Annotated in this window: 36 protein-coding genes and 3 pseudogenes; 25 read left to right on the top strand and 14 right to left on the bottom strand. The window is 67.8% G+C overall.

Going from position 1 to position 40,510, the window contains the following annotated elements; translation table 11 throughout:
• From A5760_RS27040 to A5760_RS24880, 4 genes and pseudogenes are all read left to right on the top strand, one after another.
• Positions 1 to 214 (top strand): annotated as a pseudogene (locus tag A5760_RS27040) (ABC transporter substrate-binding protein); the annotation flags it as partial.
• Positions 215 to 1,096: a metal ABC transporter ATP-binding protein gene (locus tag A5760_RS24870; protein WP_082279609.1), complete on the top strand. Its 882-nt coding sequence runs from the start codon at positions 215 to 217 to the stop codon at positions 1,094 to 1,096.
• Positions 1,093 to 2,010, top strand: coding sequence for a metal ABC transporter permease (locus tag A5760_RS24875; protein WP_064885825.1), 918 nt, complete (start codon positions 1,093 to 1,095; stop codon positions 2,008 to 2,010). The genes A5760_RS24870 and A5760_RS24875 overlap by 4 nt, the downstream gene beginning before the upstream one ends.
• Complete coding sequence (locus tag A5760_RS24880) at positions 2,007 to 2,891, top strand: metal ABC transporter permease (protein WP_231122740.1); 885 nt, start codon at positions 2,007 to 2,009, stop codon at positions 2,889 to 2,891. Before A5760_RS24875 ends, A5760_RS24880 begins: the two co-directional genes overlap by 4 nt.
• A 39-nt stretch (positions 2,892 to 2,930) precedes the next feature.
• On the opposite strand, the pseudogene A5760_RS27860 reads toward A5760_RS24880, so the two are convergent.
• From A5760_RS27860 to A5760_RS24905, 6 genes and pseudogenes are all read right to left on the bottom strand, one after another.
• Positions 2,931 to 3,028 (bottom strand): annotated as a pseudogene (locus A5760_RS27860) (hypothetical protein); the annotation flags it as partial.
• A gap of 28 nt (positions 3,029 to 3,056) precedes the next feature.
• The gene (locus tag A5760_RS24885) at positions 3,057 to 3,932 is read right to left on the bottom strand and encodes a metal ABC transporter permease (protein WP_064885827.1); all 876 of its coding nucleotides are present in this window, start codon (positions 3,930 to 3,932) and stop codon (positions 3,057 to 3,059) included.
• Positions 3,929 to 4,774 (bottom strand): metal ABC transporter ATP-binding protein, encoded by an 846-nt coding sequence (locus tag A5760_RS24890; protein ID WP_064885829.1) that lies wholly within the window; start codon positions 4,772 to 4,774, stop codon positions 3,929 to 3,931. The genes A5760_RS24885 and A5760_RS24890 overlap by 4 nt, the downstream gene beginning before the upstream one ends.
• 6 nt (positions 4,775 to 4,780) lie before the next feature.
• Positions 4,781 to 5,572: a metal ABC transporter solute-binding protein, Zn/Mn family gene (locus A5760_RS24895; RefSeq protein ID WP_231122741.1), complete on the bottom strand. Its 792-nt coding sequence runs from the start codon at positions 5,570 to 5,572 to the stop codon at positions 4,781 to 4,783.
• A gap of 248 nt (positions 5,573 to 5,820) precedes the next feature.
• Entirely contained in the window at positions 5,821 to 6,231 is a 411-nt protein-coding gene (locus A5760_RS24900) for a Fur family transcriptional regulator (RefSeq protein WP_064885833.1), read from the bottom strand.
• 390 nt (positions 6,232 to 6,621) lie between these two features.
• On the bottom strand, positions 6,622 to 7,803 hold the full coding sequence (locus tag A5760_RS24905; RefSeq protein WP_064885835.1) for a cupin domain-containing protein: 1,182 nt from the start codon (positions 7,801 to 7,803) through the stop codon (positions 6,622 to 6,624).
• 171 nt (positions 7,804 to 7,974) lie between these two features.
• On the opposite strand from A5760_RS24905, the gene A5760_RS24910 reads away from it, so the two are divergent.
• The 13 genes from A5760_RS24910 (at position 7,975) to eccE (ending at position 25,839) form a co-directional block, all read left to right on the top strand.
• Positions 7,975 to 8,880: a class I SAM-dependent methyltransferase gene (locus A5760_RS24910; protein WP_064885838.1), complete on the top strand. Its 906-nt coding sequence runs from the start codon at positions 7,975 to 7,977 to the stop codon at positions 8,878 to 8,880.
• A gap of 239 nt (positions 8,881 to 9,119) precedes the next feature.
• Positions 9,120 to 10,589: a PPE family protein gene (locus tag A5760_RS24915; RefSeq protein WP_064885841.1), complete on the top strand. Its 1,470-nt coding sequence runs from the start codon at positions 9,120 to 9,122 to the stop codon at positions 10,587 to 10,589.
• Between the two features lie 439 nt (positions 10,590 to 11,028).
• Positions 11,029 to 12,882 (top strand): type VII secretion AAA-ATPase EccA, encoded by a 1,854-nt coding sequence (gene eccA / locus A5760_RS24920; RefSeq protein WP_064885844.1) that lies wholly within the window; start codon positions 11,029 to 11,031, stop codon positions 12,880 to 12,882.
• Positions 12,879 to 14,492 carry a type VII secretion protein EccB gene (gene eccB / locus A5760_RS24925; RefSeq protein WP_064885846.1) on the top strand — a complete coding sequence of 538 codons (1,614 nt, stop codon included), beginning with the start codon at positions 12,879 to 12,881 and terminating at the stop codon, positions 14,490 to 14,492. The genes eccA and eccB overlap by 4 nt, the downstream gene beginning before the upstream one ends.
• Positions 14,489 to 18,481: a type VII secretion protein EccCa gene (gene eccCa / locus A5760_RS24930; protein ID WP_064885848.1), complete on the top strand. Its 3,993-nt coding sequence runs from the start codon at positions 14,489 to 14,491 to the stop codon at positions 18,479 to 18,481. The genes eccB and eccCa overlap by 4 nt, the downstream gene beginning before the upstream one ends.
• A gap of 43 nt (positions 18,482 to 18,524) precedes the next feature.
• Positions 18,525 to 18,833, top strand: a complete 309-nt coding sequence (locus tag A5760_RS24935; RefSeq protein ID WP_064885850.1) for a PE family protein — start codon at positions 18,525 to 18,527, stop codon at positions 18,831 to 18,833.
• 2 nt (positions 18,834 to 18,835) lie between these two features.
• A complete protein-coding gene (locus tag A5760_RS24940) occupies positions 18,836 to 20,329 on the top strand; it encodes a PPE family protein (protein ID WP_064885852.1) in 1,494 nt (497 codons plus the stop codon).
• A gap of 63 nt (positions 20,330 to 20,392) precedes the next feature.
• Positions 20,393 to 20,686 (top strand): type VII secretion system protein EsxG, encoded by a 294-nt coding sequence (esxG, locus tag A5760_RS24945; protein ID WP_007768837.1) that lies wholly within the window; start codon positions 20,393 to 20,395, stop codon positions 20,684 to 20,686.
• Positions 20,687 to 20,718: 32 nt separating this feature from the next.
• Positions 20,719 to 21,009 carry a WXG100 family type VII secretion target gene (locus tag A5760_RS24950; protein ID WP_007768835.1) on the top strand — a complete coding sequence of 97 codons (291 nt, stop codon included), beginning with the start codon at positions 20,719 to 20,721 and terminating at the stop codon, positions 21,007 to 21,009.
• Between the two features lie 11 nt (positions 21,010 to 21,020).
• On the top strand, positions 21,021 to 21,908 hold the full coding sequence (locus A5760_RS24955; protein ID WP_064885854.1) for an ESX secretion-associated protein EspG: 888 nt from the start codon (positions 21,021 to 21,023) through the stop codon (positions 21,906 to 21,908).
• A 75-nt stretch (positions 21,909 to 21,983) separates the two neighbouring features.
• Positions 21,984 to 23,408, top strand: a complete 1,425-nt coding sequence (gene eccD / locus A5760_RS24960; RefSeq protein WP_155764472.1) for a type VII secretion integral membrane protein EccD — start codon at positions 21,984 to 21,986, stop codon at positions 23,406 to 23,408.
• Positions 23,405 to 24,814: a type VII secretion-associated serine protease mycosin gene (mycP, locus tag A5760_RS24965; RefSeq protein WP_064885858.1), complete on the top strand. Its 1,410-nt coding sequence runs from the start codon at positions 23,405 to 23,407 to the stop codon at positions 24,812 to 24,814. The genes eccD and mycP overlap by 4 nt, the downstream gene beginning before the upstream one ends.
• Entirely contained in the window at positions 24,811 to 25,839 is a 1,029-nt protein-coding gene (gene eccE / locus A5760_RS24970; RefSeq protein WP_064885860.1) for a type VII secretion protein EccE, read from the top strand. Before mycP ends, eccE begins: the two co-directional genes overlap by 4 nt.
• Here the strand turns inward: eccE and A5760_RS24975 are convergent.
• Positions 25,829 to 27,027: pseudogene (locus A5760_RS24975) on the bottom strand (alpha/beta hydrolase family protein). The gene eccE and the pseudogene A5760_RS24975 overlap by 11 nt on opposite strands.
• A gap of 165 nt (positions 27,028 to 27,192) precedes the next feature.
• On the opposite strand from A5760_RS24975, the gene A5760_RS24980 reads away from it, so the two are divergent.
• Entirely contained in the window at positions 27,193 to 27,978 is a 786-nt protein-coding gene (locus A5760_RS24980; RefSeq protein ID WP_064885864.1) for a trans-aconitate 2-methyltransferase, read from the top strand.
• Here the strand turns inward: A5760_RS24980 and stf0 are convergent.
• The 3 genes from stf0 to bluB form a co-directional block, all read right to left on the bottom strand.
• Positions 27,967 to 28,770, bottom strand: a complete 804-nt coding sequence (gene stf0 / locus A5760_RS24985) for a trehalose 2-sulfotransferase (protein ID WP_064885866.1) — start codon at positions 28,768 to 28,770, stop codon at positions 27,967 to 27,969. The genes A5760_RS24980 and stf0 overlap by 12 nt on opposite strands.
• Before the next feature lie 166 nt (positions 28,771 to 28,936).
• The gene (locus A5760_RS24990) at positions 28,937 to 30,364 is read right to left on the bottom strand and encodes a sulfatase (RefSeq protein WP_064885868.1); all 1,428 of its coding nucleotides are present in this window, start codon (positions 30,362 to 30,364) and stop codon (positions 28,937 to 28,939) included.
• A 68-nt stretch (positions 30,365 to 30,432) separates the two neighbouring features.
• The gene (gene bluB / locus A5760_RS24995) at positions 30,433 to 31,101 is read right to left on the bottom strand and encodes a 5,6-dimethylbenzimidazole synthase (protein ID WP_064885870.1); all 669 of its coding nucleotides are present in this window, start codon (positions 31,099 to 31,101) and stop codon (positions 30,433 to 30,435) included.
• A gap of 78 nt (positions 31,102 to 31,179) precedes the next feature.
• Between bluB and A5760_RS25000 the strand changes: the two genes are divergently transcribed.
• Positions 31,180 to 31,464: a hypothetical protein gene (locus A5760_RS25000; RefSeq protein WP_064885872.1), complete on the top strand. Its 285-nt coding sequence runs from the start codon at positions 31,180 to 31,182 to the stop codon at positions 31,462 to 31,464.
• Here A5760_RS25000 and A5760_RS25005 read toward each other — a convergent pair.
• Positions 31,448 to 31,930, bottom strand: coding sequence for a hypothetical protein (locus A5760_RS25005; RefSeq protein WP_064885874.1), 483 nt, complete (start codon positions 31,928 to 31,930; stop codon positions 31,448 to 31,450). The two genes, A5760_RS25000 and A5760_RS25005, sit on opposite strands and share 17 nt — an antisense overlap.
• Before the next feature lie 80 nt (positions 31,931 to 32,010).
• Here A5760_RS25005 and A5760_RS25010 point away from each other — a divergent pair, with 80 nt between their 5' ends.
• Positions 32,011 to 32,688, top strand: a complete 678-nt coding sequence (locus tag A5760_RS25010; protein WP_064885876.1) for a phosphatase PAP2 family protein — start codon at positions 32,011 to 32,013, stop codon at positions 32,686 to 32,688.
• A 99-nt stretch (positions 32,689 to 32,787) separates the two neighbouring features.
• The gene (locus tag A5760_RS25015) at positions 32,788 to 33,447 is read left to right on the top strand and encodes a L,D-transpeptidase family protein (protein ID WP_064885895.1); all 660 of its coding nucleotides are present in this window, start codon (positions 32,788 to 32,790) and stop codon (positions 33,445 to 33,447) included.
• 3 nt (positions 33,448 to 33,450) lie between these two features.
• Here the strand turns inward: A5760_RS25015 and A5760_RS25020 are convergent, their stop codons facing one another.
• Both A5760_RS25020 and A5760_RS25025 read right to left on the bottom strand, forming a co-directional pair.
• Positions 33,451 to 33,927 carry a nuclear transport factor 2 family protein gene (locus A5760_RS25020; RefSeq protein WP_419538275.1) on the bottom strand — a complete coding sequence of 159 codons (477 nt, stop codon included), beginning with the start codon at positions 33,925 to 33,927 and terminating at the stop codon, positions 33,451 to 33,453.
• A gap of 4 nt (positions 33,928 to 33,931) precedes the next feature.
• Positions 33,932 to 34,552, bottom strand: a complete 621-nt coding sequence (locus A5760_RS25025) for a TetR/AcrR family transcriptional regulator (RefSeq protein WP_064885880.1) — start codon at positions 34,550 to 34,552, stop codon at positions 33,932 to 33,934.
• A gap of 38 nt (positions 34,553 to 34,590) precedes the next feature.
• On the opposite strand from A5760_RS25025, the gene A5760_RS25030 reads away from it, so the two are divergent.
• The 4 genes from A5760_RS25030 (at position 34,591) to A5760_RS25045 (ending at position 39,959) form a co-directional block, all read left to right on the top strand.
• A complete protein-coding gene (locus A5760_RS25030; RefSeq protein WP_064885883.1) occupies positions 34,591 to 35,820 on the top strand; it encodes a hypothetical protein in 1,230 nt (409 codons plus the stop codon).
• 153 nt (positions 35,821 to 35,973) lie between these two features.
• The gene (locus A5760_RS25035) at positions 35,974 to 37,926 is read left to right on the top strand and encodes an Hsp70 family protein (protein WP_064885885.1); all 1,953 of its coding nucleotides are present in this window, start codon (positions 35,974 to 35,976) and stop codon (positions 37,924 to 37,926) included.
• Between the two features lie 131 nt (positions 37,927 to 38,057).
• Positions 38,058 to 39,506 carry a DUF7159 family protein gene (locus A5760_RS25040; protein ID WP_064885887.1) on the top strand — a complete coding sequence of 483 codons (1,449 nt, stop codon included), beginning with the start codon at positions 38,058 to 38,060 and terminating at the stop codon, positions 39,504 to 39,506.
• 114 nt (positions 39,507 to 39,620) lie between these two features.
• Entirely contained in the window at positions 39,621 to 39,959 is a 339-nt protein-coding gene (locus A5760_RS25045) for a hypothetical protein (protein WP_419538276.1), read from the top strand.
• A gap of 14 nt (positions 39,960 to 39,973) precedes the next feature.
• Here A5760_RS25045 and A5760_RS25050 read toward each other — a convergent pair.
• On the bottom strand, positions 39,974 to 40,510 hold a 537-nt coding region (locus tag A5760_RS25050), incomplete at its 5' end, for a DUF3060 domain-containing protein (RefSeq protein ID WP_064885898.1).

Raw genomic sequence — 40,510 nt, forward strand, 5'->3', positions numbered from 1 at the left:
CCAGATCTCCACCAAGGCGATCAAGGTTTACGTGTTCAACAGCCAAAACAACACCCCAGATGTGCAGACCCAGGCCGACGCGGCCAAAAAGCAAGGCATACCAATCACGACTGTGACCGAGACCCTGTCGCCGGCAAACGCGTCGTTTCAGGATTGGCAATCCGCGCAGTTGTCTAGCCTGGCCGTCGCTCTGCACACGGCGACCGGAAAGTAGATGACCGGCGCCGTCCCCGGCCACCGCAGCCAGGCTGTCCCAGCCCCGGTGAACGACGGGATCGTGGTCGGGATGCGCGGCGCCTCGGCCGTGGTGGGCGGGACGACCGTGTGGTCAGAGGTATCCCTTGACATCGCCGCCGGTGAATTCGTTGCCGTGCTCGGACCCAACGGCTGCGGAAAGTCGACGCTGCTCAAGGTGCTATTGGGGCTGACACCATCGCACGGCGTGGTTGAGGTGCTGGGTGCGCGCCCCGGCCGAAACAACAACCGGATCGGGTATCTGCCGCAACGACGCGCGTTCGATGCCAGCATGCGCATCCGCGGCATCGACGTGGTGTCCCTGGGGTTGGACGGCGCGCGCTGGGGAACGCCGGTACCGTGGCTGACCCGTGTGCTGAGGCCGCGAAGGTTCGCGGAACGGCGACGACGGCTCGCGCACGCGATCGAGGTGGTCGGCGCCGCCGGATATGCCCGCCGCCCGATCGGCAGCTGCTCCGGGGGCGAACAGCAGCGGCTGCTGATCGCGCAGTCCCTGATCCGCCGACCGGAACTGCTTTTACTCGATGAGCCGCTCGACAGCCTCGACGTACCGAGCCAGGCCGGGATCAGTGCGCTGGTGAGCAGCATCTGCCGCCGCGACCGAGTCGCCGTTGTGATGGTGGCCCACGACGTGAATCCGATCCTGCCCTACCTGGATCGAGTCATTTACATCGCCCGCGGGTCGGCCGTGATTGGAGCGCCCGAGGAGGTAATCACTGCCGATCAGCTCAGCGCGCTCTACGGCATCCCGATCGACGTGCTCCATGACCACGCCGGGCGCCTGTTCGTCGTCGGCCAACCCGACGCTCTTCCGGCGCAAACCGCTGGGACGCTTGGATGAATCCGCAGCTGACCTGGAATCTGATCACCGACGTGCAGCAGATGTGCGCCTACCCTTTCATGGTCACCGCGCTGCGCGCCGGTACCGTCGTCGCCGTTCTCGCCGGCGTTGTCGGCTGGGTGATGGTGCTGCGCAAGGAAAGCTTCGCCGGGCACACCCTGGCCATCGTCGGCTTCCCTGGCGCCGCCGCAGCGGCCTGGCTCGGCACGGCTACCGGCTACGGCTACTTCGCGGCCTGTATAGGCGCCGCGGCGGCGATTGCGCTGCTGCCCGCGTCGAACCAGGCGGGCCGCCTGACCGGATCCGGCGACGAATCCGCCGGGATCGGCACGATTCAAGCGTTCGCATTGGCGACCGGCTTCCTGTTCGTCAGCCTCTATCACGGATTCCTGTCGGGATTGACCAATCTGCTGTTCGGCACCATCGCGGGGGTTAGCTCCCAGCAGGTTGGCGTACTGCTCATCGCCGCACTGGTGTGCCTGGTTGTGCTGGCCGCGATTGGGCGCCGACTGCTGTGGGCCTCAATCGACCCCGATGCCGCCGCCGCCAACGGCGTCCCGACCCGACTCGTCGCCGGGGTGTTCCTCTTGGTGCTCGGCGCCGCCGCTGCCGGCGCCAGCCAGATCACCGGCAGCCTGTTGGTCTTCGCGCTGCTGGTGGCCCCACCCGCGGCCGCTTTTCACTTCACCGCCCGTCCCGCGTTGGGCATTGCGCTCTCGGTCTTCATAGCGGTCTCCGTGACCTGGTTAGGCATCGGCTGCGCGTTCTATTCGCCGTATCCGATCGGCTTCTGGGTGAGCAGTTTCGCGTACGGCACCTATTTGTTGGCCGTCGGCTACCGAGGGGGCGTCGAGCGGAGCCTTCAGCGGATCGACCGACGGCACCCTCCGGCTCGCCCCGCAGTGGCGGCGTGACGATCATCGACGCGCACCTCAGCGCGTCGGGGCCACTGACGGGGTTGGCGAACATGCTGGGTCACCCTTTTATCGCCCACGCGCTGGTGGCCGGGACCGCGGTGGCGGTGGTGTGCGGGCTGGTCGGCTACTTCCTCGTGTTGCGCGGCCAGGTATTCGCCGGCGACGCTCAAGGACACATCGCCTATACCGGAGCCATGGCGGCGTTGGTGGCCGGGCTGGACCCCCGCATCGGATTGTTCGCCGCCACCATCGCCGCCGGAGTCGCGCTGGGTGTGATCAGCCGTCGCGGCGCCGACGACGTCGTGCTCGGCTCGTTTTTCTCCTGGATACTGGGGTTGGGCGCGCTGTTCTTGACTTACTACGCCACCCACGGCAGCGGCAACAACGGAACAGCCAACGTTAATGTGCTGTTCGGCAGCATATTTGGGATCAATGACCAGGCGAGGACCCTGGCGCTGGCCGTCGCCGCCGGATTAGGCGTCATGCTGATCGCGATCGCGCGTCCGCTGCTGTTCGCAAGCATCGATCCAGCCGTCGCCCAGGCTGCCGGTGTGCCGACCCGGTCGCTGAGCACGCTTTTCCTGGTCATTGTCGGGGTCACGGTTGCCGAGGCCACCCAGATCATCGGCGCGCTTGTCGTACTCGGCCTGCTCGCCGCGCCCGCGGCCGCTGCCGCACGCCTGACGGCCCGACCCTGGCACGGGTTCTGGCTGTCCGCGTTCCTGGCCGCGGTCGCGATTTGGATCGGCGTCACCGCCGCCTACGCCGTTCCAGCGGCGCCCGCCACCTTCACCATCATGAGCACCGCGGCAGCGATTTACTTGATCTCCGGCGCTATCAGCGAGCGCAACGCCCGCCCGGCCGGTGCTACACCGTAACTGAACGACCCCGGCAACGAACAGTGCTCGAGCCGGGAGTCAGTTCAGTCGGTAGCGGATCAGTCGCGAGCTGTTGGCCACCACCGCCACCGCACGATGCGTTGTGCAGGATTCGCGGCCAGGACGGGGGACAGGGCCAATCGGGGTCCTTTCGACGCTGTCTCGCTATTTGTTCGCCATCTCACGAGAGCCGGACGACACCCACTTGGCCGCACGGCTGCCGGAGATGGACTGGCGCAAACCTGGACTGGCCAGCCGCACGACTGCGTAGATCGCGAAGCTGATGCCGCTGATGAAAACGCTGGCTTTGACGTTGGGTCGAAGCAGGCCCAGCAGCAGCCCGCCGTCGGCGGCGATCAACGCAAATCCGATCGACAATGCGATCAGCACCGGGGTGCGCGCGGTGAGCCGGGTGGCCGCGGCTGCGGGCGTAATCGCCAGGCTAAGGACCAGCAGCGTGCCGACGATCTGAGCGGCTTCGGTGACGGTCAGCGCGAGCAGGTAGACGAACAGCAACCCCACCAGCCGGGTCGGAACCCCGCGCGCGAGTGCGACGTCGGGATCGACGGAGGCGAAGAGCAGCGGGCGGTACAGCAGTGTCATCGTGGCGAGCACGGCGGTTGCCACGACGATGAGCAGAGCGATCTGGCTGGGGCTGACGCCGAAGAGTTGACCGAACAATATGTTCGTGGCGGCCGTGGCGAAGCCCGTATACAGCGAAAGCAGGTACACGCCCACACCCAGCCCGAAGGCCAGGATCACCCCGATCGCGGAGTTTCGCTCGCGCGGACGGTCGCCTAGCAGCCCGATGGCGGTGGCGACGACGACCGAACCGAGCAGCGCTCCCAACACGGGATTCTTGGCGACGAGCAGGCCGGCCGCGGCGCCGGTGAACGCGAGCTCGGCGGTGCCGTGCACCGCGAACGCGAGGTCGCGGATGATCACGAACGGGCCGATCAGGCCCGCGGTCACCGCCACCAGGGTGGCCGCGATGAGGGCGTTCTGGACGAACGTGACGTGCAGATAATCCCACAGCGTCACCGCGCCACCACCTTGTCTTCTTGGTTGGCATGGTCGTCCGCGGTCCGCACTGCCTCCGGTGCGCCGACGATGATGATCCGCCCCTGCACGTGCAGCACGTCGACGGTGGTTTGGTACAACTCCGAGAGCCTGGCGCTGGTCAGCACCTCCTCGGGCGCGCCGATCGCCCAGCGGGTGCCCACCAGGTAGAGCACCCGGTCGACGACCCCCAGGATCGGGTTGATCTCGTGAGTCACGAACAGCACCGCAATGTCGGAGGCGCGGCGTTGCCGGTCGAGTGTGTCAACCACCTCAGCCTGGTATCTGATGTCCAGCGACAGCAGTGGCTCGTCGCACAGCAACAGCTTCGGGTTCCCAGCCAGGGCCTGGGCGATTCGCAGGCGTTGCTGCTCTCCTCCCGAGCACCGCCCGATCGGGGCGTCGGCGAAGCAGGACGCCCCGACAGCATCGACTGCCGTTTCGACCCGGCGACGGCGCCCCAGGCTGGGCAACCCGATTCCCCAGCGGTGGCCGTCGACCCCGAGCCGCACCAGATCGCTGCCCCTGACTGGCAGATCGTGTTCGAAGCCCCGCTGTTGCGGGACGTAGCCGATCGTGTGATTGCCGCGACGCGGCGGGGCGCCGCACACCCGTGCCGATCCCGACGACAGGGCGGTCAATCCGAGCAGGACCTTGACCAGCGACGTTTTGCCCGAGCCGTTGGGGCCCAGCACGGCGACGAACTCGCCGGGTGCCACCGCGAGGTCGACGTTCTGCCACAGCGACCGCGAGCCGTAAGCCAGCCCGGCGGCGGACAGCTCGACGGTCGGGTCGGTGGATTTGGGGTCGGCCGAGATCGTCATGTTTGGCTACTTTCCTAACGCGCTGGTGAGCTCGTTGATCTGCCGCAGTTGCCAGGCTTGAAAGTTCGCGTCGGTAGTGGGCAGCGTTTCGGTAACCCCGACGATCGTCAGTCCACTTTGCTGGGCGAGGGCCTTCAGCGAGTCGGTAGCCGGACTGGTGGCCTGGGCGTTGTACAACAGGACCTTGATCGCCTTATTCTTCACCGCGATGTCTATCGCCGAATTGTCGGCGGGGCTGGGGTCGTTGCCGTCCTCGATGGCTTGGGCGAACGAGGCGGGCGTGGCCAACTTCAAGCCGGCGGCGTCCAGGACGTAGCCCGGCACCCGCTCGGTGTAGCCGACCGGCGCGCCGGCGTACTTCGTTCTGATATTCGCGATCGCGGCGTTAATGGGTGCCAGGCTGTCACTGAACGCCTTCGCGTTGCCTGTAAAGATCCGGGCGTCGGCCGGGTCGAGCGCGCCGAGCTGAGCGGCGATCGCCGAGCCCACCTGGGGAACCTTGGCGATGTCATACCAGATGTGCGGGTTGGCGTTGGTCCCCGAAATCTGCATCACGTCGGCCGCAGTGAGCACTTTGCGGTCCGGGTTGGGCGAGGCGGACAGCATCTTTCCCATGAAATCGTCGTAACCCAGGCCGTTGACGATGACGAGCTGCGCGTCGCTCACCGCGGCAGCGGTTCTCGCGTCCGACTCGTAGAGGTGCGGGTCGGCATTCGGATCGGTGATCACCGATGTCACGTTCACGTGGTCGCCACCGATTTGCTTGGCGATGTCGCCCCAGAAATTCTCAGCGGCCACCACGTTCACCTTCGTCGACGACCCCGAGGACGGTCGCGAATGGGAACCACATCCGGCTAACGCCACGGCGACGGTCGACACGACGGCGATAACCCTCACCGTGGCATGACGACGCTTGCGGGCAGTCACATGGGGCTCCCGTTCGGATGGCCGATAAAGCGACAACGATTTTCATTAGCATAGGTGCTGCCGCTCCAGGGCGGAAGCCGAGCCGTCTTGCGATGCGCATGGCGGCGCGACCTGTCCGTTCAAGCGTCACGACATCGGGGGCAGGTCCCATAGAGGTCGATGTAATGAGAGACATCGGCGTAGTGGTGTTGGGTGGTGAGCTCCGTAGTGTGCTTTTCCAGGGCGGTCGGGGTGAACGCGACCGCATCGCCGCAACGCCGGCATAAGAGGTAGTGGCGGTGCTCGGACCCGGTGCGCAGTCGGTAGAGAATCTCGCCGTCCTCGGCGCGCTGTGTTTCGGCGATGCGCTCCTCGGCCAGGGCGTGCAGTATGCGGTAAACGGTGGTCAGTGCGATCCGGGTAGCTCGCTGCTGGCGGACCTCGAAATAGAGGTGTTGCGCGCTGCGGAAATTGTTGCCGCTGCTCAGCACGTCGAGAACAGCTTGGCGTTTTATGGTGCTTCGACGTCGTCCTGCGGGTGGCGCGGGCATGTCTGCGCTCCTTTACCGTCTGTTCCCATGGCTCCCGCCGGTCAGTGCGCCGTGATGGTGACCACGACTTCGTTCTGGTCGCTAAACGGGTGTCCGGGACCGTGCGTTACGGGCCGGCCTTCCTCGCCGGTGCTGGGCGTGGCGGCGACATCGCATATGCCGGCAGACCTATCCGAAAGCGAGAACAACACCGGTGGGGAGACTTGCGCCGCTGAGCGTATGCGATCACATAGAAATGATAATCGTTCTCAAAAAATTGGCTAGATGATGACGGCCTGCGTGCGGAATTCGACGAGGATGGGAGAGGGAAGGGCCCAGTAGCATGCCCGCCGGCTCGAGCCGGACCGGCGTCCAGCGGGCGAGATCGGCGAGCTCCATCGACAGGTCGAATCAGTCCGAGACCGGAACCAAGAATCCGCTCACGATCAAGGATCGGGCGAGTTCCACCTGCTGCTGCGCGGTGAGCCCAGGCAAATCGCCAACCCGAAACGGCATGGAGCTTGCGGAGATGAACAGCATCGCGGCTGCGTGATCCGCCCCCGCGCGCACCGACAAACCCGCAAACCGCAGCGCAACACCGCCGTCAACGGCCCGCACGCGAGAATAGAGCGGTTGGTACTTCCGCACCAGTGTTTCTCCGTCGATTCGGGCGGCGTTTGAGGCCGGCCCGAGTGGTGGGATTCGGCCGCGGCGGACCAGGCGATCCGCCAGTACGTCGAGACCTCTCGCGACGGCGCTCGGGTCCCCAACCGCTTTGACAGCGTCACGTAGGAGGTCGCCGAGCGTCGCCTGCACATCAGGGTCGTCGAGGTGCCGCGGCGGCAGATAGGCGTTCAGACGGTCGTCGTGGAATCGCAGCGCGGAAAGCGCCGCCATGGCAAGCGTGAGCATGGTGGGTGGGTGGAATCCGACGGTCAGATGAGCGGATGGCTCTGAATTCGTCTCGGCCGCATGAACTTGGCCACGCGGCAGGTACAGCACGTCGCCGACTTCGAGGCGCAAGTCGGCTCGCAACGGGAGGCCGTCGATGACAACAGCCTTGTTCTTTTCGGGTTGCAGCTCGCGCGGTGGGACGTCGGGGCCGTCGTACAAATGCCAAATCTTGGATCCATGGACCTGCAAGAAGAACACGTCGTGGTCGTCGTAATGGGGAATGAGCCCCTGTGTTTCGGGCGGGGTGATGTAGGCGTTGACCTGTATCGGGTAGTTCAGCTCGGCCTCGATGGAGTGGGCCAACGACGCAACCGCGCGCACGTAGCGCTCGACGCCGCCCAAAATGATCGTGTAGCCATCGGCAAAGTCGTTGCGCACGCGGACAAGGTTGAGGCTGCCGTCAGCAAGCCGGTAGCTGTCGGAGCCTGACTTCCTGTCTTCCCCCCTCAGCAGGTGCACCGTCGACGGGTCCCTGCGAAAGAGCTCCAAGAGTTCGTCAATCGCCGACGGCGACCGCAGCAGGCTATCGAAGTACCCCGCGCGGCAGTGCTTGACGTGGTAGTGCGTTGCCCCCCAAATCTCGTTGAGAAAGGTCTCTACCTCAAGGGGTTGAAGCAACCACGCGAGCGACGGTTCTATGGCTACTCCTCAGCAAATGTCGTCATGATGGGCCGGCGGCCGTCCCGCCTTAACGACATCCCAGTATGACGGACGGCCGGGCCGGACGGCTTGCAGCCGTGGCAAAGTACGCCATTACCGTTGCGCGCCATCGCAAAAGGCGCGTCGGACCGACGGCGTAGTGTGGGTCGGGTGCGAAGCGAAGGCGATACCTGGGACATCACAACGAGTGTGGGTTCGACGGCGTTGTTCGTAGCAACAGCCCGGGCGTTGGAGGCGCAAAAGCCCGACCCGCTGGCCGTGGATCCCTATGCGGAGATTTTCTGCCGCGCCGTTGGCGGTTCTGCGGCGGACGTCCTTGACGGCAAGGACCCCGACCACCAACTGAAGACCGCCGACTTCGGCGAGCATTTCGTCAACTTCCAGGGCGCCCGCACCAAGTACTTCGACGAATACTTCCAGCGCGCGGCGGCCGCGGGCGTGCGGCAGGTGGTCGTCCTGGCGGCGGGGTTGGATTCGCGTGCCTACCGTTTGGACTGGCCGGCCGCGACGACCATCTTCGAGCTGGACCAGCCGCAGGTGCTCGATTTCAAGCGTGAGGTCCTCGCGGGCGCCGGCGCCCAACCGCGCGCCGAGCGCCGTGAGGTCGCCGTCGACCTGCGTGAGGACTGGCCACAAGCATTGCGGGACAGCGGTTTTGATCCGGTCAAGCCGTCCGCCTGGATCGCCGAGGGCCTGTTGATCTACCTCCCGGCGACCGCCCAGGAGCAGCTGTTCACCGGTATCGACGGCCTCGCCGGCCACGGCAGCCACGTCGCTGTCGAGGACGGTGCCCCGATGAAACCCGAGGAGTTCGAGGCCGCTGTGGCCGAAGAACGCGCCGCCACCGCGCAGGGCGACCAGCGGGTCTTTTTCCAGCTCGTCTACAACGAGCAGATCGCGCCCGCCACCGAATGGTTCGGCAACCGCGGCTGGAGCGCGGTCGGCACGCCACTGGCCGATTATCTTCGACAGGTCGGCCGCCCACTGCCCGGCCCAGATACCGAAGCCGGCCCGATGATCGCGCGAAACACGCTGGTGAGCGCCGTTCGAGCCTGAGGGCTCAGAAGACCGCCGCCATCGCTGATCATGGCCGGTTTTTCATGAGTTTTCCATGAGTTGGCCGCGGGCCGGAACTTTCGCTTACCGCTGCCCGACTACTACCGGGCTAACCCGTACGCCGTCACACAGCCCAGGCGTTCGTTGGAGTAAGCCCGGCGAGGAGTCTTGGCCATGGCGCCATGCGTTTGTTCGCACGGATCGGTCGTTTGGGCGATTGTGGTAACGGGCGCGCCTGCATGACAGCACCGGTATGGATGGCGTTGCCGCCGGAGATACATTCCACGCTGCTGAGCAGCGGACCGGGGCCAGCCGGCTTATTGGCCTCGGCCGCATCGTGGAGTTCGTTGAGCGAGACCTATGTCTCGGCCGCCGACGAACTGAGTGCGACGTTGGCCGCGGCGCAGGCCGGGGCGTGGGAGGGGCCCAGTGCCGAGCGGTACGTGGCCGCGCACCTGCCCTACCTGGCCTGGTTGGTGCGCGCCAGCGCAAAGAGCGCGGCCGTGGCCGCCGAGCAGGAGACCGCGGCCACGGCCTACACCACGGCATTGGCCGCAATGCCGACCTTGCCGGAACTGGCCGGCAACCACGCCACACACGCAGCACTGATGGCGACGAACTTCTTCGGAATCAACACCATCCCCATTGCCGTCAACGAGGCCGACTATGCGCGGATGTGGGTCCAGGCGGCCACCACTATGTCCACCTATCAAGCGGTCTCCACGGCCGCGGTGGCGGCAGCACCGCCGACCGATCCGGCGCCACCGATCGTGAACGCCACCGACAGCAGCGGCGAAGACAGCGACGATACCGGCATCGTCGACAATGACGGCGGCAATCCATACCAGCTGAGCTGGTGGGTAAACCGCTTCCTCGAGATTTTCCAGACTATAGGAAAAGATTTGGCGGAATTTCCCGAGGACCCGGCCGACGCAATGGAGGATTTACTAGATGACATCTTCGGGCCCGCCGGACTCATTGCAGACGAGTTCACCCATCTCGGGGAGGCCCTTCAGGCGTTCCCCCAGCTCGCGGCCATTCCGCTCATCGTGCCCGGTGGATTTGCGGGAGGCATCGCGGGCTTGAGTCTGCTGGCAGGGATCCAGCCAGCCCCAATTCCGGCACCCGCCGCTGTGCCCGCACCGATGCCGCAGGCGCCCAGTGCGCCGGCCGTCAGCAGCGCTCCGGTCGTGAGCGCTGCTCCGGTCGCCGCACCGGCGCCGTCCCCCGTCTCGACTCCCGCTCCGGCGCCCGCCCCGGCCTCGGCCCCTGCGCCCGCAGCGCCGCCGCCGCCAGTGACCGGCGGCGAGGCCGTCGCCTTTCCCTATTTGGTCGGTGGCCCCGGCATCGGGACCGGCGCCGGCCTGGGCAGCGGCGCTCAGCGCAAAGCGTCCGAGCCGCGGTCCGATGCCGCGGCCGCGCCGGCCGCGGCATCGTTGTCCGACAGACAGCGGGCGCGGCGGCAACGTCGGGCGACGATGAAGGATCACTACCACGGCTACGAGTACGCGGATTTGGAACCGGACGATGGGCCGATACCCGATCCGGGCTCGTCGGTGGCATCGGATCAGGGCGCGGGGCCGCTGGGCTTCGCCGGAACGGCGCGGCAAGACACCGCGGAGGCGACGGGGTTGACGACGCTTGCCGGTGACGAGTACGGCAATGGGCCCTCGCTGCCCATGTTGCCGGGCAACTGGGAGTCCGATTAGCGGGAACTTTTCTGGCCCGTCAGCCGACTAGTGGCTGCGTTGTTAGTTCCGCCGGCCAATTCTCCAGGCGGTCGTCAAGCTCAATCCACTGGTGAGGAGTCGCTGCCATGGCCAGGCCGGCGTTGGATGGGCCTACCCCGAGGGTTCGACGCGGGCGCGGCGGCGGGGTCGGCCAACGTGCCTTGGTGCAACCCCGCGCAGTATTGATAATGACAATGATTGTCAGTAAGGTAACGTCTCGCTGTGAGTCTGTCGGGTCCACGGCTGCGAGTATGCCGAAAGTGCGGCGAATTGCTACCAAAAAACCCTCATCAGCGGTAAAAGAAGGGCAGAACTGTGGTGAGCCGGAAGGGCTTGAACGGCTCGACAGTTAGCTTATGCAATGCTAACTTCAGGCGGGTTAGGTTAGGGGAGGCTATGTATATGAGAACCAGCGGCCGTGGAACGCGGTGATGTCGGCATGCTGACTGCCCAGCCGGTTAATACTCGGGTCGATGCCAGGGTTGACGGCGATATCGTCAGCCGGTTCGCCACCTGTTGCCGCGCGCTCGGCATTGCGGTCTACCAGCGTCAGCGCCCGGCCGATCTGACCGCAGCTCGCTCCGGTTTCACCGCGCTGACCCGGCTCGCTCATGACCAATGCGATGCCTGGACGGGGCTGGCCGCTGCGGGCGACACGTCCTTTCGGGTGCTGGAGGCTGTTTCGCGCACCGCGGCCACGTCCGGCGTGTTGCAGCGACAGGTGGAGCTGACGCCCGGCACGGTGGGCTTCCGCTACGACTCCGGGCTGTATCTGCAGTTTCACGCTTCCAGCACCGATGAATTTCACCTCGCCTACGCTGCGGGCCTGGCGGCGGGCGGACGATTTGCTGAGGCCGACGAAATCGTTGGTCGCCTCACCGCGAGCCGCCCGAACTGGCGCGAGGCGCGCTGGGTGGCCGTCGTCATCAATTACCGTGCCGAGCGCTGGTCGGACGTCGTCAAGCTGCTGACCACGGTCGTCAACGACCAAGATCTCGACGCCGCGTTCTCGCACGCGGCCAAAATCACGCTGGGCATCGCGCTCGCCCGCCTCGGCATGTTTGCCCCGGCGTTGTCCTATCTCGAGGAACCCGAGGGTCCCGTCGCGGTGGCAGAGCTCGACGGCACCCTGGCCAAAGCGCTCGTTTTGCGTGCGCACGTCGACGAGGACTCGGCAAGCGAAGTTCTGCAGGATCTGTACGCCGCCCATCCCGAAAACGAACAGGTCGAACACGCGTTGTCCGACACCAGTTTTGGGATTGTTACCACGACCGCCGGCCGCATCGAGGCCCGCACCGACCCGTGGGATCCGGAAACGGAGCCCGGTCCCGGCGATTTCGTCGACCCAGAAGCCCAGGAGCGCAAGCGCATACTGCTGGCAGAGGCCGAACGTGAGCTCGACGAATTCATCGGCTTGGACAAAGTCAAAGACCAGGTGGCCCGACTCAAGAGCGCGGTCGCCATGGAGCTGGTGCGTAAGCAGCGCGGGCTCGAGGTGGCTCAGCGTACCCACCACCTGGTATTCACCGGCCCACCCGGGACCGGAAAGACCACCATCGCGCGGGTGGTCGCCAAAATCTATTGCGGCCTCGGCCTTTTGAAGCGGGAAAACATCAAGGAGGTGCACCGGGCCGACCTGATCGGCCAGCACATCGGTGAGACCGAGGCCAAGACCAACGCGATCATCGACAGCGCACTTGACGGCGTGTTGTTCCTCGACGAGGCCTATTCGCTGGTGGCGACCGGTGCCAAGAACGACTTCGGCCTGGTGGCCATCGACACTCTGCTGGCCAGGATGGAGAACGACCGAGATCGGCTTGTGGTGATCGTCGCGGGATACCGCGCGGACCTGGATCGGTTCCTCGACACGAACCAGGGTCTGCGGTCGCGGTTCACCCGCAGCATCGACTTCCCGTCGTACAAGTCGCCTGAGCTGATCGAGATCGCGAACTTCATGGCCGCCAAGCGCGACAGCGCATTCGACGAGTCCGCGCTCGATGATCTCGAGGCGTTGTTTTCGCATCTGGCCGAAGTGTCAAAAGCGGATGCAGCCGGGGTGGAACGCCGAGGCCTCGATATCGCCGGTAACGGCCGATTCGTTCGTAACGTGGTCGAAAAGTCCGAAGAGGAACGCGAATTCCGATTGGATCACTCCGAGCACGCTCAAACCGGCGAGTTCACCGATGAGGAGCTGGTCACCATCACCGCTGAGGACGTCCGCAATTCGGTGGAGCCCCTGCTGCAAGGCCTCGGCCTGTCGGTGCCGGCATGACCCCCAACAACGAGCCCGACGAACGCCGTTCGTTCACCTCTCGCACGCCGGTCAACGACAACCCCGACCAGGTCGAGTACCGGCGCGGTTTCGTCACCCGCCACCAGGTGACCGGCTGGCGGTTCGTGATGCGCCGGATCGCCTCCGGTATCGCCTTGCACGACACCAGGATGCTGGTCGACCCGCTGCGCACGCAGTCGCGCGCGGTGGCCATGGGCGTGGTCCTGCTGGTCACCGGTCTGGCAGGTTGTTTTGTGTTCTCGCTGATCCGGCCCAGCGGCACGGTGGGTACCAACGCCGTGCTGGCCGACCGCTCGACCGCCGCGCTGTACGTCCGTGTCGGTGACGACCTGCACCCGGTGCTCAACCTGACCTCCGCCCGGCTGATCACCGGCCACGCTGTCGATCCCACCATGGTGAAAAGCAGTGAGCTGGACCGCTTTCCGCGCGGCAACCTGATCGGCATCCCGGGTGCGCCGGAGCGCATGGTGCAAAACCCCTCGCACGACGCGAATTGGACCGTGTGCGACGCCGTCAGCGAGCCGGCCCAGGGTGGGCACGCCGCCCACAGCACCGGCGTCACGGTGATCGCGGGCCAGCCGGATAGCAGCGGTGCACGCGCGGCGTCGCTCGCGTCGCAGCAGGCGATCCTCGTCGACCGGGACGGCAGCACCTGGCTGCTGTGGGACGGCAGGCGTTCGCAGATCAACCTGACCGACCACGCGATCACGAACGCGCTTGGCTTGGGGCGGAACAACTCCGAGGTGCCCGCGCCCCGGCCCATCGCGCTGGGCCTGTTCAACGCGATCCCGGAGGGGCCGCCATTGACGGCGCCCGGCATCCCGAACGCCGGTGCCCCGGCCCCGTTCAGCGTGCCCGGCCCGATCGGCGCGGTGGTGGTCTCCTACGCCCTGGAGCAGAGTTCCTCGGGTGCACCGCGCTACTACGCCGTGATGCCCGACGGTCTGCAGCAGATCTCACCGGTGCTGGCCGCGATCCTGCGCAACACCAATTCCTATGGGCTGGACCAACCGCCGCGGCTGGGTGCCGACGCGGTGGCCAAGCTGCCCGTGTCGCGGATGCTGGACACCGCGCGGTATCCGGATCAGCAGGTCAGCGTGGTCGACGCGGCCAAATCGCCTGTCGCGTGCGCCTATTGGAGCAAGCCCGCCGGGGCAGCGACCAGCTCGCTGCACCTGATGTCGGGCTCCGCGCTGCCGATCGCCGAATCGATCCGCACCGTCGACCTGGTGGGCGGCGGCGCCGCGACGACGGCCACCCGCGTCGCTCTGGCGCCTGGCACCGGCTACTTCACCCAGACCGTCGGGGGCGGCCCGGACTCGCCGGGCACCGGGTCGTTGTTCTGGGTCTCTGACACCGGTGTCCGCTACGGCATCGACAACGAGTCGGAGCACTCCGCCGCCGGACACGGCAAAACGGTTGAGGCCCTTGGTCTTAACGGATCTCCGGTCCCCGTTCCGTGGTCGGTGCTGTCGCTGTTCGCGAATGGTCCGACGTTATCGCGCGCCGACGCGCTGCTGGCTCATGACGGGTTGACGCCCGATCAGAAGCCCGGTCGTGTGGCATCTGCCGAGGGAGCCCCCCGATGAGCCGACTGATCTTCGAAACGCGCCGCCGCCTGGCGCCGCCGGTGACCCGCAAGGGCACCATCGCCATCGAGGCGCCACCCGAGTTGCCCCGGGTAATTCCGCCGTCGTTCCTGCGTCGCGCGATGCCCTACGTGCTGGTGATCCTGATCGTCGGCATGATCGTCGCCCTGTTCGCCACCGGGATGCGGCTGATCTCTCCGCAGACGCTGTTCTTCCCGTTCGTGCTGTTGCTCGCCGCGACCGCCATGTATCGCGGCAACGACAACAAGACACGCACCGAGGAGGTCGACGCCGAACGCGCCGACTACCTGCGCTACCTGTCGGTGGTCCGGGACAACATCCGCACCCAGGCCACCGCGCAGCGCGCCGCGGCGCAGTGGTCCCACCCGGAGCCGTCCGCGCTGGCGACCATGCCGGGATCGCGCCGCCAGTGGGAGCGTGACCCGCACGACCCCGACTTCCTGGTGCTGCGGGCCGGTCGGCATCACGTGCCACTGGCCACTACCCTGCGGGTCAACGACACCGCGGACGAAATCGACCTGGAGCCGGTGTCGCACAGTGCATTACGCAGCCTGCTCGACACCCACCGCACCGTGCGCGACGTGCCGACCGGGATCGACCTGACCAAGGTTTCCCGGATCACCGTGCTGGGTGCGGAGGACGAGGCGCGGGCGGCGCTGCGCGCCTGGGTCGCTCAGGCGGTGACCTGGCACGACCCCACCGTGCTCGGGGTCGCGCTGGTCACCCCGAATCTGGAGAGCCCGGACTGGTCCTGGCTGAAGTGGTTGCCGCACATCGACGTTCCGGGTGAGCTCGACGGGGTCGGGCCGGCCCGCAACATGTCGACCAACGTCGACGACCTGGTCGCCGGGCTGGGTTCGGCGCTCGTCGACCGTCCGGCGTTCACCGGCGAGCCCCCCGATGCGCTGCGTCACCTGCTGATCGTCATCGACGACCCCGACTACGACCTCAACGCGTCGACACTGGCGCTGGGCCGGGCGGGTGTCACCGTCGTGCAGCGCAGCACCACGGTGCCGAACCGCGAGCAGTATTCGGATCCGGAAAAGCCGATCCTGCGCGTCTCCGGGCGGGACGGCGAGGGCAGCCGAGCGGTCGCCATCGAGCGCTGGCAGACCGGTGGCTGGCAGCCCTACATCGACAACGCCGACCAATTCGGCGCCGACGAGGCCGCGCATCTGGCGCGCCAGTTGGCACGTTGGGACTCCAACCCGACCCACACCGGGCTGCGCTCCGCGGCCACCCGCGGTGCCACGTTCACCACGATGCTGGGCATTTCGGATGCCTCTCAACTGGACGTGCCGACGCTGTGGGCGCCGCGCCGCCGCGAGGACGAGCTGCGTATACCGATCGGCGTCACCGCGACCGGTGAGCCACTGATGTTCGACCTGAAGGACGAAGCCGAGGGCGGCATGGGCCCGCACGGGCTGATGATCGGTATGACGGGTTCGGGTAAGTCCCAGACCCTGATGTCGATCCTGTTGTCGCTGTTGACGACTCATTCGGCCGATCGGTTGATCGTCATCTACGCCGACTTCAAGGGAGAGGCCGGCGCCGACAGCTTCCGTCACTTCCCGCAAGTCGTCGCCGTCATCTCCAACATGGCCGAGAAGAAGTCGCTGGCCGACCGCTTCGCCGACACGCTGCGCGGCGAGGTGGCTCGTCGGGAGACGCTGCTGCGGGAAGCGGGCCGCCAGGTCCAGGGCAGCGCGTTCAACTCGGTGGTGGAGTACGAGGCCGCGATCGCCGCCGGACACGACCTGGCGCCGATTCCGACGCTGTTCGTGGTGGCCGACGAGTTCACCCTGATGCTGGCCGACCACCCCGAATACGCGGAGCTGTTCGATTACGTTGCGCGTAAAGGCCGGTCGTTCCGCATCCACATCCTGTTCGCGTCGCAGACGCTGGACGTCGGCAAGATCAAGGACATCGACAAGAACACCTCCTACCGCATCGGCTTGAAGGTGGCCAGCCCCAGCGTTTCCCGCCAGATCATCGGTGTGGAGGACGCCTACCACATCGAGTCCGGCAAGGAGCACAAGGGCGTGGGCTTCTTGGTGCCCGCCCCGGGTGCGACGCCGATCAAGTTCCGCAGCACCTATGTCGACGGCATCTACGATCCGCCGCAGAAGACCAAATCCTTTGTCGTGCCGTCTATCCCGGAGCCGAAGCTGTTCACGGCCGGGCGCGTCGAACCGGATCAGGACACCGTGATCACCGCCCCCGAGGAAGACGAATTCACCGGGCCGCCGCGCAAGCTGATCGCCACCATCGGCGACCAGCTGGCAGGCTACGGGCCGCGGGCGCCGCGGCTCTGGCTGCCGCCGCTGGACGAGCCGATCCCGTTGACCGCCATGCTGGCCCGCGCCGGCGTGCCGCCCCGGCAGTGGCAGTGGCCGCTCGGCGAGATCGACAAGCCGTTCGAGATGCGCCGCGATCCGCTGGTGTTCGACGCCGCCTCGTCGGCCGGAAACATGGTCATCCACGGTGGCCCGAAATCTGGCAAGTCGACCGCGCTGCAGACGTTCATCCTGTCGGCGGCCAACCTGCACTCGCCGCGCGAGGTCACCTTCTACTGCCTGGACTACGGTGGCGGCAAGCTGCGCGCGCTCGAAGACCTGGCGCACGTCGGCAGCGTGGCCTCGGCGCTGGAGCCCGAACGCATCCGGCGCACCTTCGGCGAACTCGAGCAACTCCTGCTGTCGCGGCAGCGCCGAGAGGCGTTCCGGGACAAGCACGGTGCGGCCCCCGACGACGGGTTCGGCGAGGTGTTCCTGGTCATCGACAACCTGTATGCGTTCGGCCGGGACAACACCGACCAGTTCAACACTCGAAACCCGTTGCTGGCCAGGGTCAGCGAGCTGGTCAACATCGGTCTCGCGTACGGCATTCACGTCGTCATCACCACCCCCAGCTGGCTCGAGGTTCCGCTGGCCATGCGCGACGGCCTCGGATTGCGGCTCGAGCTCAAGCTGCACGACCCCCGGGACAGCAACGTGCGGGTGGTCGGCGCCCTGCGCCGCCCCGCCGAGGCGGTGCCGCACGACCAGCCGGGACGCGGATTGACCATGGCCGCAGAGCATTTCCTGTTCGCCGCCCCCGAGCTGGACCAGGTCGCGGCGCTCAATGCGCGCTACCCCGGCGTCACCGCGCCGCCGGTGCGGCTGCTGCCGACCAACCTGGTGCCGGAAGCGGTCGGGTCGCTGTATCGCGGGCCGGAGCAGGTTGTCATCGGCCAGCGCGAGGAGGACCTCGCGCCGGTGGTGGTCAACTTCGCCGAGAACCCGCTGCTGATGGTGTTCGGCGACAGCAAGTCCGGGAAGACCACGCTGCTGCGCCATCTCATTCGCACGGTGCGGGAGCACTCCACGCCCGACCAGGTGGCCTTCACGGTGCTGGACCGGCGGCTGCACCTCGTCGACGAGCCGCTGTTCGCCGACAATGAGTACACCGCCAACATCGACCGCATCATCCCGGCGATGCTGGGGCTGGCCAACCTCATCGAATCGCGTCGGCCACCGGCCGGATTGTCACCCGGCGAGCTGGCCCACTGGCGCTACGCGGGCCACACCCACTATCTGATCATCGACGACGTCGACCAGATACCGGATTCGCCGGCGATGAGCGGCCCCTACGTGGGGCAGCGGCCGTGGACCGCGCTGATCGGATTGCTCTCGCAGGCGGCCGATTTGGGCCTGCGGGTGATCGTCACGGCACGTGCCACCGGCTCGGGGCACGCGTTGATGACCAACCCGCTGCTGCGCCGGTTCAACGACCTGCAGGCGACCACGTTGATGCTCGCGGGTAACCCGCAGGACAGCGGCAAGATCCGCGGTCAGCGGTTCGGCCGGTTGCCTGCCGGGCGGGCGATCCTGCTGGGCGACAGCGACGCTCCGACGTACGTGCAGTTGGTCAACCCGTTGGTCGGGGAGTCCGTGATAGAGGGCGCTACAGACGGTTTCGCCCACTGATGTTTATCCAAGTCCGAAGAGAAGGACCAGGAAAGGAGTAACCATGACCTTACGAGTGGTTCCCGAAGGTCTGGCCGCGACCAGCGCGGCGGTGGAGGCCCTGACGGCACGGCTGGCGGCCGCGCATGCGGCGGCGGCTCCGGCGATCACCGCGGTGGTGCCGCCGGCGGTCGATCCGGTATCGCTGCAAACGGCGGTCGGATTCAGCGCCCAGGGCCAGGAGCACTCCGCCGTGGCCGCCCAGGGCGTCGAAGAGCTTGGCCGCGCCGGCGTCGGCGTCGGACAGGCCGGCGCAAGCTATCTCGCGGGTGACACCGCGGCCGCGGCGACGTTCGGAATCGCGGGCGCCTGACGATGACATCCCCCTTCGGACCCATCTGGATGGCTTCGCCACCCGAGGTGCATTCGGCGTTGCTCAGCGCCGGTCCGGGCCCGGGGCCGCTGTTGGCGGCCGCCGGCGCGTGGACCTCGTTGAGCACCCAATACGCCTCGGCGGCAGCCGAACTCAGTGGGCTGTTGGGGGAGGCCCAGGCCGGGGCCTGGGAGGGGCCGAGCGCCGAGCAGTACGTGGCGGCCCACCTGCCGTACCTGGCGTGGCTGCAGCAGGCCAGTGTCGACAGCGCGGGTGCCGCCGCGCAGCAGGAGGTCGCGGCGACCGCCTATACGGCCGCACTGGCGGCCATGCCGACGCTGGTGGAACTGGCCACCAATCACACCGTGCACGGGGTGTTGGTGGGGACGAATTTCTTTGGCATCAATACCATTCCGATCGCGGTCAACGAGGCCGACTACGCGCGGATGTGGGTCCAGGCCGCCACCACCATGGGCACCTACCAGGCCGTGTCGGGCTCGGCCCTGGCCGCGGCGCCGCGCACCATGGCGGCGCCTACCATCGTGAATCCCGGCGGCCAAGCCAACAGCCTCGCGTCCAACGCCACGCAGAACAGCACCGGGGATTGGTGGCAGAACTTCATCCAGCAGCTGTCCAAGTTCTTCCAGGACTTCTTCCAGAACATCCAGCAGATGATGCAGAACTTCTTCTCGAATCTGCCTGCGTTCCTGGCCGCCAACGGACCGCTGCTGTTCTTCGTCGCCTACCAAGTGTTTTTCAACGCGGTCGGGTGGCCGACCTGGGGCGCGATCCTCACCGCACCGCTCCTGATCCCGCTGCTGCTGGGCATCGGGCTCAGCTCCCTGCTCACCACGCCCGTCGAGGCCGCGCCGGATGCCGCCCCCGCGGTCGTGGCCCCCGTACTGACATCGAACAAGCCGCCGTCCATGCTGCCGGCGGTCGCGCTGGCCCCGACGGTGGCGACTCCGGCCGGGGCCCCGGCCACCACGGTCGCCGCGGGTTCCGGTGCGCCCGCCGCGCCGGCGCCGGCGGCCGCGGCCGGCAACTTCGCCTATCTGATCGCCATGGGCGGTGACCCGGACGCCGGCGTCGGACCCACGCTGGGTGGCCGCGGCGGGGCCAAGGCTCCCGCGGCGACCATCCCGGCGGCCGGCGCCGCAGCGGCGAGCCGGGCCGAGTCCCGGGCCCGGCGCCGCCGGCGGGCCGCGCTGCACGACCACGCCGACGAGTTCGCGGACATGGACTCCGATTTCGGTGTGCCGCCCGACTTCGGCGACGAGGAGGAGCTGGCCGCGGCCGCCGCGTCCGCCCAGGGCGCCGGGGCGCTGGGGTTCGCCGGAACCACGCAGCGGCAGAAGGCATTTCATGCGGCCGGATTGACCAAGCTGGCTGACGACGACTTCGGCGGCGGCCCGCGCATGCCAATGGTGCCCGGGACGTGGGAGCACGAGGCCGGTAACGGAACGGGCTCAACCGAGCCGGGGAAAGGGGGGTAAGGCGCTCAGTCAGATGAACGTGAATTACCGAAACCCCAACGGACGCAACAGAAAGGAATCAACATGAGTATGTTGGACGCTCACATTCCGCAGTTGGTGGCCGCACAGTCGGCCTTCAGCGCCAAGGCGGCCTTGATGCGCAGCACGATCAGCCAGGCCGAGCAGGAAGCGATGTCGGCGCAGGCGTTCCACCAGGGCGAGTCCTCGGCCGCCTTCCAGGCCGCGCACGCACGGTTCGTCGAGGTCGCCGCGCGGGTCAACACCCTGCTCGACATCGCCCAGGCCAACCTCGGGGACGCCGCCGGGACCTACGTGGCCGCGGACGCCGCCGCCGCATCCGGCTACACCGCGTTCTGATCACACCGCTAGCAACCGCGAAAGGACTTGTCATGTCGCAGATCATGTACAACTACCCGGCGATGCTGAGCCACGCCGCCGACATGTCCGGCTACGCCGGCACCATGCAGGGGCTCGGTTCCGATATCGCCAGCGAGCAGGCCACGCTGTCCAACGCCTGGCAGGGTGACACCGGTATGACCTACCAGGTGTGGCAGGCCCAGTGGAACCAGGCGATGGAAAGCCTGGTGCGCGCCTACCAGTCGATGGCGAGCACCCACGAGGCGAACACCATGTCGATGCTGGCGCGCGACCAGGCCGAAGCCGCCAAATGGGGCGGTTAGTTCTCAGCTGAATGAACGCATCACCCAACGCCGTCGAACTGACGGTCGATCACGCTTGGTTCATCGCGGAAACGATTGGGGCGGGGAGCTTTCCCTGGGTATTGGCCATCACCTCGCCCTATCGTGATGCCGCGGAACGCAACGCGTTCCTCGACCGTCAGAAGGCTGAGCTGACCGAACTGGGTCTGGTCTCAGAAGGCGGACTCGTCAACCCCGCGGTCGCCGAGTGGATCAAGGTGGTGTGTTTTCCCCAGCGGTGGCTGGACCTGCGTTATGTCGGTCCCGCCAAGGACACCGGTGAGGGCGGCGGCGCCGAGTTGCTGCGCGGCGTCGTCGCGCAGCGCACCGGTGTGGCCGGCAAGCCGTCGCTGACCGTCGTCGCGTTGCGCAGCGCCCAGCTGATCACGTTCACCGCCATGGACATCGACGATCCGCGTGCGCTGGTGCCGGTGCTCACCGTCGGCCTGGCGCAGCGCCCACCCGCCCGGTTCGACGAGTTCAGCCTGCCGACGCGGGTCGGTGCCCGAGCCGACGAACGACTGCGTTCGGGCGCTCCGCTCGTCGAAGTCCTTGACTACCTGGGTATTCCACAATCGGCACGAAGGGTGGTGGAATCGGTGTTCAACGGACCGCGCAGCTACGTCGAGATCGTCGCCGGCTGCCACCGCGACGGCCGGCACTCCACCAGCGAGGTGGGGATGAGCATCGTTGACGCACGCGAGGGGCGGGTGCTGGTCAGTCCGTCCCGCGCCTTCGACGGCGAGTGGGTTTCGACCTTCGCGCCCGGTACACCATTCGCGATCGCCGTCGCGATTGAACAACTGACCGCCCTACTGCCAGACGCCGGATGGTTCTCCGAACACCGGTTAGCCCGAGATTTTTCCATCCAACATTCATAGAAAAAGAGAAGAGAGCACGATGTTCGAGCAACGGCCACAACACGTTTCGAGGGTCCGGTGACGTCCGGAACCGTCATGCCGATCGTCCGCGTGGCAATCCTCGCGGACAGCAGGTTGACGGAAATGGCCTTGCCCGCGGAGCTGCCGCTGCGCGAAATCCTGCCCGCCGTCCAGCGTCTGGTGGTCCCCGCCGCGACCAACGGTGACTCGGAAGACGGTGCCGCCGGGCGCGGGGCCGCCGAGATCGGCGCGGCAACCCAGCTGAGTCTGGCCCCCATCGGTGGCGCGCCGTTCAGCCTGGACGCCAGCCTGGACACGGTCGGAGTCGTCGACGGCGACCTGCTGGCGCTGCAAGCGGTGCCGGTCGGTCCGGCCGCGCCCGGCATCGTCGAGGACATCGCCGACGCGGCCATGATTTTCTCGACCTCCCGGCTCAGGCCTTGGGGCACAACGCATATTCAGCGTGCCGCCCTGGCCGCGGCAATCGCGGTGGCGTTCCTGGCCACCGGGCTGGCGGTCACCTACCGGGTGGCCACCGGCGCGCTGCTGGGACTGGTCGCCGTCAGCGCGGTCGCGGCGTTGACCGCGATCGTCGGCCTGCTGGTCACCGCGCGCTCGGCGCGCACCGGAATGGCGCTCTCGATCGCCGCGCTGGCGCCCGTCGCCGCCGCACTCGCGCTGGCCGTGCCGGGCAGATTCGGCCCCGCCCAGTTGACGCTGGCCGCGGCCGGTGTCACCGCGTGGTCGCTCATCGCATTGATGGCGCCCAGCGCCGAACGTGAACGCATCGCCGGCTTCTTCACCGCGACCGCGGTGGTGGGGGCCGGGGTGCTGCTGGCCGCCGGCGCCGAATTGCTCTGGCACCTCAAGCCGATCGCCATCGGATGCGGGCTGATCGTGGCGGCGCTGCTCGTCACCATCGAGGCGGCCCAACTGTCCGCACTGTGGGCGCGCTTCCCGTTGCCGGTCATCCCGGCGCCCGGGGACCCCACCCCGTCGGCGCCGTCACTGCAGGTTCTCGAAGACCTGCCGCGCCGGGTCCGGATCAGCGACGCGCATCAGAGCGGATTCATCGCCGCCGCGGTGCTACTCAGCGTCCTGGGGTCGGTCGCGATCGCGCTGCGGCCCGAGGCGCTCAGCGGTGCGGGCTGGTACGTGGTGGCGGCCACCGCTGCGACCTCCGTGCTGCGCGCCCGCGTGTGGGACTCGGCCGCGTGCAAGGCGTGGCTGCTCGCCCAGCCCTTCCTGGCCGCCGGCGTGCTGCTGGTGCTCTACACCTCGACCGGACGCTACGCCGCCGCCCTGGGCGCGGTGCTGGTGCTGCTGGTGCTCGTGGCGGTGTGGATCGTGGTGGCGCTGAACCCGGGTATCGCTGCGCCGGAGAGCTATTCGCTGCCGGTTCGCCGGCTGGTGGGCTTCGCCGCGACCGGACTCGACGCTTCGCTGATCCCCGTCATGGCGTTCGTGATCGGCCTGTTCAGCTGGGTGCTCAATCGATGATTCGGCCGGCATCAGCCTGCTGCGCGGCGGTATTGGCTTTGCTGCCCGCCGCCGCGACGTGGACGAGTCCGCCGGCATCCGCGATCAGCCCGCCGACGGTCGACCCCGCCGCGGCACCGCCCAGCGGGTCGCCGGGGCCCGGGCAGCCGATGGAGCAGCGCGGACCCTGCAGCACGTCCGGCGTCGTTCCCGGCAGCGACCCGGGCGCCATCACGCCCAGCCAGTCGATGCTGAATCTGCCGGCGGCATGGCAATTCTCACGCGGTGAGGGCCAACTGGTGGCGGTGCTCGACACCGGGGTGCGGCCGGGTCCGCGGCTGCCCAACGTCGAACCGGGCGGTGATTTCGTCGAGACCACCGACGGGCTGACCGACTGCGACGGGCACGGAACGCTGCTGGCCGGGGTCATCGCCGGCCAGCCCTCGCCCGACGACGGGTTCTCCGGCGTGGCGCCGGCGGCGCGGGTGGTGTCGATCAGGACGGCGTCGGCCAAGTTCTCGCCGCGGACGCCGGGCGGCGATCCGATGATGGCGCGCGTGTCGGCCGAGGTATCGACGCTGGCCCGGGCGATCGTGCACGCCGCCGACCTCGGTGCCCGGGTGATCGACATCGGCTCGGCCACCTGCATGCCCGTGGACCGGCCCGTCGACCAGGCCGCCCTCGGCGCCGCCGTTCGGTACGCGGCGGTGGACAAGGACGCGGTGATCGTGGCCGGCGCCGGGGACAGCGGGCCGACCGGAGCGGGCGGCGGCGGAACCTCGTGTGAGTCCAATCCGCTCACCGACCTGAGCCGCCCGAACGATCCACGAAACTGGGCCGGCGTCACGTCGGTGTCCATCCCGTCGTGGTGGCAGCCGTACGTGTTGTCGGCGGCGTCGCTGACTCCGGACGGCCAGCCGTCCAAATTCACCGTGTCGGGACCGTGGGTGGGAGTCGCGGCGCCCGGCGAACGCATCGTGTCGATCGGCAACGCCGACGCCGGCGGGCTGGCCAACGGCCTGCCCGACGAACACCAGCAACTCGCCGCCCTCAGCGGAACCGGCTACGCCGCCGGCTATGTGGCCGGTGTCGCGGCGCTGGTCCGCAGCAAGTATCCCGACCTGAACGCCACCGCGGTGCTGCACCGCATCACCGCAACCGCACACAACGGCGCCCGCGACCCATCGAACGTGGTCGGCACCGGCAGCGTGGATCCGGTGGCGGCCCTGACCTGGCAACTCCCCGCCGGTAACCAACCCGGCGCGGCATCGGTGAAGCCGGTGGCCGTGCCGCCGGCCCCGGCTCCCAAGGACACCAAACCGCGCACCGTCGCGGTGGCCGGCACCGCCGCACTGGCCGTGCTGGTCGCGCTGGCCGGCGCCGTCACCGCAATCGCCGCACGCCGACGAAAGGACTCCACCCCGTGAGCATGCATCGGATACCGACTCCCGGGAGCGGTCGAATCACGTTGGCGCTGCTGGCCATTGTGCCCGCGGTGATGGCCTATCCGTGGCGAACGCAGCGCGACTACTGGCTGCTGGGCATCGCGGCCGCCGTCGTGATCGTGTTGTTCGGCTGGTGGGGCGGTCTGCATTTGACCACCATCCTGCGCCGCCGCCTGGCGATGATCGGACGCGGCAACGCCGTCCCCGCGACCACCTCTGACGCGGCGGCGACCGCCCTGATTCGCCTCGGCGCACCGGAGGACGACGCCGACGTGCTGCCGCTCCCGCTGATCGCGAGCTACCTGGACCGCTACGGCATCCGGGCGGACAAGATCCGAATCACCAGTCGCGACAACGCCGCCGACCCGTCACGCCGCGAGACCTGGATCGGGCTCACCGTATCGGCGCCCGACAATCTGGCGGCGCTGCAGGCCCGCTCGCCGCGAATCCCGTTGCACCAGACCGCTCAGGTCGCGGGCCGCCGGCTGGCCGATCATCTGCGAGAGATCGGTTGGGAAGCCACCACCGTCGCGGCTGACGACGTTCCCCGGCTGCTGACGTCCAACCCCCGCGAGAGGTGGCGGGGAGTACAGCGTGGTGCCTCGGATTACCTTGCGGCATACCGGATTCAGGTGGACGATGCGCTGCCCGAGACGTTGGAGGCGATCCGGGCGTATACCGCGCGCGAAACCTGCACCGCGCTCGAGCTTGCCGGTGACAAAAGCCGGCCCACCGTCGCGGTGGCCTGTGCGTTCCAGACCGAGACCGCCCCGGACGGCAAGGCGCCGCTGGACGGGCTGACCCCGCAACGCGGAAACCACCTGCCCGCCTTGACCGCACTGGACCTGTTGTCCACGTATCGGTTAGACGGACACACCGCCGCGCCGGAGAACCTGCTCTCGCAACTGCACTGGCCCACCCAGACCGGCGCGGCCCACCGGGCTCCGCGCGGCGGAACCGGTGGCGGCGCCGAGAGCGCCGACACCGTTGAGGTGGTCAGAACATGACCTCCTGGAGGAACGCGGTCATCCGGCGCAGGTAGTCCAGCTGGCTCACGTGCATCACGTGACTACCCGGAAACCAGTGCAGCGCACAGCGATCCCAGTGTTGCCATAGCTTGACGGCATGGTCGGGCGGCGCCATCCGGTCGCCGAGCCCGGTGATGATCATCCGGCGGTCCCGGGGCACCAGCGGCCGGTAGTTCAGCGGGCAGTGGTACGCCAGCCCGGCCGCCAAGTCGTCATGGCTGATGTCGGAGAGGCGCAGGCCCAGCCGGACCAGCTTGTTGGCCGGGAACCATTCGTCGAACAACGTCGACGGGGTGACCACCGGGCAGTTGGGGATCACGGCCTCCAGCCGATCTTCGGCCGAGGCCACCAGCGCCGAGGTGTAACCGCCCAGCGAGATGCCGGTGAGCGCGATGCGGTCGACCCCGGTGTGACGCAAATAGTCGATGATGGAACGGAAGTCGTGCACGGCCTGGGCCATGGCCTCGGCGAAACCGCTGAGCCCTCCGGCGAAGTAGCCGAAACCGCTGAAGGGCGAGTACTTTTCGGCCCGCTTGCCGTGAAAGGGCAAGGTGTACATCAGCACGTCGTAGCCGGCCCGGTAGTACCAGGGCAACGAAAAGAACCGCCCGTTGGCCAGGTACGACGATCCCATGAAGCCATGGATCACGCACAGCGTGGGACGGGGCCCGTCGTCGTGGCGCCAGTGCTGCGCGCGCACGGTGTTGTTGGATCCCCAGGCACCCCACCGCGTGCGCATGGCGGGATTGATGGCGGTGAAGCTGCTGGGAAACGCGATGTTGTCGACCGTGCCGTGCGCGATCCACTCCGCCAGCGGGCTGGCCCGCCGCGACGTCACCCGGGGCAACTCGGTGGGCGGCGGGAAGGACCGCGTCGGATCCTTCGCCGCCCCCAACTCCGCGTAGAAGTCGAGGTTGCCGCGCTCGGTGGCGGAATCGGATTGCCGCAGCGTGCCGGCGACCACGAACGGCGCCACCGTGGTGGCGAGCAGCGAGGCCACCCAGGTCCGCAGGGCCAGATCGCCGAGGGCCGATGCCTCGACTACCATTCGCTGGCGGGGCGACAACGCCGAGTGGGGGGTAATCCGCCGGCGCCGGCCGGTAGATCGGCGCCGGGGACGTCCGGAACGGGGATGGGCGGGTCGATCGGATCTGAGTCGGACGCCACGAACGCCGATGGTAGCCCGGCGAGCAGGCGTCTCCCGGGCGTTTCGACCGGTTCCGGTCGTCGCGGCGTTATCCCGGGACCGTTCGGGCCGCGTCGGCGCACCATGGGAGTTATAGGTTTGCTATCTGCCCGCTAGCGGCGGCGCGAGGATCGGGAGGATTCGACATGTGGGATCCGGACGTCTACCTGGCCTTCGCCGACCATCGCGGCCGCCCCTTCTACGACCTGTTGTCGCGGGTGGGTGCCGAGCGGGCCCGTCGCGTCGTCGATCTCGGTTGCGGCCCCGGCCACCTGACGAAATATCTGGCCCGGCGCTGGCCGGACGCGGTGGTCGAGGCGATGGACAGCTCGCCGGAGATGGTGGCCGCGGCCAAGGAGCGCGGCATCGACGCCGTCATCGGGGACCTTCGCGATTGGAAGCCCAAGCCCGACACCGACGTGGTGGTCAGCAACGCGGCCCTGCACTGGGTGCCCGAGCATGCCGACCTGCTGCTCCGGTGGGCGGGGCAACTCGCGTCCGGATCGTGGATCGGCGTCCAGATGCCGGGAAACTTCGAGTCGCCGTCCTACGCCGCGGTGCGGGCGCTGGCCCGCCGGGAGCCGTACGCAAAGTTACTGCGCGACATACCATTTCGGGTCGGTGCGGTGGTTCAGCCGCCGGCGCACTACGCCAACCTGCTGCTCGACGCGGGATGCAAGGTCGACGTCTGGGAGACCACCTATCTGCACCAGCTGACCGGCGAGCATCCGGTGCTGGAATGGATCACCGGCACGGCGCTGGTCCCGGTGCGCGAACGGCTGGACGACGAGACGTGGGAGCAGTTCCGCGAGGAGTTGATCCCGCTGCTGCTGGACGCCTACCCGCCCCGGTCCGATGGCACGACGATCTTCCCGTTCCGCCGGGTGTTCGTCGTCGCCGAGGTGGGGGGCGCGAGCCGCTCAGCTGGGTAGCCCCAGCAGCGGCGCCTCCCGGCGGTAGCGCTCGACCCACTCGTCGGAGCGATGGTTGGCCTGCCGTTGCAGCGTCGGCGGTGGCGCCGCATCGGCATCCAGGCCCAGCGCTTCGAGGACGGTGGCCACGGTTGCCGACAGGTTGCGCCACAACACCGGATACGCGATATCGATGGGCGTGATGTCTTCCTCGGCAAACCAGGCGCGCCAGCTGTTTTCCTGACATCGCAGGTTTTCGACGACGTGCCCGATCGCCGCGGCGTGATAGCAGGCCTGCGAGTCGCGTTGGGGGTCGGCGTGACCCTGCCAGACCTGAGTCTGCGCCGCCCGCCAGAACGACACCGCCTGGGACACCACATCCGGCCGGTAGACGTGGACGTACAGCGGCTCGTCGCCGATCACATCGCGGATCGCCGAGCGCAGGCCGGTTCCCGAGCGGTCCGGCAGCGCGGCCGCGCGCCGGGCCAGAAGCGGAGTCTGGTTCCACATGAGCTTGCCGCCCCACACGCCGTTGGGCGTGCGGCCCGCGCTCCGGATGCGCTCGCGCCAGGCGATCGGCGACGCGTCCTCCGGCGTCCCGGGATGCAGCGGATCGAGCAGTCGCAGGATCGACTCGTCCTCGACGCCGGCGAACCATTCCCGCGGCTGCGGCGGCATCCCGGTGTCCGGTAGGTATTCGAAGAATTCCCCTGGGTTTCCGGCGATTCCGGTCGCGCGCAGCGACTCCACCAGCAGCGTGCTGCCGCTGCGCTGGGTGGCGAGTACCAGATACGATGTCGCGGCACCGGGCACCCGATGAGCCTAACCGGAATCGCGGTTGCCGGTGCGGTGACGACTTTACGTCAATCTGAGGGCAACTAGGCGACCCGCTTCGCCCGGCTCCGCCGCGCTCGCGATCGCCACTAGGCCTGATGGTGGCGACCCGCTTCACCCGGCTCCGCCGCGCTCGCGATCGCCACTAGCGCTGCGTGGGCTTGCCTTCTTCGATGCCGCGGTCGGCGGCGATGGCCGAGCGGGGGGTCGGCTTGGCCCGATGGATCTGCAGATACGTTTCGGTGTACCGCGCGGAGATGCGGGTACCGGCGAACTCCGACGGGATGACGTCGCCGGTGCGCTGACGCCAATCATGCAGTCGCACAGCAAGGTTGGCCGCGACCTCGTCCGCATCGGCCCCGTCTTCGGCCAGCAGGTTGGTGGTCTCGGTGGGGTCGGCGCGCAGATCGTAGAGTTCACGTTCGGGCCGCGGCGACTTGACGAACGGTGCGACGGCCAGCCCGGACGGGCTTTCCTCGATGTCCAGCGGCAGATCCAGCAGCGGCCGGGGCACGTAGTTCTCGATGTAGCTGTAGTCCTTGGTGCGAATCGCGCGGATCGGATCGAACGAGTCGTGGTAGGTCTTCATGGTGTAGACGTGATCGCGCACTGGCGCGGTCGGGGGATCCGGTTCCAGCAGAACGGGTGCGTGCGAGACACCGTCGACATCGACCGGGGTGTCAATTCCCAACAGCCCCAACAACGTCGGGACCAGGTCGACCGCGCTGAACAGCTCGTCGTAGACGCGGGGAGTCACGGTCCGGTTGGTGGGCGGCCGAATGATCAACCCGATGCCGGTGCCGGCGTCATACAGCGTGGATTTCGCCCGCGGGAACGCCGGGCCGTGATCGGTGAAGAACACCACCCAGGTGTCGGCGTCCAGACCGGTGTCGGCCAGCGCGTCCAGCAGCCGCCCCACCGCGGCGTCGGCTGTGCTGATGGCCCCGTAGAAGTCGGCGAGGTCGCCGCGCACCTCGGGGGTGTCGGGCAGGTAAGCGGGCAGGTCCACCTCGGCGCTGTCGGCCGGCGTGTAGCGGTCCCGCGGATAGGGCCGGTGCGTCTCGAAAAAGCCGGCAGTCAACAAAAACGGCTGTCCGACAAGGCCGTCGGCGCTTTGCCGCAGCCACTCGTCGGCCCTCTCGGCCACGTAGTCGCAGTAGGAGTTCGACACGTCGAACTCGTCGAAGCCCAACCGCTTCGGGTAGGAGGTCTCGTGCTGCATGCCGAAAAGCGCTGAATACCAGCCCGATTCGGACAATAGCTGAGGCAGGGTGCGGATTCCGTCACGGTATTCCCAGCCGTGGTGGGCCAGGCCGATGAGGCCGTTGTTCTGCGGGTAGCGGCCGGTGAACAGCGATCCGCGGGACGGCGAGCACAGCGGCGCTGTGGAGTGCGCCCGGGTGAACAGGATGCCCTCGGCCGCAAGGCGGTCCAGACGCGGGCTCGACACGTCGGTGTGGCCGTAGGCGCCGAGATAGCGGCCCAGGTCGTGCCAGTGCACGATCAGCACGTTGTCTTTGTGGCCCGTTTTCCGTTTTTGGTCCGCTATGTCGCCCGGCGTCAATGGCGTCACCTCTCACATTGCCTTGCGACCGGCGACGTTACCGCAACTTCCCTCGGTGCTTCCTGAGTGCCGACGCGTCAGGGCGCCGGCAGTTGACCCCATCGGTTCTCGCAGACGAACTCCGACAACGGTCGCGCGACCGCCCACCCGTCCAGTTCCAGTGCCGGGCGGTCGGGGAATTCGGGCACCGGCCCCAGGCACAGGATGGCGACCGGTTCGGCGCCGTTCGGCATCTCCAGCAGCGCAGCCAGCCGTTGCGGGTCGAACAGTGACACCCAGCCCATGCCGAGGCCCTCAGACCGGGCCGCCAGCCACAGGTTCTGGATCGCGCAGGACACCGACGCCAGGTCCATGTGCGGGAGAGTCCGCCGGCCGAACACGTGCGCGTCGCGGCCGTCGCCCAGCGCCACCACGAACAGCTCCGCACACTCGAGGATGCCCTCGACCTTGAGCGCCAGGAACTCGTCGGCCCGCTCGCCCAGGGCTTCCGCGGTACGCGGGCGTTCCTCGTCGACCAAGGCGTGAATGCGCCGCCGCAGCACGTCGTCGGTGATGCGGATGAAGCGCCACGGTTGCATCAACCCGACGCTGGGCGCCGCGTGCGCGGCCTGCAGCAGGCGCGCCAGTACGGCCTCGTCCACCACGGCGCCGGGAACGAATCGGCGCATGTCACGGCGTTCGTAGATGACGCGATAAACGGCCCGCCGCTCTTGTGGGTTGAATGCCTCACCGGTCACGTCAGCCATCGTAGGAAATCCGCGTTAGCGTGGAGCCTGCCAAAGGCCTGAGCACCTGGTGAACCCCCGGGAAGGGAGCGGATTTCAGTGAAGCCTTCCGATGTATTCGATCAGCTGGGCATCGATGCCGCCGCCGGCCGCGACTACGGCGAGCCCTATCAGACCCCGGACGGCACCACCGTCATCGTGGTCACCAAACCGCTGGGGGTGTTCGCCATCCGCGACGGGCAGGCCTCCTGGACGCCGGCGGTGGACGCGGGCCGCATCGCGCTGATCGGGGTGATCACCGGCCTGCTGGCCGCGGTGATCGGCAGCCTCGCGGTGCTGCGGCAGCCGCCCTGGCCGCGCATCACGATCAGGGACTATAGGTAACCCCGACCGCGCGGAACACGTAGTCCGGCGGCATGTCGAACGCCAGCGACCGCCGGGGCAGGCCGCTGAGCACATCGTCGGGAATGGCGACCTTGTAGTGCAGCGACAGCTCGCCGCTGAACTTCTCGTCGACCCGGGACACGTCGACGTCGACCTGGAGTCCGGTCGACGAGATCTCCACCTGCGCCGCGCCGGTCTGCGGCGAATTCCACCGCACGTTGACGGTCGGGCCGGCCAGCCGGGGCAGCATCGACAGCGTCGCCAGCACCCGCTCCGAGGTGAAGACCAGCGAGCCGGTGTAGCTGGCCACGCTGTGCGGCAGCCGCACGCCGGGGATGGTGCCGCTGAATCGCCGGGTCACGGCGACGTAGTCGGCGAGGTAGGTGAGGCCCTCCGACTCGAGCTGCGCGTGCAGCTCGTCGGGCAGCTTGCCGATGCCGAACAACCTACGGACGAAGACGGCCATATCGACAGTATGACCGCGCGAGCGGCCCCGTGGGGCGGGCCGCACGGTGTCACCGGCGACGCTGCTGGTATCGGTTGGTTATGACTCGCCCCAGGACGGCGGTGGCCGTGTGGTTCGCGGTGTTGGCTGCCGCCGTGTACGCGGTGATGTGGGCGGGCTATTGCCGGCACTGGACCTGGTTGTACCGGATGGATTGGTCGTTGCTGAACGCGGCCCGCGACGTCGCGCTCAAACACCCGCTGTGGCTGCGGTTTTGGGAAGGTGTGTCGTATGCGCTGGGCCCGGTTCCGATGTCCGCGCTGGGCCTTGCGATGACGGTGTTGGCCCTGGTGATGCGCAATCTGCGGGCCGCGCTGGTGCTGGTCCTGGCGTGCGGGCCGCTCAACGAATTCGCGACCGCCGCGGCCAAGGCCCTGGTCAACCGGCCGCGTCCGGCGACCATGCTGGTCGCCGCGCCGTCCACCTCGTTCCCGTCCGGGCATGCGCTGGAGGCGATGGCGGCCCTGCTCGCCGTGTTGTGCTTTCTCTTTCCGATGATGAACCGGTTGATCCGCCGCATCGCGGCCGCGGTGGTGACGGTGTCGCTGCTGGCGGTCGGCGTCTCCCGGGTGGCGCTGAACGTGCACTACCCGTCCGACGTGCTGGCCGGCTGGTCGCTGGGATACCTGTATTTCCTGTTGTGTCTCTTGATTTTTCGTCCCTCGGTCGGGCCATCCGCCAGCCCGCGGCGCGCGTCAGAAACCGCCACCGCGCCATAACAACGCTGTCCCAGTGGACATTTGGTCACGGCGCGGTGACCTAACTGGGGCTAAAGCTTTACTTGACCCTGAGGATGTGGACGTTTGACGATGGAGTGCATGCACCGACTGCTCACTTCACTGTGCGCCGCGGCATGCGTAATTTTCGCCTCGGTGGTGCTGGCGCCGATCAGTGCCGCCGCCGGCGCTCCCTGGTTCGCGAACGCGGTTGGCAATGCGACCCAGGTGGTTTCGGTGGTGAGCACCGGCGGTTCCAACGCGACCATGGAGATCTTCCAGCGCAGCGGCACCGGCTGGCAGTCGCTGCGGTCCAACATTCCCACCCACGTCGGTTCGGCGGGCATGGCGCCGCAGGCCAAGAGCGGCGTTCCGGCCACCCCGATGGGCGTGTACAGCCTTGATTCCGCGTTCGGGACGGCGCCGAATCCCGGTACCGGGCTGCCGTACACCCAGGTTTCCGGTGCCAACTACTGGTGGAGCGGCGACGACCACAGTCCCACGTTCAACTCCATGCAGGTGTGCCAGAAGGCGCAGTGCCCGTTCAACACCGGCGACAGCGAGAACCTGCAGATCCCGCAGTACAAGCACGCCGTCGTGATGGGCGTCAACAAGAACAAGACTCCGGGTGGGGGAGCCGCGTTCTTCTTCCACACCACCGACGGGAAACCCACCGAGGGCTGCGTGGCGGTCGACGACGCTCAGCTGGTGTCGATCATGAAATGGCTGCGGCCCGGCGCGGTCATCGCCATCACCAAGTAGCCGTCAGTTGGCGGCGATGGCGCGGCCGGGTTTGAGGGTGAAGTTCAGGCCCTCCAAAGACATTGTGGCGTCGTAGGTTCGGTCGTATCCGGTGCCGCTGATCTTCCAGCCGGCATCGGTGCGACGGTAGGTGTCGCGGTAGAAGGCCGCGCCGATCAACATGAAGTTGAAGTCGGCGACCATCACCCGGTCCTGCAGATACCAACTGCCCGTTGCGGTGTCGCCGTCGACGGTGATGTCCGGATGCGTGACGCGGTGCTCGGTGATGACGTTCGCGGGCAGCGATGTCCGCATGTACTCCACCAGGTCGGCCCGGTTGGTGAAGTGCAGCTCGTTGCCGATCGACGGCCCGTAGTCGGCCTTGATGTCCTCGGCCAGGGTGTCGGTGAAGTCGTCCCAATGCTTGGTGTCCAGCGCGCGCAGATACCGGTATTTGACTTGCTTGATCGCTTCGATATCGGCGAGATCGTCGAGGGTCATCAGGTCATTGCAGCACACGGGTGACCATGTCGACGAGGGCACGTCGTTCCAGGCTCCAATCGATGGCGGTGCCGGTCACCATCTGCGCCAGTACCACACCGCGCAGCGTGGCCCAAATGACCTCGGCCACACCGGCATGCGCGGGATCGGTGGTGATCAGTCGCCCCAGCTGGCCGACCGCGGAGTTCATGTCGAGCAGGTGGCGCCGCGACGACGGGTCCGGGCCGCCGCGGGTCTCCCGCAGGATTTCGAAGGCGGCCATCGACGTCGGGCTGCTGTAGCAGCTCCAGGCGGTGTCGACGACGACCTCGATCCGTTCGCGCAGCGGCAGCTCGCTGACGTCGGCCGACGACAGGCTGTCCACCAGCCGGGCCACCCCGTCGTCCACCACGGCCATCAGCAGGCCGTTGCGATCCCCGAAGTGGTACTGGATGACCCCCCAGGTCACGCCGGCGCGTTCGGCCACGTGCTTGGCGGTGGCGGTGGAGAATCCCTCCTCCACGATGCAGCGGACCGTCTCATCGATGATCTTCGCCCGGGTGTCATCGCCGCGCTTGCGTGGCGCGGTGGTTCGCCGGGTGGGGCCAACCGGGCGATCGGGGGTCTGGCCAGCGACGATGGACATTATTGACTTTATAACATAGTCGAGTCTATTTTTGGGGCGTGAGCAGCCCCTCGCGATACGCGCAATTGTCCCGTGACGAACTCGTCGTCCTGGTTCCCGAACTGCTGCTGATCGGGCAGCTGATCGACCGGTCCGGGATGGCTTGGTGCATCTCCTCATTCGGCCGCGACGAGATGGTGCAGATCGCCATCGAGGAGTGGGCGGGCGCCAGCCCGATCTACACCCGGCGCATGCAGAAGGCGCTGAACTATGAGGGCAACGACGTGCTGACGATCTTCAAGGGTCTGCAGCTCGACATCGGTGCCCCACCGCAATTCATGGATTTCCGGTACACGGTGCACGACCGCTGGCACGGCGAATTCCACCTCGACCACTGCGGCGCCCTGCTCGATGTCGAGCCGATGGGCGAGCAGTACGTATTCGGCATGTGCCACACCATCGAGGACCCGACCTTCGACGCCACCGCGATTGCGACCAACCCGCGCGCCCAGGTGCGCCCCATTCATCGCCCGCCGCGGACGCCCGCGGACCGGCATCCGCACTGCGCGTGGACCGTCATCATCGACGAGTCCTACCCCGAGGCGCAGAGCATCCCGGCCCTGGACATCGTGAGTCAAACCCGGGCTGCGACATGGGAACTCGACCCCATCGACCCCTCCGACGAGGGAGAGGCGGATTACTCCGGGCCGTTGCTGTCCGACTTCGACTTCGCCGCCTTCTCCCATTCGGCGCTGGTCCGGATGGCCGACGAGGTGTGCCTGCAGATGCACCTGCTGTACCTGTCGTTCGCGATCGCGGTGCGGGCGCGTGCCGCCAACGACGACGAGGCGGTCGGCGTGTGCACCCGTGGCCTGATCGGCATCGCGGGCTTGGCCGCCGAGCGCATTCACCGCGCACTGAAGCTTCCGGGCGGCACCGAAGGCGTGCTGCGCGTCCTGGAGTTGCACCCGCTGCTCAACCCCGCGGGCTACGTTGTGGCCGAGACGGAATCGAACCGGCTGCACGTCCACCCGTCGCCGGCGCATGACGACAAATCCTGGATCTCGCTGTGCTCGCCGGAATCCGTGCAGCCGCTCCAGGCGATCGCCACCGCGGTGGAACCGCGCATCGAGGTTCGAGTTAGCGGTACGGCCGCCGACTGGACGGCCGAACTGGTCGAAACCGACACTCCGACCGAGGAACTGCCAGAGGTTTCGGTGGTCAGAGTCAGCGGGGGAGCGACATTTCAGTTCGAACCCAGGCGTTCGCTGCCGCTGACGGTGTTGTAACACAACGCTTTTTGTCAAGGGGTTTTCGGTACCGCTTCGGTGACGCAAGCGCATCGAGCGGATACCAATGACATTGCGAAGCATCGGCTTTCCGCGTGTCCGCGGCTATCGTTAACGCTGGCCATCGACCCCTATAGACGAGGTTTTCGCTCTATGTACGACCCACTCGGGTTGTCGATCGGGACCACGAACCTGGTCGCTGCGCGTAATGGAAGCCCACCGGTTAGCCGCCGGTCCGTGCTCACCCTTTATCCGCACTGTGCCCCGAAAATCGGTGCACCCGAAGAGAACCCGTACCTAGCCGAGCCTGGCGTACCGATGAAGGGCTTTATCGAGCGCATCGGTGATTCCGTCGCGCTGGTGTCACCCGACGGTTCCGCGCACGATCCGGAGCTGCTGACGGTGGAGGCGCTGGACGCGATGGTGCTTGCCGCCGGTGCGGATGCGGCGTGCTCGGAAATTTCCATCGCCGTGCCGGCGCATTGGAAACCCGCGACGGTACAGGCGTTGCGGGACGCCCTGCGAACACATCTGGGCTTCGTGCGAAGCGGTATGGCGCCGCGGCTGATCTCGGACGCGATCGCGTCGCTGACCGCGGTGAAGTCCGAGCTCGGTCTGCCCGACGAGGGCGTGGTGGGGTTGCTCGACTTCGGCGGCAGCGGCACGTCGGCCACCTTGGTCAATGTCGCGGGGGACTTTGAACTCATCAGCCCCACATTGCGTTACGCGGCGTTGTCCGGCGACGAGATCGACCAGGAGTTGCAGCTGCGTGCCTTCGACGAGTTGGGTCATGGCAGCGGCCTCGACCCGGCCAGCACTGCCGGCGTCGGACAGCTCATCGAACTCAGGGAGCAATGCCGCACGGCCAAGGAGCGGCTTTCGACCGAGATGGCCACCGACATCACCGCGGTGCTGGGCGGGCGCAGTTGCAGCCTGACATTGACGCAGGACGGCCTCGAAGACCTGATCCAGGACCGGCTGACCGGTTTCATCTACGCCTTCGACGACATGCTGGTGCATTACCGCAAGAGCTGGTCGGATCTTGCCGCGGTGGTCACGGTCGGGGGAGGCGCACGCATTCCTCTTGTCACCGAACGGCTTTCGATGCACGGCCGCACGCCGATCCTGACGCCGTCGCAACCGGCCCTGGCCGCGGCCAGCGGGGCGCTGATCCTGGCCTCGCGCGGCGGCGAGCTGGATCTGCGCACCCGGACGTCGATAGGGCTGCTCGCTTCGGCCGACGCGAGCGGTGATGTCGTCGACCTGGGCGCCGGCGATGTTTTGGTGATCGACGACGAGGCATTGACCGATCGCGAATTGGCTTGGTCGCAGACCGAATACCCCGGCGATCTGCGGATGCGCTTCGGCGGCGAAACCTACGACGAGGACGGTCCGGCCGGCTGGTCCATGCGGCTCAACGTCATCGAACCGCCGCGGGAACGCCGGCCCCGCCTGCTGCGCCTCCGGTTCTCCCAGTTGGTCATCGGCATGTCGGCCGTGATCGCCATGACAGCGATCGGCGGGGTGGCCTACACGCTGACCGGGATTGAAAACCGTCCGGCCCCGCCACCGCCCTCCGTCGCGCCGCTGCCGGCGCCGCCGGCCAACTCCGTGGCGCCGCGTCCGGCGGCACCGCCACCGCCCACCGCGGTACCGCCGCCCCCGCCGCCAAGCGCGCAACCCATCCCCCGCCCGGCCCCGCCGCCCCCCCCCCCGCCGTCGCCGGCGCCGCCGCCGCCGCCGGTGGTGATCACCACCGTGCCGCCCGCGCCCGTCTACACCCCGAGGCGCACGGCGCCGCCGACTACCGCGCCGCCGCAACCGACGATCACCACAACGGTTCCGCCGCCACCGATGGAAACCACCACGCCACCGCCACCGCCACCGCCGCCGACCACCACCAGCACGACGGTGCCGATGACGACGGAGTGGATCCGCGTTCCGCTGCTGCCGATACCGATTCCGGTGCCGGTTCCCCAGCAGCAGGCCCCTGCGACTCCGCAATACCCGCAATATCAGCAGTATCCGGGAAATCAGTATCCGGGGAATCAGTATCCGCAGTATCCGGGGAACTCGCAGAATCCGTTCCTCGGGCCGGGTTATTAGCGTCGTTCCTGCGTACGCACACCTCCTGCGCGCCTAGCCGCACGCGCGTAACGTTTAAGTCACCAAGTTCCGTCGGGTTCATCCCGTCATGCCCTCGCGAAGGGCGTTGAAAAAGACCTTGGAGGCGTTACGTGGACATCGTGCTTGGGGTGTCGATGGCTCCCAGGACAGTCCGCCTGGTAGCGATCGAAGGCCAAAATGCTGACGGCGTGACCGTCGAACAAGAAGAGTTCGCGGTTAGGGCCGGAGGGAATTCGGCCGCCGCCGCGGTCGATCAGGTGATCGACGCGATCATCGGCAGCCGCGAAGGCGTGTTAGAGGGCGGTCACGCGTTGGCCTCGACCGGGGTCACCTGGAGTGATCCCGCCGGCGTCGGCGCGCTACGGGAGGCGATCGCAGCCCACGATCTCGGCGGCGTGATGTTGGTCGCACCGTTGCTCGCCGCGGCCGCGCTGGCACAGACCGTGGGCTACGCGCTCGGCTACGAGCGCCTCGCGATGTTGTTCGTCGAGCCCGCGAACGCGACGCTGGCCGTGGTCGACGTCGCCGATGGCTCCATCGTCGACCTGCACCGGCGCCAGACCGGCGACGGTCGCGCGGGAGGCCTGGCCGCGGAACTGGCGACGATGGTCGCCGGTCTGGACGCGCGCGGGTCCCGGGCCGACGGTGTGTTCCTGATCGGCTGCGGAACCGACATCGTGGCGCTGAAGTCCACGCTCGAGGCGGCAACCTCACTCCCGGTCACCGGGCCCGAGGAGCCGGACATGGCTCTGGCCCGCGGGGCGGCGCTGGCGTCGGCGAACGCCCCGCTGTTCGCGTCGTCGACGGCGGCTCTGGCCTACGCGCTGGACCCGGGCACCGGAGAGCTGAGCCCGCCCGCGATCAGCCCGACCTACCTGGACGTCTGGGACGACGCCGACTTCGGCACCGACGCCCGGGCGTACAGCGCCGTCCCGGACGAGGACGAGAAGCCCCCGCGCCGGCCCTGGTCCATGCTGCTGGCCGGTAGCGCCCTGGCCGCCATCGTCGCCGCGGTAGGCGGGGTGGTGCTGGTGACGTTGACGTCGGATCGCCCGGGGTCCGACGGTCGGCACAATTCGGGTGTCAGCGTCGCCACGCCGAGAGTCCAGCTGCCGGCGCCGCCGCCGAGCAACCCGCCGCAGGCGCCACCGCCGAGCAACCCGCCGGAGGCGCAGCTGCCGGCTCCGAGCCCCGCGCCGTCGCCCGCACCCGCGCCCAGCCCGTCGGAGGTGGCCGCCCCTGCCCCCGCGCCGTCGCCGGTGCAGCAGCCCGCTCCGAAGACCCCGGTCACGCAGCCGCCCGCGGCCCCGGTCTATCGCGCCCCGACCCGGCAGGCACCGCAGTACACGGCGCCGCCCGTCCGAGAGGCGCCCCCACCGGTCCAAGAGGCGGCGCCCCCGCCGGCCGCGGCACCCGTACCCCCGCCGGCCGCACCGGCGCCTGCGCCTCCGCCGGCCGCACCGCAGCTGCCCCGTCAGCCACCGGTGACGATGTACCTGCACTTCCCATTCGTCACGGTGCCGATTCCGATCAACCCGCCGCCGCCGCCCGGTCAGTAAGCACGTGGCAAACGCTGCCGACTGAGCGCACACTGGCAGTTAGGGCACGAGCGCCAAGGAGGTCGCGTGGGCGAGCACAGTGGATTCGGATTCGACCCCGACGAGTTCGATCGAATGATCCGAGAGGGCAGCGAAGGGCTGCGCGACGTGTTCGAGCGGGTCAGCAAGTTCGTGGCCGCTCCCGGTGGCCGGGCGGGCTGGTCCGCCGTTTTCGAAGACCTGTCGCGACGCCCGCGCGGTGCTCCGGAAACCGCCGGCGAGGCGGGTGAGGGTGTGTGGGCCATCTACACGGTTGACGCCAGCGGCGGCGCGCGCGTCGAACAGGTCTATGCGACCGAACTCGACGCACTGCGGGCGAACAAGGAGAACGTCGACCCCAAACGCAGGGTGCGTTTCCTGCCCTATGGCATCGCGGTCAGCGTCCTGGACCACGACGCCGAAGAGCCTGCATAGCAGCCGTTTTCGGCTCAGCCCTGCTGCACCACGTTCGAGCCGCCGGAGTTGCTGATCTTCGGCGCGCCGGAGTGGTAGATGACCTTGTTGTTGAAGCCGGAGGCCTCGATGCTGTCGACGGCCTCGACGGTGATCGAATTCTGCACGCCGGACACCGACAGGCTGGTGCAATGCCCGGTGATCGTCACCGTGTTGGAAACCCCACTGACGCTGACGATGTTGTCGTTGCAGGCGATGGTCCGGTTTTCGTTGATGCCGGCGACGCTGAGCTCGGTGCCCGGCGGTGCAGCGGGTGAGGTCGACGGCGAGGGTGACCTCCTGCGCGAGGTGGACGGGCCGGGATTCGTCGAAATGCTCGGTGGGCTAAACGGTTTGGAGATGGTCGGCGGCGTGGCGATGATCGACTTCACGCCGGAAAGCTGGTGTGCGGCAAAGGTCGCGATGCCACCCGCGAGGGCCAATAGGCCGATGACGACGACCGTGCCGAGGATCCACCAGACGCGGTTGCTGGAGGGACGTTGCTGGGGTGGCCCACCGAAGGTCCACGGGGC

It is taken from the genome of Mycobacterium colombiense (genome assembly GCF_001665835.1).
GTDB classification, from domain to species: domain Bacteria; phylum Actinomycetota; class Actinomycetes; order Mycobacteriales; family Mycobacteriaceae; genus Mycobacterium; species Mycobacterium colombiense_A.

What these genes read in the sequence shown, in the direction of transcription:
- A5760_RS24955 (WP_064885854.1), top strand. Translation starts at nt 21,021, where the DNA reads ATGAACGCATCACCCAACGCCGTCGAACTGACGGTCGATCACGCTTGG.
- A5760_RS25010 (WP_064885876.1), top strand. Translation starts at nt 32,011, where the DNA reads ATGACTCGCCCCAGGACGGCGGTGGCCGTGTGGTTCGCGGTGTTGGCT.
- A5760_RS25045 (WP_419538276.1), top strand. Translation starts at nt 39,621, where the DNA reads ATGATCCGAGAGGGCAGCGAAGGGCTGCGCGACGTGTTCGAGCGGGTC.
- A5760_RS25025 (WP_064885880.1), bottom strand. Translation starts at nt 34,552, where the DNA reads ATGTCCATCGTCGCTGGCCAGACCCCCGATCGCCCGGTTGGCCCCACC.
- A5760_RS25015 (WP_064885895.1), top strand. Translation starts at nt 32,788, where the DNA reads ATGCACCGACTGCTCACTTCACTGTGCGCCGCGGCATGCGTAATTTTC.
- A5760_RS24950 (WP_007768835.1), top strand. Translation starts at nt 20,719, where the DNA reads ATGTCGCAGATCATGTACAACTACCCGGCGATGCTGAGCCACGCCGCC.
- A5760_RS25005 (WP_064885874.1), bottom strand. Translation starts at nt 31,930, where the DNA reads ATGGCCGTCTTCGTCCGTAGGTTGTTCGGCATCGGCAAGCTGCCCGAC.
- A5760_RS24935 (WP_064885850.1), top strand. Translation starts at nt 18,525, where the DNA reads ATGACCTTACGAGTGGTTCCCGAAGGTCTGGCCGCGACCAGCGCGGCG.
- A5760_RS24940 (WP_064885852.1), top strand. Translation starts at nt 18,836, where the DNA reads ATGACATCCCCCTTCGGACCCATCTGGATGGCTTCGCCACCCGAGGTG.
- A5760_RS24915 (WP_064885841.1), top strand. Translation starts at nt 9,120, where the DNA reads ATGACAGCACCGGTATGGATGGCGTTGCCGCCGGAGATACATTCCACG.
- A5760_RS24890 (WP_064885829.1), bottom strand. Translation starts at nt 4,774, where the DNA reads ATGACGATCTCGGCCGACCCCAAATCCACCGACCCGACCGTCGAGCTG.
- esxG (WP_007768837.1), top strand. Translation starts at nt 20,393, where the DNA reads ATGAGTATGTTGGACGCTCACATTCCGCAGTTGGTGGCCGCACAGTCG.
- eccD (WP_155764472.1), top strand. Translation starts at nt 21,984, where the DNA reads ATGCCGATCGTCCGCGTGGCAATCCTCGCGGACAGCAGGTTGACGGAA.
- bluB (WP_064885870.1), bottom strand. Translation starts at nt 31,101, where the DNA reads ATGGCTGACGTGACCGGTGAGGCATTCAACCCACAAGAGCGGCGGGCC.
- eccCa (WP_064885848.1), top strand. Translation starts at nt 14,489, where the DNA reads ATGAGCCGACTGATCTTCGAAACGCGCCGCCGCCTGGCGCCGCCGGTG.
- A5760_RS25020 (WP_419538275.1), bottom strand. Translation starts at nt 33,927, where the DNA reads ATGACCCTCGACGATCTCGCCGATATCGAAGCGATCAAGCAAGTCAAA.
- A5760_RS25035 (WP_064885885.1), top strand. Translation starts at nt 35,974, where the DNA reads ATGTACGACCCACTCGGGTTGTCGATCGGGACCACGAACCTGGTCGCT.
- mycP (WP_064885858.1), top strand. Translation starts at nt 23,405, where the DNA reads ATGATTCGGCCGGCATCAGCCTGCTGCGCGGCGGTATTGGCTTTGCTG.
- A5760_RS24900 (WP_064885833.1), bottom strand. Translation starts at nt 6,231, where the DNA reads ATGCCCGCGCCACCCGCAGGACGACGTCGAAGCACCATAAAACGCCAA.
- eccB (WP_064885846.1), top strand. Translation starts at nt 12,879, where the DNA reads ATGACCCCCAACAACGAGCCCGACGAACGCCGTTCGTTCACCTCTCGC.
- A5760_RS24980 (WP_064885864.1), top strand. Translation starts at nt 27,193, where the DNA reads ATGTGGGATCCGGACGTCTACCTGGCCTTCGCCGACCATCGCGGCCGC.
- A5760_RS24870 (WP_082279609.1), top strand. Translation starts at nt 215, where the DNA reads ATGACCGGCGCCGTCCCCGGCCACCGCAGCCAGGCTGTCCCAGCCCCG.
- A5760_RS24875 (WP_064885825.1), top strand. Translation starts at nt 1,093, where the DNA reads ATGAATCCGCAGCTGACCTGGAATCTGATCACCGACGTGCAGCAGATG.